Genomic DNA, 56,447 nt, shown 5'->3' with positions numbered 1-56,447 from the left:
TCAACGTCGTTCATCATGGCCGCAGCCTGCTGTGCGGCTTCGTTCCCGCGTTCTGCCTTCCGCTCGGCCGACGTGCTGGTACTCGTGACTTCCTCGGCGGTCGAGGCGATTTCTTCGATTGTCGCGCTCATATCCGCGACCTCGCCTGCCACTTCGTCCATTGATTCGGACTGGCTCTCGGCAGCGGCGTTGATCTGTTGGTTCGTCTGGGCGACCTCCTCGGCTGAGGCGCTCAGTTCGTCGATAGGCTCCTGCAGTCCACTCTCGACTTCCTCCATCAGCGCTTGCTGGTCATCGATTGCTGATTCAAGGCGCTGGCTGTACGAGTCGATGTAGGTGTCCATCGCCACCTGTTGGTCGAGGTTCAGGAGTTTGAACACGGAGAGCGCCCGCGACTGCATCTCTTCGAGCGCCTCGTCCCGGGCAGCGTCGCCCGATTGTAGGTCCTCGACGATTGTCCGCAGGAAGTGTTCGAAGTAGATGCTGTAGGCCCCGAGATAGATCTTCGGGCCGAGGTCGAGCATGTCGTGAATCTTCCCGATTCGGGCCCTGTTCTCGAAGTACTGTTTGTCGTAGGTCCCGGTGACGAGGTCGCGGAGGTACTGCGACTGGGTGGTTTTAAGCTGGTCAACCGACTTGGTGGACCGCCCAAAAATCTCGACGGTTTCGTCGAACGATTCGAGGTGATCGTAGAAGTCGTCGACGACAGATTCGGCTCGGGCGTCCGTCTCGTCTGCCATCGCGGTCAGATTGTCGACGTCCGACTCGTCGAATCCAGTGAACTCCTTCCGCCAGCGTATCTCTCCGGTGTCAAGTCCAATACGATCAGTAAGCGTTCTACCGTCGACCTCTTTTCTGTCAGAAGAACTGATACGCTCTCGGGAGGTCTCACTCCCGTCCCGTAATCCCATGGCGAATCTCCACCGATACAGACCTTATATGTTCGCTCCCGATTTTCATTGTTGAAAGAGAACAGTGATAGAGACCTCAATATAGTGGGTAGGTCGCTTGTACCGCCCAGTCCTGTCGAACCGAACAACTGCTCGGATAGTCCTGCTTATAGACCCCTTCTCCGCACAAACGCTTCCCTGATTCAGTTGTGACCCGACACTGTCTTGCTGTCCGCCGGTTGTGCCTGGAAGATGGCGAAGGTCCCTCCGAGTTCATCGTCGACCGGTTCGACCGATTCGACGCGAAAGCCGGCTTCCATCAGTAGATCTGCGCTACGTTCACGACCGTGGAAACTCCAGGCCATGGCGGTGCCGGTATCCAGCCAGTCGTCGTTCGTACCTTCCCATGGATCGTCACCCAGCGCGGCTAGGAGTCGCCCGCCGGGCCGGAGCACACGCTCAAATTCTGAAAAGACAGTGGCGTGTTCGTCCTTGGGAACGTGGATGACGGCGTGGTAGGAGACAACAGCGTCGAACATATCGTCGGCGAACGGGAGCGCCGCCAGGTCACCACGGACCAGTCCGTCGGAGTCGACAGTATCACGAGCAGTACGGAGCTGTTCAGCTGAGATATCCAGTCCGATGGTATCGTGCTGATCGGCGAGAACTTCCATTGCCGGTGTACCCGCACCACAGCCTGCATCGAGGACACGACTACCATCAGGGAGGGCCGCTGCAAGCAATTCGACAAGGGTCCGTTCGCGACCGTTCCCGTCCCGCTTCTCAGCGTAGGTACTCGCAATTTCGTCGTACCCCTGGCGGACAATGTCTCGCTGATCCATACCAGCGGTGCTCGGTGGTGGCGTAAGTGCTTTCGGTCCGGTAGAATCACAGACAGCCGCCAGCGAACAGCGCCGCTCAGTCCTCGAATTTCCTCGGGTTCTGAGCTGCCTCAGCGACCCGAACCGCGGCAACGTTCTCCGGGACGTCGTGGACGCGAACGATGTCGGCCCCCCGTTCGGCCGCCAGCGTCGTCCCGGCGATGGTCGCCTCCAGACAGTCGCCCGCCTCCTGTCCGACCAGTCCGAACAGTGACTTGTGGGAGTGCCCCACCAGAATAGGGCAACCGAGTGCCTCGAACTCCGGGAGGCGGTCAAGCAGTTCGAAATCGTCCGTGGGCGATTTCCCGAAGCCAACGCCGGGGTCGACGATAATCTGGTCACGGTCGAGCCCGGCCTTTTCGGCGAGCAAGACGCGCTCCGTCAACTGATCGATGCAGTCCTCGACCACGTCGTCGTAGTGGATGTCGCTGTCGGGGTCGACTGGCGTCTCGATGGAGTGCATCACGACCACCGGTACGTCGTACTCGGCGGCGACGAGGCGCATCTCCGGGTCTTCGAGCCCGGACACGTCGTTCAGGATGTCTGCACCGGCATCGAGCGCTGCTCGCGCGACAGGGGCTTTCCGCGTGTCGACGGAGATGGCGACGTCAAGCTCGGAGAGCGCATCGATAACCGGGACCACGCGGTCGATTTCTTCCTCGACCGGGACCGGCTCCGCTCCGGGCCGTGTCGACTCTCCGCCGATGTCGAGTATATCCGCGCCGGCCTCGACCATCCGCTCGGCGCGGGCGACGGCGTCCTCGGCGGCGTTGTACTCGCCGCCGTCGTGGAAGGAGTCCGGGGTGATGTTGCAGATGCCCATCACGGCCGTCCCGTCGTCCCATGGATATACTGTCGACGTATCCGGCTCGGGCTGCTGGATAGACAGCGCTGACCGCAGTTCGTCGGCGAACGACGCGAGCCCGTAGGGCTGGCCGTCCAGTTTCCCCGCAAGGCGCTTGTACTGGGCCATCGTCGCCATCATGACCACATCGATGGACTCCTCGTCCTGACCGCTCAGGCCGGAAATCGCACATTCGCCGCCCAGCGACAGCAGTTCCTCCTTGAGATACTGTGCCTGTCGCGGCTGGACGCGGGTGTGCAGGACGCGGTGGACGCCCTTTCCTCGCATCCGCTGGGCCCCGGCCGCGGTGACGTGGGCGCTCTCGATGGTCTCGCGTGCCTCGGCCAGCGAGTCGACCTGTTTGGAGACCAGCGAGCGCGACCAGTTGGTCCGGGCCTCTCGTACGGCGTACAGCGACCCCACCACGAGGACCGCATCGCTAGACTCCGCCGCGTCGAGTGCGATATCGAGCGCCCCTGCAACGTCGCTGCGTGTCTCGACCGTCGCGTCGGTCGCGTTCTCCACTGCAGTCGCGACGACCTGGTGGGACTCTGCCCGGTCGACGTTCGGCTGGCAAGCGACGACGTGGTCCAGGTCCGGCAGCGCCGCGGCGATACGCTCGTGGTCCTTGTCCACCATCGCGCCGATGACGACGTGGAGGTCGTCGTAGTCGAACGAGGACAGCGTCTCCGCGGTACGCTCGATGCTCCCGGGGTTGTGAGCCCCGTCAAGGACGACCAGCGGCGACTCGTTCATCACCTCGAACCGGCCGGGCCAGTGGGCGTTTCGGAGCCCGCGTTCGAGGTCCGTCTGCGAGACGTCCGTGACCTGCCGACACAGCGTGGCCGCGATTCCCGCGTTCTGTGCCTGGTGTGCGCCAAGCAGCGGGAGGTAAGTATCGACGCTCCAGTCGGGGCCGTCGACCGAGACTGCCCCTTCGAGCCCCTCGCGACCGCCGTACGTGGCCGTCACGTCGGCGTCGTCGTCCTCGCCGACAGTCACAATGTCGTAAGCGACCTCGCGGACGGCTGCGAGTGCGTCGCCAGTCGTCCCGGTCACCAGCGGTGCGTCCTCGGGGGCGACGTGGGCCTTGTCGTGGGCGATTTCCTCGACGGTGTCGCCGAGGATATGGGTGTGTTCGAGCGTCACGGACGTGACAGCGCTGGCGGCCGGGTCGACCACGCTCGTGGCGTCGTATCGGCCGCCGATACCGACTTCCAGCACTGCGACGTCGACGTCTTGGCGGTCGAACTCCCACAGCGCCATCGCGGTCAGCGTCTCGAAGAAGGTGGGCGAATCGTTGGCCGCGCCCTGTTCAGTCACGTATGTTCGGATCGATTCGACGAACTCGACGAGCGCGGCTTCGGAGAGCTTCCGCCCGTTGATACGGATCCGCTCGCGCACGTCGTCGAGATGTGGCGAGGTGTACAGTCCGACATCGAGGCCGGCTTCCCGTAACGTTCGTTCGACCATCCGCGCGGTTGACCCCTTTCCGTTGGACCCCGCAATCTGGACGCAGCGAAGTCCTTCATGTGGGTCACCGAGCGACGATAGCAGGTCCTGCGTGGCATCAGTACCGGCTCGCGGGGCGAACCGGCGCAACTCGAAGAGGAAGTTCGCGGCCTCGTGGAACTCCATGGTCGGGCTATCGGAGCCGGTCGCTTTAGCCTGTCGGACTGTTGCGTGTCTCCGGCGTGAAGACGCCCCGAACGCCCGTTTCCTTACCAGTAGTTGGTAATCCGGTTTCTGTATTCAGCTACCCCTCTGAAACTGAAATGGCTGTATCGGTCAGTGCAGGTGCAAAATCTATCATCTCCGCCTAAGTTCGTTCGTGTACACTGCGAAGGTGAACAGTGGGCCAACAGCGAGGAGAAAAACTAATTGGTCAATAGCGGCTCCGATGATACTGAGCTGGAGGCCGATAATCATAACCATAATGTCCTTCTGTCTGGCGGCAGTCCCAGTCATACGATAGGGTTTTATTCATATCTCACAGGTGTTTCGGTTCATTTTATCAGTCGTTCAGTCTGCAGGCTCACTGAGCGGGCATTTCACCTCTACAGCTGAATAAAGAAACTATATTGGCAACTACTGTTACCTATCGCCACTACCGGTGACAACTACGCCTGTTCGCTCCGGTCACGCGTGGCCCACCGACCGAGCGCGCTCGACAGAATCAGGAACGCGGCACCCAGCAGCGGTGCCGGGTCGATCTTCGCTTCCGGACGCTCGTCCGTGTCTGTCTCAGTTGGCTCCGTCTCCGCTTGCTCCAGAGTGTCCGTCTCGGTCGCCGACCCGGCAACGCCGGCCGGTTCGGTGTCTCCACCGCTGTCCTGCTGTCGGTACTCGGATTCTGTCTGTGGTCTCTCTCCAGCCAGCGCAGTTTCCTCCGCCTCTGGAGTCGGCGTGTCCTCGGTCTCTTCTACCGCTGCTGGCGGCTCGAACTCCGTGTCGGTCGGCGACGGCGTGCCGACGGTCGGTTCAGCCGGCGGTGGCGTCTCGTTTGGACGTTCCGTGGCCCATTCCGACGTGTCCTCGTCGGTGCTACCGACATCAGTTTCGGCAGCGTTGCGACGGCGGTACCACCAGAGTCCGGCTGTCGCCGCGCCGAGCGCGATGAGCGACAGCCCCGTTCCGAGCAACCCCCACTGTCGCCACAGCGACCCGAGACGATCCGTTAGGTCCGGGCCGGAATCTTCAGCTCTATCCGGTCCTGCCGGTCCCGGTGATGGGGCAGCAGTAACGTCGTCGACGACAGCGACGCCGGGAACGGCGTCGAGTACCGAGGCGACGGCGTCCCGCTCCACCTCGACTTCAAGAAACGTCGGTGCGTCCATATTTGACCCGTCGTCGGGCGACCATGTAAAACCCGCTCAGTGCTATTCCCGGGCGGGTTCGTACTCGGTGTCGGTTGTCGTGGTTCGCGACAGTTCGGTCTCGATATCGGCAACGTCCTGCAGTTCTATCTCCGGGTCCTCGTCTTCGCCGAGAAGCGCCTGTAGTTCTCGCTCGTATTCGGCCTCGGAGAGTTCTCCCTCGACGTACCGGCGCGTCAACGCCTCGTGTCGCTCCTCGGTTGTCGGCTCCGGCGGTGCGAACACGTCCGAGAGGCCGAGCGATGCCAGCGGTGGCACGACGGATTCCAGACGGTCGAGCCCACCAGCGACCCGCTGGCTCTTCGGCACCGACGCCCGCCGGGCCAGCGCACGGACCAATGCGACCGAGAAAACGATGTCGACGCCCACAAGCAATAGGGTGCCAAGCAGGAACCCGGCGAAGGTCTGGATGACCGCGCCGCCACCGAGAAGCGCCCCGACTGTTGCGACGACACCGACGATTCCCAGCCCGATGGCCCCCAGCGTCGTCAGAACGACGGCGGCAAACAGAAGCAGCAGCCGGTTATCTCTCACCCAGTTCACACCAACGATAGCCGGAGGATGTTGAAATGGTTTGTGTCAGCGCTCGTCCTCTCGCGATTCCGGATCGCTTCGGGGAATTTCGTCGGTCGCCGGCACGTACGAGCGGCCCGAAGCGGACCACCCGCCCCAGATCCACTCCCGGATGGTGAGCTGGCGCTTGGACCCCTGATCCCGCGCTGTTTCGAGCCGTCGTTCGGTCGTATGGAAGTAGTTGACAACGGTCACGAGCACGACGCCGCCGACGGAGTTGCCGAGAAGTACCGGGAGAACGAACTGCCAGAGGCCGACGGACAGCGCCAGTTCGCCGATGAACACGAGGTAGAACATCTCCGTCGCGGAGACGACGACGTGGTAGAGGTTCCCGAACGGGATCGCCAGGAAGGCGATGTAAATCAACACGAGCCGGGAGATACTGTCCCGCAGCGAGTAGTCGACCCAGACGACGCCAGCGACGATGAGGCCGGCGAACACCGCCTTCGAGAACAGCGTCAGCTGTGATGTTGCGATAGCTTTCTGCGCGAAGCTGGCGGCGGCCGCCGCCGCGTCGTCGGAGAGAACGTCAGTCGTCGCCAGCGCGAGTGCGCCGAGCATCCCGCCGAAGACGTTCGACACCAAGACGACGATCCAGATACGGAGCAGCGACGGAATACTCGCCAGCCGTTCGAGGACGAGCGCGACCGGCGGGAGCGTGTTCTCGGTGTAGAGCTGGTAATCCCCGAGAATGATGAAAACGAACCCGAGCGGGTACAACAGCGCACTCAGTATCGGGTCACCACCGGTCTTCGCGTACAATGACGCGTACAGCATGAATGTGACCGTGATAGCGAACCCGCCCGCGATCCCGGCGAAGAACAGTTCACGGGTCCCAACTGTTACTTCTTCGTCTGCCGCGACGACGATGCGCTGGAATATCTCGTCGGCGGAGAACCGGTCCCGGATGACACTCCCACCCGCCGGCGCACCGCTTCGAGAAACGTCCACGGCATCGCGGACAGCCTCTTCCCTGTCTTCATTGTCTGCCATCGGTCGCTGATTCAGTATCCGGTCGCAAACCTCTTTCGTTGCCGATGGTCAGCCCGCCAAAGCCGCAGAAAAAGTCCGCAGTCAGTCGTGATGGAACCACTGATAGACTCGTGACGCTCGTCTATCGAGGAGCCGACACTCCTTCACTATTGCTCAGTCGTGTCTGAACGACCGCTGCCCGGTGAATACCATCGTCATATCGTGCTCGTCCGCGGCCTCAATGACGCTTTCGTCGTTCTTCGAGCCGCCGGGCTGGATGACAGCCTCGATGCCGGCGGCGGCAGCCTCCTCAATGCCGTCCGGGAACGGGAAGAAGGCGTCCGAGGCCATCACCGCGCCCTCGGCGTCCTTGCCCTCGGCGTGTTCGTCGGCCTTCATCGCGGCCAACCGGACGGCGTCGACCCGGGACACCTGTCCCATTCCGATGCCGACCGTCTCCGTCCCCTTGGCGAAGAGGATCCCGTTGGACTTGACGTGTTTGAGCGTGTGCCAGGCGAACAGCATCGACTCGATCTGCTCGTCGGTTGGCTCGCGCTCGGTGACGACTTCGAGGTCGCCGGCCGAGAGGTGCTGGGTGTCCCGCTCCTGGACCAGTCGCCCCCCGACGAGGGGCTTCTCGGTCAGGCTGTCCGTGACCTCGAAGTTTTCGTTTACGTCTAGCACCCGGAGGTTGTCCTTCTCGAACAGCACGTCGAGCGCGGCGTCGGTGTAGCCGGGCGCGACGACGACCTCTTTGAACGAGTCGATGATCTGCTCGGCGGTGGCGGCGTCACACTCGCGGTTCAGCGCGACGATGCCGCCGAAGGCGCTCATCGGGTCCGTCGAGAGGGCCTTCTCGTAGGCGTCGGCCACGGAGTCGGCGGTCGCACAGCCCGCGGGATTGGTGTGTTTGATGACCGCGGCGGCGGGCTCCTCGAACTCTTTGATGAGGTTCAGCGCGCCGTCGGCGTCGTTGTAGTTGTTGTACGACAGCGCCTTCGCGCCCTCGTTGAGCTGGTCGGCGTGGACGACGCTGGCCTCCGAGACGGTCGTGTCGGTGTACAGCGCGGCGTCCTGATGCGGGTTCTCCCCGTAGCGCAGGCTCGCCGCGAGGTCGTCCGAGACGATGCGACGCGCGGGGAAGTCGCCGCCGTCGTCGCCCTCGACAGAGACGGTGCCCTCGTCCCAGTCGATGGTCACGCGGTCCTCGGCGAACCATTCGATGACACGCGGGTAGGCGGTGAACTCGCCCTCGTAAAGCACGCGCTCCTTGAGGCTGTCCTCGTCGTCGTCCTCGAAGACAGGGATGGGTTCCTGCGTGACGATGGGGCCGCCGTCGACGCTCTCGTCGAGGACGTGGACGGTACAGCCTGTCACCTTCACGCCGGCGTCAAGGACCTGCTCGTGGGCGTTCGCCCCGGTGAAATTCGGCAGGAGACTCGGGTGAATGTTTAGCGCGGTCGGTGTCCCTTCGAGGAACGTTTCGCTGAGAACGCGCATGTAGCCGTCAAGCGTGACGAGGTCAAAGTCGTACTCCGAGAGCGCGTCGAGAACGCGCTCCTCGTGAGACTGGCGCGGTTCGTCCGCGCCGCGCTCGACGACTTCGGTCGGGATGCCGCGCTCGGCGGCTGCTTCGAGGACCGGTGCGTCGGCGTCGTTGGTCAGAACAACGGCGAAGGACGCCCCGCCCGGGGCGCGGTCCGCGATGTTCATGAGGTTTCGGCCGCGGTTGCTGGCCATACCGGCGAGTTTCATGTGCGACCGACGGACCGGCCCGTGCAAAGTTGTTGCGAAACCCCCGTCCGCCCTGTCGCGTGCGACCGGGGCACACCGAACTCCCGGCACCACTGCCGGTCCGGTGTGCATTTGTAGCCCGCCGCCAACTCGCTCGTATGGCGAAGCTACGGTGTCAGCGCGCGGGTGCAGTCGCCGCCGTCGGAGGTGTCGTCTGGATCGGCTGGGCCGTGGCGCTATCCGCGACCGCCCAGACTGCTACGAGTACGCCCGTCTTGGTCGGAACCGTCCTCTCCGCACTCGGTGTCGCGGCCGGCCACTACGCCGTCGAGGGCTTCTACGGCGCACGAATGAAGCGACCCGGGACCATCGGCGCGTGGCTCGGCGCGCTCGGCGCGCTCGTCTTCGGGGGCGGCCAACTGCTCCGCCTCTTCACTGGTGGCGGCGAGGCGGTCATCGGGATAGGCGTGCTCGTGCTGGTCAGCGGGTCACTGCTGGTCGCTGTCGGTCTCGTCAGGACGCGCATCCAGCCACCGTGGCTGGGCGTGTTGCTCGCCCTCGGGACCCTCGTGTTTCTCGGATTCGAGGTTCAGCCTGCGACGGCGACCGTCTACGGCCTTGCGTGGGCCGCACTCGGACAGGACCTCTACCGCTTTGACCCGCCGGACGGCCGCTTCGGCGACGCCGATGGCGATTACGGCTGGCTGACCTGAAGATTGCCCGCCGGCGGGACCGTATTTTCACTCTCTTTCGGAGGCGCTTCCATGCAGACGAACAGGGATATACTTGACACGTTTTACCGACTCTGGCAGCTATAGACGGATATCTGAGAGTAATCTTGACTTATTCTGTAAGAACTCCCATCCTCAAAACTGAGGGTACAATACTTCTCGACAACGAATTTATTGTAGTTTGAAAACCATAATCTTCATTAGTAAGATATCCAATGTTAATGCTGTAATGCAGGCAGTACTACTAGAAGAGTTTCAGGAACCGCTGACAGTACAGGACGTCGAACGCCCCGAGCCGGAGCCGGACGGTGCCGTCGCCGAGGTCATCGGCTGTGGCATCTGTCGGTCCGACTGGCACTGCTGGCAGGGGGACTGGGACTGGTTCGGCTACCGGCCGGATCCGCCACACATCCTCGGTCACGAGCCGACAGGCCGGATCGTCTCTGTCGGCGAGGACGTGGAAAACGTCGAGGAAGGCCAGGAAGTCGCCATCCCGTTCAACTTCGCCTGCGGAAGCTGTGACCTCTGTCGGAACGGGCGGGAGAACATCTGTGAGAACCACATCGGGCTCGGGTTCATGAACCAGGCTCCCGGCGCGTTCGCCGAGGAGGTCCACATTCCCAACGCCGATCTCAACGCCGTTCCGCTCCCGGACGGTATCGACGCGGAGTCGGCCGCCGGCATGGGCTGTCGGTTCATGACCTCGTTCCACGCGATGGCCCACCGGGCACCGGTCAGTGCCGGCGACGACGTGGTCATCCACGGTTGCGGCGGCATCGGGCTCTCGGCGGTCCACATCGCGAACGCCCTCGGCGGCAACGTCATCGGGGTCGACCTGATGGACGAGAAACTGGAGCGCGCGGAAGCCCTCGGCGCTGTCGCCACCGTCAACGCACAGGAAGTCGACGACCCCGCAACGGAGGTCAGGGATATCACTGACGGCGGGGCCGACGTGTCCGCAGATGCCCTCGGTATCGCAACGACCTGTCAGAATGCGGTAAACTCACTGCGTAAGGGTGGGACGCACGTCCAGATCGGACTGACCACCAGCGAAGAGGAAGGGATGGTGTCGCTCCCGACCGACGAGTTCGTCGCCAAAGAAATCGACTTCAAGGGGTCGCTCGGCCTCCAGCCGTCCCGGTACAGCGAAATGCTGGACATGGTGGAATCGAGCAAGCTCGACCCGACCGCGCTGGTCGAGGACACGGTCGACATCCATCAGGTGCCCGACGAACTGGCCGCGATGAGTGACTACAACACGGTCGGTATCCCGGTCTGCAACGAGTTCAGTAACTGACGACGCACCCACATTTTACCTGAACCCCCGTTTCTGTCCCGTTCCACTGTCACGCCACGCGTCGCTACTGTCCTGCGCCGTGGTTGGGGGAGAACGACACGCTTTTTCGCGCCTCCCGCGCACACTCGGGTATGACCGAGAGAGGGCCACTGGCCGCCGTCTCGCCGCTCGACGGCCGATACGCCCGCTACACCGAACCGCTCGTCCCGTACGCCAGCGAGCGGGCGCTGATGCGCGCCCGCGTCGAAGTGGAAGTCGAGTACCTCATCGCGCTTGCCGACCTTGACGCCACGCCGCTGACAATCAATGACGCCCAGCGCGCGACGCTCCGGGCACTGTACGAGGAGTTCGACGATACGGACGCGGGCGTCGTCAAGCAACTAGAAACTGAGGGGTACGGGAAGTATTCGGCGACCAATCACGACGTGAAGGCCATCGAGTACTTCATCCGGCTGGGGATGCCCGACGACCTCGACGCCGCCAACTGGATCCACTTCGGGCTGACCAGCGAGGACGTGAACAACCTCGCTCAGCGACTGCTCGTCAAGCCCGCCGCCGAGGAGGTGCTGGTCCCCGAACTCCGCGAGATTCGGGACACGCTCGTGGAGATGGCCCACACCTACGCCGACGTGCCGATGTTGGCTCGCACCCACGGCCAGCCCGCGACGCCGACGACCTTCGGCAAGGAGATGGCCGTCTACGCGTCCCGACTGGGGCAGGCCATCGGCCGCGTGGAGCGCGCCACCGACGACCTCTCCGGGAAGCTCGCCGGCGCATCGGGTACGTATGCGGCCCACGTCGCCGCCTACCCCGAGGTCGACTGGCCGGCGTTCGCCGAGTCCTTCGTTGCCGACCTCGGATTGGACCACGAGCCGCTGACGACGCAGGTCAACCCCTGTGACGACCTCGCGGTCCTGTTCGACGCGCTCCGGGGTGCGAACAACATCTTGCTGGACCTCGATCTGGACGTATGGCTGTACGTCTCGGACCGCTACCTCGGGCAGGAAGCCGTCGAGGGCGAAACGGGCTCCTCGACGATGCCCCACAAGGTCAACCCCATCGACTTCGAGAACAGCGAGGGGAACCTCTCGAAGGCCAACTCCGACCTGGTGTTCCTCGGCGACTACGTGACGAACTCCCGGCTCCAGCGGGACCTCTCGGACTCGACGGTCAAGCGCAACATCGGGGCCGCCTTCGCCCACTGTCTCATCGGCTACAGCAAGTGCCAGAACGGGCTGGCGAAGGTCGTCCCCAACGAGCAGGTGATGCGCGACGACCTGGACGCGACGCCGGAGATTATCGGTGAGGCCGTACAGACGATTCTCCGCCGCGAAGGGTACGCCGATGCCTACGAGCAGGTCAAAAAGGCCACGCGGGGCCGCGAGGTCACTATCGAGGATTTCCACGATATGTTCGCCGACCTCGACGTGAGTGACGATGTGCGGACCGAACTAGAAGCGCTGACGCCGACCGATTACACGGGCATCGCGGAGCAGCAGGCCGACGACAGCTGAGGGGCGCTGTCTGGCCGACACCGTTTTCGGGTCGACACGTACTCCGCGGCGAACGCAACTATCAGGAGTATGGCCGCCTTCGTTGACGATAGATGGTCCTCGGCACTGACACGCGAGTCCTGACGCTCGCGTTCGCCCGGATGGCGGACGCGCTGGGCAACTCGTTTCTCATCATCGTGCTCCCCCTGTACATCGCCAGTGGACAGGTGTCGCTCGCCGGTATCGCCGGCCAACAGCTATTCGGATTCACACTCCAGACGGAGACGCTCATCGGGCTGGTCCTCTCCCTGTTCGGCCTGCTGAACAGCTTCGGCCAGCCTTTCACCGGGCGGCTCTCGGACCGGACCGGCAAGCGCCGGGCTTTCGTCCTCACCGGGCTGGTACTGTTCGCTATCGGCAGCGCGGCCTACCCGTTCCTCTCCTCGTACTGGACGGTCCTGGCCGCGCGCGCCTTTCAGGGACTCGGCGCGGCCTTCACGATCCCGGCAACAGTCGCGCTGGTCAACGACTACGCAGCGAATGATGCCGAGCGCGGCGGGAACTTCGGCGTGTTCAACACTTTCCGGCTTATAGGGTTTGGCTTCGGGCCGATAATCGCCGGCGTCGTCATCACCGGCGGACTCGCGGCGAACGACGTGGTGACCTACCGGGTCGCCGGCACTGCGATATCCGGCTTCACCGCCGCCTTCGCTATCGCCGTACTTGGCGCTGTTGTGAGCTTTGCTCTCGTGTGGGCTCTGATTCAGGACCCACCGTTCGAAGCGGAGGCCGGAAAGGACCTCTCGATAGCGATTCTGGACCGGGACGGAGAGGGGCTGGATTCGGTGTTTGTCCTCGGTGTCGGCACGTTCATGATGGCGTCCACCATCGCGCTGTTTGCCACGCTCGAAGGTCCTATTCGGATGCGGCTGGACGAGTCGACGCTGTTCTTCAGCGTTCAGTTCGCCGCCGTCGTCATCGCGAACGTCGTCTTCCAGGTACCCATCGGCCGAGCGAGCGACCGGTTCGGCCGGCGGCCGTTCATCGTCGCCGGGTTCGTCATCCTCGTCCCGTCGGTGTTCGCACAGGGTCTCGTGACAGGCCCGTGGCTCATGCTTCTGGCACGGTTCGTTCAGGGTATCGCCGTCGCGCTCGTGTTCGCCCCGTCGCTCGCTCTTGCCGGTGATTTGGCCGGCGCGCGCGGGTCCGGAACGACGCTGTCCGTGCTGACGATGGCCTTCGGACTCGGTGTCGCTATCGGGCCGCTGGCGTCGGGTCTCCTGTACAACTTTGGGTCGTTCAGTACGCCCTTCACCGCCGGTGCCGCGCTCGCGTTCGTCGGACTCGTTCTGACGTACACACAGGTTGAAGAGACGCTGCACCTCGGGTCAGAGTCGGACCAGCCGGCCCCGCAGGACTGAACACGGGGACTGCGCCCGACTGCTCGGCCGGTCACTAACTGCAGGGACCGCTAACCGGAACGATTAGGATGTAGGATTCCATATAATGTGGTATGTTCACAGACCGCTCGGATGCGGCGCAACAGCTTGTGGCCGCGCTGCGCCGGCGGGATGTCGTCGGCGATATCGTCGTCACGCTTGCACCAAACGGCGTCCCCGTCGGCAACGTTGTCGCTGACGCGACCGGCCTCCCGATGGATGTCATCGTCATACAACGTATACGCGCGCCGAACCACCCGGGTTTGACTATCGGAGCCGTCGCGCCGGGTGGCTTTTCGTGGATCAACAGCCCGATGATGCGGTTTCTGGACGTGAACTGGGAGTACATTCAAGAGGCGAAGACGCACGCGAGCGACACTGTCGAGTCGCGAGCGGTCGACTACGGCGAGACGTGGGGGCCGCTCGACGTGGCCGGCAAGCGGGTCCTGCTGGTCGATGACGGGATTCCGACGGGTGCGGCCATGCGAGTCGCCACTCAGCGCCTGCGAAAGGCCGGTGCCAATGAGGTCATCGCCGCCGCCCCCGTCGCGCCGCCGGACGTGCTTGAGGAAGTACAGCGGTGGACCGACGACGTAGTCGTCCCGCTGAAACCGGCAGCGTTCCAGGCTACCTCGGACTACTACGAGGAGTTCGACAGCGTGACAGACGAAGACGCGACGACGGCGCTCTCCGATCTCGTCCAACGGCGGTCGGCGTAGGCTGATCCGTCAGGAGGCCGCCACTCAGACCAGTCGCTCGACCGTCTCCCGCACGGCTCGTGCCGCGGTTCGCACTTCGGAGAGGCGGACGTACTCGCGTTTCGAGTGGGCGACAGCACCCAGTTCGTCGCTCAGATCGCCAGGGCCAAACACCACAGTTGGTCCGTTGCTCGCGAAATACGAGGCTTCCGTCGCGGCTCCGAACTGTCGGACCCCGCCGCCGCTGGCTTCCTGCAGTGTGCGGACCAAGTCCGCGTCGGTATCGGTCGCAAACGCCTCGGGGAACGGCGTGTCCGGGCGGATGAGCTCGACGGTAAGCCCCATCGACTCCGGGAGCCACTGTTCGAGGTGGGCCTGCAGGTCCGCACAGAAGGACTCGCTGGTCTCCGGCGGGACGCTCCGTCGGTCGAACGTAATGGCGCACTCCGCCGGGACCTGATTGGTCGCCTCGCCGCCCTCAACCATCGACGGGGTGAGAATAGGGTGGCCAAGCGTTTCGTGTTCGCCTGGTCCTTTCTTCTCGTCGTAGCTTTCCATCGCCTGCAGTATCGGCGCGGCGGCCCGAATCGCGTTGTGGCCGCTGCCGGGGTCAGCGGCATGGGCACTCTCGCCGTGGATGGTGACGGTCCCCTCGAACTGGCCGCGAGCGGCCGTACACACGTCAAGGCCAGTCGGCTCGCCGACGATGTAGCCGTCAGCGTCGATAGTGTCAGCGAGGTGTGCACCGCCAGTCTGTGTCGTCTCCTCATCAGTGGAAATCGCCAGCGTGACGCAGCCGTCCTCAGGTGTCACAGTGAGGAACGCATCGAGGAGGGCTGCAAGCGGCCCTTTCGCATCACAGGCCCCGCGGCCACAGACGATATCGCCGTCCCCGTCGCCGCCAGTGCCGTCGACAGTCTTGTCCGGCCCCGGCGGCTCCCGCCGCCGTTCATACGGGAGATGCGGCGGCACGGTGTCGATGTGGGTGTTGAGGAGAATGTGCGTCCCGTCGGGGTCGCCCCGCGAGGCGACGACGTTTCCGAGATCGTCTATCTCCGGGTACTCACCGGCGTCTTCGAGCGTGTCGACCAGCAGCGAGCGCATCTCGTCGACGCGCTCGTGTGACGGCGTTTCGACGGCCCGCTGGTGGAACGAGGGAATGTCGAACGCCATTACCGTTCCATGCGGGTCACGTCCGCCAGCGTCTCGCGCTCGCGGACGACTCGGACCTCGCCGTCCTCGAAGGCGACCTCTGCCGGCCGTGGCTGGGAGTGGAACTGGTTCGCCAGTTCGTAGCCGTACGCGCCAGCGTTGCCGATAGCGAGCAGGTCGGTCCGTTCGGGTCGAGCAATGGGCCGGTCGGTACAGAACACGTCTGCGCTCGTACAGCAGGGGCCGCCGACCGACACCGGTTCGGCCGCCCGTTCCGGCGCGGTGACGTTCCGGATCGGGTGGTAGGAGCCGAACATCGCCGGCCGGATGAGCGTCGCCAGCGAGGCGTCGACGCCGATGACGGTCACCGCCGGCGTCTCCTTGACCGTGTTGACCTCCGTGAGGATGCATTCGGCGTCAGCGACGACGTAGCGGCCGGGTTCGAGTTTGACCTGCGCGTCGAGGTCTCCGACGGCGTCGCGGACCTTCTCACCGACGATTTCCATGTCCAGTGGCTCGACGGACTCGCGGTACGGGACGCCGAAGCCGCCGCCGAAGTCGACAAAGTCCAGGGCCGCGCCGTCGGCGATGACCTCCCGGCCCATGTCTGCGACCTTGGCGATGGCCCGGCAGTGATCATCTAGGTCGTCGTGGAGGACGCCGCTGCCGGCGTGGGCGTGCAAACCGACGAGGTCGAAGCGCTCGCGTACGTCGGCCGCGACTTCGGGCACCTCGTCGTAGGGGATGCCGAACTTGGCGTCTTTCCCCGTCGCGACTTTCTCGTGGTGGCCCGTTCCGATGCCGGGGTTGATGCGGATGGCGACCCGGCCGTCGTAGCCCCGCTCTTCGAGGCGGTCGAAGGTGTCCCGCGCGCCGGCCGTGATCGTCAGCCCGGGATGGTCCTCGGCCAGGTCGACGGCGTAGTCGAGGTCCCGGTCCGGCGGATTGACGGCCGTGTACTGGAGCGTGTTGGGGTCCGCGCCGGCGTCGATAGCCCGCTGGAGTTCCCCCCAGGCGGCACACTCGATGTCAGCGCCCGTTTCAAGCAGTTTCGAGAGGACGGCCTGCCCGGTGTGGGCCTTCGCAGCGTACATGACGTGGGCGTCGGGAAACGCCGTGGCGAACCGCTCGTAGTTCTCGGCGACGCGGTCGAGGTCGACGACGTACAGCGGCGTGCCGTGTTCGGCAGCCACCGCCTGCAGACGCTCGTGGTCCCAGTCCGCGAGGCGGCGGACCGGCGGCGAGTCGTGGCTCATTGGGGAAACCACGGTGTCGGCGGCTAACAAGGGTTCCGTTTCGATGCACACAGCACCCCAACCGCTTGCCATCTCTGCTATCGTGCGACGGTCGGCTGTGGAGGGTGCTGCACGAAACAACCGCATCAGCGCGGATACACTGGTGTGTGAGCCGTGCCTGTCGATCCGAGTCAGTAGTACTGCTATTGAAGTTGTTCCTAGTCACCCCCTGCGTTCTGCCGACCGTTCTCGAACGTGTACGACACCGTCGTTTGTCACATCAATGCGAAGTGGCACCTGTACCGTGTCCTGCTGAATCGCACCATCGACGGAGTCATCGATGAGTTGTAACAGATTCGAGGAACCGTAATTGACCTCCACACCGGCTTCGTCACAGGCGGCATACACCGTCTGTGGAATATCGTAGATATCGGTCCCGGCCTCGATGTCAACACGAACGGGTGCTGTGAGGGTGTTCGCGAAGGCGACTGTCTGGCGTGCCTTTTCGACGTTTTCTCTCGCATTACGTTCTATACTTGAAATATTCGCGCGTGACGTACCGAGTAAGTCCCCGATATCGCTCTGGCGGACATCGTTTTCGCGGAGCGCAAGCACCTCCGCTTGACGGCGCGTTAGCACGCTTTCGTCCGCATCAAAACCGACAGCAGCGAGCAGCTCGTCGGGATCGATTTGCTCATCCATAGCCACAGGTCGGCAGCCGGAGTGAAAATAACGTTGTTGCCAGCCGCGAGCCGGCATCCCTGATTGTACTACGCAGGGTGGCGTGCCGACCCTGAGCGACAGGCTGCTGACTGCCGAGTTCACTGTTCGGTAACGGAGACAGTGCCTGGCGACTGCCAGCGGGTCACGTCGCCGCTGGGGTGGCATGCCATGACAATCGATTCAGCGTCGTGTGACCGGGCGAACCGCTGTACGATGGCCATCTCGGTGAAGTCATCCGGGGCATCGATGTACACACGCCTGGTCAGCCCGTCCGTGTGCAGTGACACCCATCCGGCCAGCGCCAATTCGGTTTTGGGGTCCCGTGCCCCGTCACCGGCGTCGGGCACCACCGCTCGGTACAGCCGCTCGTGCATCCCCGATGGGACGACGTATTTCGTCCCGTCAGGGGCGATGGACACGTTAGCGGCTTCGATCTGTCCGGGCGGGACTTGCGGGAACGGGACCGTCACATCAATCGAGTGAGATATTCACCGTCTTCGTCTGTGTGTAGTGGTCGACTGTCTCCTGTCCGATCTCTCGACCGATTCCCGACTGCTTGTATCCGCCGAACGGCTGGCCTGCCGGGAAGTCGTTGTAGGTGTTGACCCAGATGTTCCCCGCTTCGATGTCTTTTGCACACTGGTGCGCCTTCGAGAGGTCTTCTGTGAGGATTCCTGCTGCGAGACCGTAGTCGACATCGTTGGCCAGCCGTATCATCTCGTCGTAGTCGCTCCAGCTGAACACTTCCTGAACCGGGCCGAAGATCTCCTCTTGGACCGCTTTGCTGTCGTGGTCAATCTCGTCGATGAGCGTCGGCGCGACGAAGCACCCATCCGAGAGGGCCTCGTCGTCCGGCTGGCTCCCCCCGGTGACGAAGGCCGCACCTTCCTGTTCTGCCTCCTCGATGTAGCCCAGTGTCCGCTCCACCTGCTCCGCGGTTACTTTCGGGCCGAGGTCCGTCGATTCCAGTAGTGGGTCGTCCACAGTCAGATCTTCGGCTGCAGCCGCAAGCTCATCCAAGAATTCGTCTTTGATGTCTTCATGGACGAACAACCGTGACCCGGCACAACAGCACTCGCCGGTGTTGAAGAAGATAGACGTAATCGTGGTCTCGACGGCCTGTTCCAGATCTGCGTCGGGGAACACGACGAGCGGACTCTTTCCACCCAGTTCCAGCGTCACGTCGGTGATGTGTTCGGCGGCGCTTTGCATCACCTTGCTCCCGATCTCTGTCGACCCGGTGAACGCTAGCTTCCGGATATCAGGGTGTTTCGAGAGTGGTTCCCCCGCTTCCGGGCCGAACCCGGTGACGACGTTGACGACGCCGTCGGGAATGACGTCCTCTGTAATCTCCATCAGTTTGAGAACGCTCAGCGGCGTCTCCTCGGCAGGCTTCAGTACGACAGTGTTCCCAGCCGACAGCGCCGGGGCGAGCTTCCAGGCCGCCATCAGCAGCGGGAAGTTCCACGGGATTATCTGTCCAACAACCCCGTACGGCTCCCGGAGTGTCTGAACGTGCCGGCTGTCGTCAGTCTCGATGGTCCGTCCCTCGCCCGACCGAGCGAGGCCTGCGAAATACCGGAAGTGGTCGATAACGAGGTCGATATCGATCCGCGCCTCGGTAATCGGCTTCCCGTTATCTAAACTTTCGAGCTTTGCGAACTCCTCGCTTCGCTCCGCAATGGCGTCTGCGATACCGTCAAGCATCGCCTGACGTTGGCCTGTAGACATATCGCTATACGTCTCGTCGTAGGCATCCCACGCGGCCGCAACCGCACTGTCAATGTCCTCCGCGGTGCCGGCCTGCACCTCCGCAAGTGTTTCACCGGTTGTCGGGTCTATCGTTTCGAATGTCTCCCCGGCGCTGCTCCGGACCCATTCCCCACCGATGTACAGTTCCCGCCGATCCGGCAGTACCTCGTTTGCCGCCTGTTCGTGCCGCTTCTTTATCGCTGACTTCCGCTCTGTGGTGCTCTGCTCTTTACTGTCACTAGACATATCTACGGCCGGTATTTACTACTATTAATACTTAAAGTTATGCGGTGGTGTAGTCATTGGCAATTACAAATAGCTGCCTTTTGGAATTAATGAAACCTATATTGGTTTCTTTTTGCCGATGCCAGTCCGATAGTCGAAATGATACACCACTGGAGGTCGTTACCTCGCTTGCCACGACACTCCCTGAGTGCGTTCTCTCACTCCATCGCTTCCGGCGTTCCCTCTTGTCGTCGGTAGCGACGACACCGCCGCGACGTGAGCGCCGGCTGAGCGGAGTCGACGCCCGTCACGCCTCGTTCGCCATGCTGTCGGGAGTTCTGTGACCCCTGGCTGCGGCGTAGGTCCAGCCGAGGAGCAAGCCGTACACGAGGTGGGCGACGCCCACGGACGCCACGACGAGGACACTCCCGAGCATGCCCGGCAGCGGGACAAGCGGTTCGGGGAACGACTGGACACCCAGCGCGCTCATCGAGACCGGGAGCAGGAACCCTGTTGAGAGCAGGCCGATTGCGGCCGCGAAGACCACGCCGCCCGCGACGCTCTCTCCGACGGACTCTATCTGGCCGTGAAACACCGGCCGGGAGACGACGAACGCGAACAGCAGGCCTGCGAGAACGCTGTTCAGCAGGTGGACCACCCATCCGCCGAGGACGGACGGCCAGCCGTACAGTGCCCCGATGAACGGCATGAGGTTCGCGCCGGCGTGGAAGACGACGCCCATGCCGACGCCGGCGACCAGCCCGCTCGCACCGCCAGCGACCCATCTGTACCTCGTCACTGCCGAGACGCGAGAGACGGTGTGTCCCTGGCTCATGCGATAGTGTTTGTGGTATGGTACCAAATATGCGGGCGATTGTTCACCCCGTGGTAACGGGTGCTTGTTCGCATGGCTACAGCAACACACCCAGGTGACAGTGAGCACCGTCACCCGGATACGGCACGTCACAATTCACTCCGTTCACCGCTCTCGTTATTCGAGGGTGCTTCCGCTGGTCGCTACCTCGCTGCTCACGGTTCGCTCCGCTCACCGTTCGTCTAACGAGAGGCGCGACCATAGGGAGCGGCTCTCGCTACTCCACGGCTCCCGCCGCTCACCGTTCCGTCGAGGTTCTTCGCTCCGCTCAGAACCTCGCTACTCCCGAAGTGCGTCCTCTCGCTCCGTCGCTTCCAGCGTCTCCTCTTCCACGTCGGTCGCCACGACAGCGGGCTTGTACGCCCCGCCGGGGATGAGGTCGTTCTCGCCGACCGAAGAGTCGACGAAGCGCTGGAACGCGCGGCGCTCCGGCGGCAGTTCGCCGTAGAGAACCTCGTCCTCGACGAGGTCGTACACCGGAATCCGTGGCGTCAGGAGCGTGTTTTCGCCGACAATCGATCCTTCGCCGACGACGAAGCCGCTGGTGACGCGACAGCCAGCGCCCAGCGACACCTCGTCCTCGACGATGACCGGCGCGTTCTCGACCGGTTCGAGAACGCCGCCGATGAGCGTGTTCGCGCCGAGTTTGACGTTCTCACCGATCTGGGCACAGGAACCGACGGTGTCACAGGAGTCGACGAGCGTGCCGTCGCCGACGTACGCCCCGATGTTGACGAAGGAGGGCGACATCATGATGCAGTCCTCGCCGAGGTACGCGCCGCGGCGGATCGTCGTGCCGTCCGGCGTGTTGCGGGTCCCGCGCTCCCCGAGGTCCGCGGTCTCCCGTAGCGGGAGCACATCGTGGTAGTCGACGCCGCCGTACTCGCGGGCGACGGTCTCGCGCAGGCCGAAGTTCAGCAGAATGCCCTGCTTGACCCAGGCGTTGGCCTCCCACTCGCCGCCGGACTTCTCCGCGGCGCGGACCTCGCCAGCTTCCAGCGCCGCGAGGAACTCATCGAGTACGGCGAGGTGGTCGTCGGTCGCGTCGGTCGCTGACAGGCCGTCCTGTTTCCGTTGCCAGAGGTCGTCGATGTCGGCTTCGAGGCTCATACCACCCGGTTGCGACGCCGGGGGCTTACCTACCGGGGTTTCGAGACGGATGTGCTACTGTGACTCATTCCGCTGGCCGCGTCCCGCTCTCAGTCCGATCCGCGGCCGGGGATGTAGCCGCATTCATGGCACATGCTGATTCGCGGAGCCGTCGCTTTGAATTCACTTGAACATCGCGGGCAGTCGGTCGCTGGCAGTTGTACGTGTTGGTTCGTAGCCATACGGAACACTCAGCAATTCCAACATATAAGGCTACCCGTAATATAGAGAGAAGTATTCGAATGTGTATTATCACATATTGATATCTGTAGTCTGAACACACTGAGGGGAGAGTTCCTCAGACGCAGTGTCCGAACGAAATCGCAGCGGACGGCGATACGTGGCTGACGAAAACTGTCGCTGTGTCGGTCTCCATCGCTCAGGCGTCCACGACGTCACCGAAGGCGTACCAGCCGGCGTCGCGGCCGACGAGCCACGTCGCCGCATCGAGTGCACCAGCGGCGAACACGCCACGGTCCTCGGCCCGGTGGGAGAGCGAGAGGACTTCGTCGTTGCCGGCCAGAACCAGTTCGTGTTCGCCGCGAATGTCGCCGGCTCGCCGCGCGAACACGCCGATTTCGTCTTCGTCGCGCGGCGCGTGTCCTTCCCGGCCGTACACTGGTTCCACGTCGCGCTCTTCCTGAATCACGTCGAGGATGCTGTTGGCGGTGCCCGACGGTGCGTCGACTTTGCGGTTGTGGTGGGTCTCCATCAGTTCCAGATCGTAGTCGTCGAGCGTTCCGGCGGCCTCACGGACGAGTCGCTGGAGGACCTGAATCCCCTGTGAGAAGTTGGTGGCCTTCAGCAGCGGGATCTCCTCACTGGCGTCTTTCAGGCGACCCATCCCGTCCTCGTCGAAGCCGGTGGTCCCGACGACCATCGGGACGCCCGCCTCGACGCAGGCCTCGGCGACAGTCACGGCACCTTCTGGGACGGCGAAATCGACCACGACGTCCACGTCGTACTCCCGGAGCGCAGCGGCGGCCTCGGCCGGCTGGACGACCGGGATGCCGTCGACTGCGTCTACGTCACTCGTTGCGAAGCCGACGACGACCTCGCTGTCAGTGGCGGCCTCGATGACAGCACCGCCCATCTGGCCGGTGACACCGTTGACCGCCACCCGCGTCATCGCTCGGCCTCCGCGTACTCGTCTTCCAGGTCCTCGGTTTCGAGCGTGGCGAGCACGTCACGCAGGTGGTCGAGATGGTCGTCGGACAGGCGGGTCAGCGGCGAGCGGAGGTGTGCCGGGCCGTAGCCACGAATTCGCATGGCCTCCTTGACCGGAATGGGGTTGGTCTCGACGAACATCGCGCGGAACAGCGGGCCGAGTTCATGATGAATCGCCTGCGCTCGCTCGTAGTCGTCGGCCAGCGCCGCACCGACCATCGCGCAGGTGCGCTCCGGCTCGATGTTGGCCGAGACGGAGATACAGCCGGTCCCGCCGACCGACAACACCGGCAGCGTCATGCCGTCGTCGCCGGACAGCACCGCGAAGTCCTCGCCCCGCGTGCGTTCGATGATCTCGGAAATCTGGTTCATGTCGCCGCTCGCGGCCTTGTACGCCCGGATGTTCGGGTGCGAGGCGAGTTCGACCGCCGTATCGGGCTCGATGTTCTGGCCCGTCCGCGAGGGGACGTTGTAGACGATCTGTGGCAGGTCGACCGCGTCGGCCAGGGTCGTGTAGTGGTCGATAAACCCCTGCTGTTCGGGCTTGTTGTAGTACGGCGAGATGAGTAACAGGGCGTCAGCGCCGGCTTCGGCGGAGCGCTGCGATAGCTCCAGCGCTTCCTGGGTGTTGTTCGACCCCGAACCGGCGATGACCGGCACGTCGTCGACGGCGTCGATGACCGCCTCGACGACCTCGATGTGTTCGTCGTGTGAGAGCGTCGCCGACTCGCCGGTCGAGCCGACGGGAACGAGGCCGTCGACGCCAGCGGACTCGAGGCGCTGTGCGTCCTCTCTGAGTGTTTCGAAGTCGATACTGCCGTCTTGATGGAACGGCGTGCACATCGCTGGGAACACGCCGCGGAAGTCGATAGCTGTCATTGCTGAATGTGTGGTGTCGCTGTGGGTTAGGTTGTCCGGTCTGTCGATACCCGAAAAGGCGGCCCGGGACGGGGTCGCTACGCCCGCAACGAGCCATCAGAAAGGCTGCTTGCGCTTTGGTTTCGAGACGACGCGCTGGCTAGCGGTCAGCGGTTTCGGCGAAGTTGCGGCGCGTCGTCGCATACCTATGGGATCAACCGTGAGGGACTTATCGCTTACGCTCTCGTCCAACGGCGTGCTCGGCGTAAACGCCGCCTCAGCGACTGATCGACCGTGTGAGGGTAAAGACGAACAGCGCGATGGTGAACCCACCGATGAACGCTTCGACGGCAATAACGAAGCTCAGTAGTGTCCCAGCCGCCTCGGGGAGGCCAAGGATTATCGAAACGAAACTGACGATACTGAAGATGACGAACCCGAGCGGCTTCGTGTAGGTGATCGGGGCATCGAACGCGGCGTACACTCCCGAAAACAGCAGGATGACGATGAGTGAGAAAAACACGGGTCGCAGTGGCCGTTCTCCATACCCACAGGAAACCTTGAGGCTGACGTTGGAAATCCACTTGCCGGCGCTTTTGAGTGCTGTCACGGGGCTTGCGGTCTCGACCATCCGCCGCCAGTGGCCGCGGCGGACGTAGTCCATCTCTCTGGTGAAAAACTCCGAAGCGGCCCGGCTGTCTCCTATTTCGTTGGCTCCGTTTTTCGCCCGGAGATAGAGGTTCTCCAGCCGTTCAGGGGACTGGTTCGCATCGTTGTGCAATTGCCAGTCGATAGCCGCGAGTTCCCGCTTGTAGGAACTGAAATCGAACCCTTCGAAGGTCGTTGCGTCGAAGCGAAATACGCTGAATGCGGCGTTGTCGACGAGTTCGACCTCACCAACGACTGCTTCAGTCATATCGTACGTTACCGATTCGGCGTCACCGCCGACCACGCCGCTGATAACCGACGTATCGGTGCAGTCGACGACGACGTCGGACCCGTCTGCCGACAACCCACCTGTCTGGAGGTCTCGACCGAGGTCGCTCCCGGTAAACGTGACATCCCCGGTCAGTGTGGCGTCGGTAAGCCGGAACTCACGTTCACAGGTCACGTTGTTCATCGACAGTGCAACTCCGTTGAGTGTCTCGGCTGTGCTGCGCGGATTACCACTTGCAGAGTCGAGTTTCACTGCCGGCGCGTCGATTGTCGCTTCGATGAACTGCGCGTTGCCGGTAAAGGTCGAACTGTCGAAGACGGCCCCGGACTCGAACGTCGCCCGGTAGAAGTTGGCCACGTCGTCGAATCGAGTGTTGAGAAAGTCGGCCGCGTCGGTAAACAGCGTCTCGACACCGTAGATGCCCCGCCGGAAGCGGGCAACTCTCGCGTAGACGGGGCCACGAAACTCTGTTCCGCCCAGATCGAGCCATGACCGGAAATCCGCCATTCGAAACGAGACCCGTCCGGCGAGCGTCGCACCGCCGAAGTCGACACGCCGGGTGAGCACCGAGTCCTCTAGGTCCAGCGTCTCGCGTAGATGGCTCCCCTGAAACAGGAGCGGCATTTTAACTGTCGCGTGTCTGAGCGACACGCTCCCGGAGATAGTCGACTCTCGCAGGTCCAGCGGCTGGTTCGACGGCCCGTCCAGCACGGCGTAATCGAGGTCGAGTGCACCCAGGCTTGCCCCGATGAGCCGCACCGGTCCTGACCCCCCGGCGACCGCATGGAGCAACTGGTCACACACTGCTGTCTCATCAACACGGTCCGGGTTAGCATGGAAAAGACACGGTTCATTGTCGGACAGCGCCTCCCGCGAACAGACCCACCTGTCCCCGTCAATATCATCGAATCGCTCGTCGGATACATCGTGGCTGTACCCACACGTAGCCGTCATGACGCACTCACGTCGCTCTGTAATCCGACCATGATAAAAAACACCCGTGACAGTCACATAGACCACGGTCTGTCAGTGTCTCGCTGAGCCCAGACTGACTGCCGACCCGCGCGCTCCGACTGTTCTCTAAACCCCGAAAACCTATCCCAGTCCGGGAGAAAAATCCGGATATGACAGTTTCCCAGCCGGGACAGCGCGTGGCCGTACTGGCCGACGCGCAAAACCTCTATCACACTGCCCGGAGTCTTTACTCGCGGAACATCGACTACGAGGCGCTACTGGAAGAGGCCGTTGACGGCCGTGAACTGACCCGCGCTATTGCTTACGTCATCCGAGCGGACTCGCCCGAGGAAGAGTCCTTTTTCGAAGCGCTCGTCGATATCGGCTTTGAGACGCGCATCAAGGACATCAAGACGTTTCAGGACGGGTCGAAGAAGGCCGACTGGGACGTCGGGATGAGTCTCGACGCGGTCTCGCTAGCAAATCACGTCGATACGGTAGTGCTCTGTACTGGTGACGGCGACTTCGCTCGTGTATGTCGGTATCTCCGCCACGAAGGCTGTCGCGTCGAAGCGATGGGCTTCGAAGAGTCGTCCTCCGAAGACCTCAAAGCGGCCGTTGACGGGTTTATCGACATGAGCGACGATTCCGACCGATTCCTGCTATAGCCGACCCAATACGTGGGCAGTCGCTCCGGCGCTGTCTCCACCACTGATCCAACCACGTACCCGGAATAGCTTCCCGCGGCTCGACAGGCTCAGAAGTGCTTGTGCTTGGGTTTCGCAGGAAAAGGCTCTCGGCGGTTAGACCGGGCGACCGTCTTCTGACGTTCCAACGAGGAGGGCTCCGGCGGCCAGCCCAGGTGCAGCCAGCGCTCCGGCAGCGGCCGGGATGCCGATGTCGATTGCCCCTGTACCAAGGATAAGCACGGTGCTGATCGCCAGCAGCGCAGCGCCCAGAATCACTTTTCGCGTGTCTGTAGCCATATCACCCGTCACTTGGACGTCATCCGGTATAAATTTCCCCAAAATCGACGGAGGAAAGTATGGTACTGGACAGCAATAACCATATTTCCCCTGAGAGACGCTACCGCTCCGGCCCGACAGAACGGTATTTCCGGCCCACCTGCATAACTGAAGCAGCAAACACATCCCCTTGTAGTGCCCCCGACCAGTTGGGTCACAGAGACGGTATGTTGCCACCCGCTGAGGATGGTCGGTACACCCTCGCGCTCGTCACGGAACAGGCGCGAGACGGCGACCCACTGCAGTTCTAGGCGTCGTGGTCGGATCGCTGACCACGGAGCGGATACAGAGGCACACGCCCCGTGTACTCGGGCCGGGGCGACTGACGGATCGAACCAATGGCATTCCGGTTCGGGACACCGTCATCCATAGGGCCAGACCGTTGATTCGGAACGGATCGGGGGGAGTGGCATTCACCATTGCCACACGATTTCGGTCGGCCGTGGTTCGGGCAGCCACGGTCGGCCTCACATTTCATCTCGGACTGCGTCGAACAGTGGCACGGGCAGAACCGAAAGGCGGTTTATCACCCGGCATCGAACACGGGCAATGAGTGACGACGAGTTCCGCGGGCTCCGGCGCGCGGCCGACTACCAGTTCGGCGGTGGCGGCGGGACGGCGCTGTTCGCCGGCGCTGACGCCCTCGACGTAACACACACTAGTTCCGGCCGGCCGCGACAGGTCCATGCCACGGACGGCCGCATCGCCACGTATGGCGACGACGGCCGCTTCCGACTCGGACTCGCCGGCGGGAGCAGACTCCTCGATGCCTTCGACGGGCCGCGACACCGCGTGGTCGTCGGCGACGAGAGCGAGCCATTCATCCGCGAGGGCCGGAACGCCTTCGCGAAGTTCGTGCAGTCCGCCGACAGCGCTCTCCGTCCGGGCGACGAGGCCCTCGTCGTCCACGAGGACGGCTATCTGCTCGCCGTCGGCCGCGCGGAACTGCCCGGCAGCGGCATGGACGACTTCGAGACGGGGATGGCTGTGAAGGTTCGGCAGGGCACAGCGGACTGAGGCGGATTCTGTTGCGGTTGCCCGAGACGTGCCGCCCTCGTGGTTGGCACTATCCGGGAGGGCCGACAAGATCAGTATGACAGAAAGCATTTGCTGTCCCCTTCGAGACGAGCGATATGCGCCGCCGAACGCTCCTTGCCATGCTGGCGCTCTCCCCAATCGCCGGCTGTGGTGCGCCCGGTGACGACACGTCGACGAACGGCTCGACGCCATCGGTAACCACAACGACGCCAGCGGAACAGCCGACAGCAGCAGTGACCAGTACGCCACAGGACACGCCGACACCGACAGTAACGCCCGCCCCCGACGACCCGGTCCTGTTTGTCGTCGACAACGACACGGACAGCGAGCAGACTGTCACGCTCACTATCACGAGAGACGAAACGACGGTCCTTGATGAGACGGCGACGCTGGCCGCCGGTGAGTCGGTCGAGTATGACCCGATGATCGGTACGACCGGCGAATACACGATCACTGTGCAGGTGGCGGGTGGTTCCAGTCGGACCATCGAACGGACTCTCGGGCGGTACGCGGTCAGCAGCGGCTCGAATCACTTCGTCGATATTACTGCTGACGAGATCAGGATATACTGGGAGGAGTAGTTACAGGAGCAGCCCGGACTGCAAGAGCCAGACCAGAACCGTCACTGTCACCGCACTGGCAACGGTCGTCAGGAACACCGTCGCGCTGACGAGTTCGCCCGGTGACTGGTCCCCAGTCCCGTGGCTGAACGCGCCGACGAGGATGAGCGTCGTCACGCCGGTCGGCGTCGCGAGCAACAGGACGACCACCTGCGCAACTGTCTGGTTCTGGAAGCCGACGGCGAGTACCGCGGTGAACGCGAGCACCGGAGCCAGCAGGAGTTTCATCGCGCTGGCGACCCCGACAGAACGGAAATCGCTGTTCCCGTCGACGTTCGAGAGCTGGATCCCGAGGATGAGCAACATCACCGGGATCGAGGCGTTGCCCAGCAGTTCGAGGGTCTGCATCACTGTCGAATCGGTTGGTGGCACCGCGCCGAGCCAGCGCAGGGCGAGCGCGGCGACGACAGCGTACACGAGCGGGACGCCGAACACGCGGCGCATGTCCGCCAGCGGGCTGCCCCCGCTGCCCCGGGCGGCGATGTAGATACCAACGGTGTAGAGCAGCACGCCCTGCAGCGCGGTCACGAGGACGGCCGTACTGCGCCCCGTCGCGCCGAAGGCGAAATCCGCCAGCGGGATGCCGTAGTTCCCGGTGTTGGGAAAGATCGAGACGAGGACGAACGCGCCCAGCAGGGGTTCCGAATGCCCGGTCAGGCGGCCGACGCCCTCCGCTAGGACAAGCATCGCCGCGGTGAACAGCACGACGGCGAGGACGACGCTCAGAATCGTGTTGCCGGCAAGCGTCGACGTGGTCAGGCTGTGGACGACCAGCGCGGGCGCGAGGACGTACACCGTGATGGTGTTGAGCGCGTCGGGATCGGTGCCTTTCGCCCGGCCGAGCGCGAAACCGGCCGCTGCGACGGCGACGACCGGGAGGATGGCCGTGGCGAAGATGGACAGCAGTGACACGGCGGGGATGGACGGTCGAGCCTTAGAATCGTTACGAAGCACCGCGGGCGTGCCGGTTCCGGCAGCTCGGCGCTGCTGTTCCACGCCGAGCGCCCGACCAAGTCCGGGTCGCTACGCTTTTCTGCCCTGCCCCGCCAGTCCTACGTATGTTTGGCGGAGGCGGCGGGATGAACCCGCGCAAGATGAAGCAGATGATGGAACAGATGGGCATCGACATGGAGGACATCGATGCGCAGGAAGTAATTATCCGCACCCCGGACGAGGAGCTCGTCTTCGACGACGCGGAGGTCCAGCTGATGGAAGCCCAGGGCCAGAAAACGTATCAGGTCGTCGGCGACCCCGAGAGCCGCGAACTAGGCTCGGGCGACGGCTCGGCCGCGGCCGAAGACGCCGACGAGTCCGACAGCGACGCCGCTGTCGATGAGGACGACGTCGAACTCGTCGCCATGCGGGCCGGCGTCGACGAGGACACCGCACGGGAGGCGCTCGAAGCCAACGACGGCGACCTCGCGGACGCGGTCGACGAACTGGAGTAACGTGGCGTACCTCTTCGTCCACGAAGACCGCGAGTACCTGCTGGACCCCGGCGAGCGGTTCGAGTCCGACCTCGGCATTCTGGAGGTACCCGAGGACGTGGCACCGGGCGACGTCGTCGAGACCCATCTGGGAACTGGCTTCACCGTCCGCCGGCTGCGCGGTCCGGACCTGTTTACCCACCTCGAACGCACCGGCGCGCCGATGATGCCCCGCGACGTGGGGCTGGTCGTCGGCAAGACCGGCGTGGCCGCGGCAGATCGCGTCCTCGATGCTGGCACCGGGACCGGCATCCTCAGCGCGTACATGGGCCGTATCGGCGCTGACGTGGTGACCTACGAGCGCGATCCCGACTTTGCCGACGTGGCCCGTCAGAACATGGAGATCGCCGGCGTCGCGGACACCGTCGAGGTCCGGACCGGCGACATCACCGACGATCTGGACGACCTCTCGGGCTTTGACGTGCTGACCCTCGACACCGAGGACGCCCCCACCGTGGTCGAGCGAACGCCCACGCTGCTGGACCGCGGCGGGTCGCTGGCGGTGTACTCCCCGTTCGTGGAGAACACGCGAGAGGTCGTGGCGACGGCCACCGAGGTCGGCCTCGACGGCGTCGAGACGCTGGACACCATCCAGCGAGAGATGGACTTCGATGACCGCGGCTCCCGTCCCTCGACCGGCGGCGTCGGCCACACCGGCTACCTGACGTTCGCGCGGCGGCCCTGAACTGGTCGACCGAGGCGGGCGACCCCTTTTTGTTGGGTGCTGGTTTGAAATGTCTATAGCCCGTCAGTTCGCTTGCATGAGCGAAACAGAGACGCCCTCGGAGACGACAACCTGGCCCGACCTCGCAATCGGACTGTACGACCGACTGACCGGGCGCAACGCCGAGATAACTTACGAGTTCGACGAGATGGAGGTCGACGTTCCGAGCAAGGCCGGCGAGGACGCCGACCACGCCCGCTGGCGGGTCGACGGGACGCTCACCATCACGACACGCGAGAACGACTGACAGTGACTGCCACGGCGACGACGGTCGGTGACCTGTTCGCCGTCATCGAGCGCCGCCCGGCTCTCGCCATCGACGCCGACCTGACCGTCGAGAAAGACGGGACCGCGTTTGCCGTCCGCGGGTACGACGACCTCGTCGCCGTCGACCTGCCGTCGCTCGGGGCGGCGCTGGAACTCTGGCGGGACCGGCCTGTCGATGGTCCCGACGCCGCCGCGGCTCTCGACGCAGCCGGACTGACCGCCGAACTCCGGGTCCGCGGTGCGCCCGTCGCTCGGCTCGGCGCGGACGCCGTTCCGAGCGGGCTCGCAGAACGGCTCGGACTCGGCCCGCTCGAACTACTCGTCGACGGATTACTGCTGGCGCTTACGCAACAGCGCGGATGAGGGCAAGCAGTTCGGCCCGGTAGTCCGACGGCGTTCGCCGGAGCGGTTCCGGCGGGTTCTCAATATCTAGAAGGGTCGACAGCGACTGGTCGGGATACGCCCCGGCGGCGATGCGGAAGCCGTCGCCGTGCCAGACGCCGACCCAGCCGGTGATCGACAGTGTCGCGTCGACGGCGAGATCGAGTTCGGCGCTGTAGGTCCGGAACCGGGCGCGGTCGCCGCTGTCGACGCGAACCCGCTCTTTCCGGCCACGCTCGACGGACTCGAACCCCCTGTCGGCCAGTTCCTCGGCGAAGGCCGACTGGGCCTCCGAGCGGACCGTCGGCAGAATCATCGCCGGTCCGATCCCCGGCGCAAGCGGCGGCGTAAACGACAGCGCAGTCGCGAAAAAGAACCGCCACTGGTGGTCGAACCCGACCGCCTCCCGGACAGCCTCGCGCGTGCCGTCGTCGTCGAACACCTTCGTCGCGCCTTCGACACGGGCCGTCGGCAGCTTGAAGACGGTCTCGACGCTCTCGTCGACGAGCGCCCAGCCGCCGTCGCGCAGACGGTCCGCGGGCACGTCCGGGAACGCGGGATCAGCGGGCACGGTCCGGCCTCAGTGGTCGTCCTCGCGCCACTTGTGCTCGCACTCGGTACAGGTGAAAAAGCGCGTCTCGGACTCGTCGGCCGCGCGGATCTGCTTCATCTCGTAGAAGGCCCGCTCGTTCCCACACTCGGGACAGCGTGCGCCCGTCGTCGGGCCCATGTCCTCGGCGTCGACCTCGGAGGTATCGACGACTTCCGATTCCTCCTGACCCTGTGTGGTGACAGCCATCTCCTGTTCGGTCTCGGCGTTTCGAGCCTTCTCGTAGCCGCAGCTACCGCAGACCCAGCGCTCGTCGTCCGTTTTCATCATCGAACCGCATTCGTCGCAAAACTCCATTGTAGTACCACCGTTTGCTTGCCGGCCGTGTTAAACGCCCGGTTTCACCTGGGCCGTCCTCTCTGTGTGTTGCCGTGTAGTACGGACCGAACAGCAAAATCGGCGTGTTGACGCTCTCAATCGTTGCGAACCCACGCTGAACAGGGTTCCATATCGTCCATGACCTCGCTGTGGAAGGAACAATACGGCTCGATGTCGCCGTCCTGCATCACGTATTCGAAATGCCGACAGTTCCCGCAGTAGGTGTCTGGTTCGCCCTGATGGACCGCTGTCTCTGTGATCGCGTCACGTCCCGTCGTCGCTGTGCCGCCGTCGGTCGTCGTGGACGCTTCCGGGCCGGCCTCAGCTATTCTCGGGTCGAGCGCGTTCTCGGAGGGGCCGGCTCGGCTCGTCCCACGCGACGCGGTGTTTTGCTGACCGGTGTTCGAGCCAGTGGTCGCCCGACGGTCCGACCGTCCCTCCGTCGCTCTGTCGCTGTCTGACTGTCGCTGTGACCGCGTGCTGTGGTCAGACTGCGTGCTGCCCGTCGGCTGCCGATGGCGGCTGGTGGCCGTGTGTGCCTCGCCCGAGTGCTGTCCGGTCCCGCCATCGCTGACGGCGCCCTCGGGACCTGTCCCCGGTCGGTTCGTCTGTGTCTCAACTGTGCCGTCCGGGTCCTGTCCGAAGAACCCGATACCGCCCAGTCCCGGCAGCGTCCGAGCTTCCTCTACGAGACGGATCGTCCCTTCCTCGGTCACTTCCATGCGTGCCGTCCCACCGGGGTCGTTTCTCGTCTTGAACGTCGCAAGCGATGCGAACAGGCACCAGAACGTCGTCACGATACCAGCGAAGTAGACGGCACCAGTGAGCAGTGCCAGTAACGGGTCGCTGCTGGTCCAACTGTAGGGGTACAGTGACCGGAACAGCACGACGCCGACTGTTGCGACGCCCGTGCCACCGAGAGCAGTCAGCCGGATTCGACGACTGGCCGGCAACACCGCGAACACACCGAGGATGACCGACGGCAGCCCAAGCCCAGCGATGACACCGGCGATTCGCCTGGCTGCGTAGGCGTCCAGCCCGTATCTGTTTCCGATGCCGGTCGTTGCGAGCGCGATTGCCCCGACGAGTCCGGCAACACCAACGAGAAACAGGGTTGTCCCGACGAGCTGCTGGCGGCGCGATGCGACGCGCCCGACATCCCCCTCGTACACGTCGGTGAGACTAGTCATGCAGTACACTACTGCTACATCCGATAAAACTACCCGTCAGACAGATGCATGACGCGGGCACGCGCGTACGCTGACCGACAGACTTGCGAGTCGTTCCGAAAGCACTAATCGGACCCACGGGCACTGTTCGGATATGAGCGACGACGAAAGCGAGGACGCGGAGGAGCCGGCTGTCGAACTTGGCGACGGACCCGACGTTGCCGGTGCGCCGCTTTCCCGCGTTTCGGCGCGGCTCACTTGGGGCATCGAACACAGCACTATCGTCGACCGCGAGGGTGACACGACGATTCGGACGCCGGACGGTCCGCAGGAACTCGCAACGGTGCTCGAGGACGTCGACGTGCCATATTTCGCCGACCGCCAGGAGTTCGAGAGCGCGGTCCGAGATGTCATCGGGACCGGCCCCGTCCCGACCGAGTAAGCCGGGCAGCGGACTTTTGTCTGTCCAGATGTGGCCACACTAGCCGGTCTGGCAGTGGCCCATCTGACCACATAGCCCGTGTGACACCCGCTGTCCACCCGGTAATCCGCTATCGTGCTTGAACCACAGGGTTTGATACCGTCTGTTGTGGAGACAGCGTATGTTCCGTAGGCGGGGGATGTCTTGGAAAGAGCAAGCCGCATTCGCTATCTGGGGACTCGGGGTTATCATCGTTCTCCGAACCCTGTATGATGTATTCGGCGTGGAAGGGCGCGAGCTAGCTATCGTCGCCGTTGTCCTGTTCTTTGGCTCGTTCTACGGCGTGTTCATGCCAGTCTGGCGACGGCTCTCGGCGGAGTGAAGCACAAGAAGCAACACCTGAGCGGTCACAGCGGGTCAGCGGTCCGACGCAGTACGGTTCGTTATCGTCGCGCCACAACACAACAGCTTGCGGTCAGTTACCGCATGTTTTCGAGCGCACACACCGTGTCGGAGATAATCCATTCCGTCTCACAGTCGGCGTGCTCGATACTGAGCGCATTGAAGGTCTCTCGTCCATCATCAACCGTTATTTCGAACGCTCGGCTACGAAGCGACTCGGGATGGGGGCTCGGTGGGGACACACATCCCCCTCATAGAGTGGGACCGATAAACGAGTCGATTCGCCGCGACAGGCCCATTACGCGCCGATTGGCCGCCGTCTGGCGATTGGTTACGAATCGCCAGACTCGCTCACCTCGGCTCTGCCGCGGCGCTTGCCGAACAGGTACGCGGCCACGATGAGTGCAAGGGGAACGACGAGGAAGATACCCATTATGATGAGGAGGATGACCAGTTCGATAACTCCGGGCATACCGGGAAACAGGAGGAGGACCATACGCTCCGTTCACCGGCCTGTCGCAAAAACCCACCTGCAACGTGAGCGCCGGGACCTGCTCCCATGGTGTCCGGCTTAGACGTGTTGCTCCGGTAGGAGGTCGTCGAACGCCTGCGCGTCCAGCCATTCACAGAGCCTGACGAGCTGTTCGGTCGCCGCCTCGAACATCTCCGCGCCCTTCTCGGCCGTGGCGTCGGTCTGGTCGCCCAGGACGCCGTTGTCGGTGTTATCAGCGGCGTCGTAGAAGGTCCGCGAGCCGTACTTCTTTGTCTCCGCCGCTTCGACGCTCGGAATCCCGCCGTCCCGGGCGTCTTCGAGGCGGTCGTCGTGAACCAGTTCGGAACGTAGGTGTTGAATCATGGCCGTCTCCTTCGGCCCGCCGTGTGGCCCGTTCTGCTCGAACAGGTCGTCCACGAGGTCCGGGATGCTCTCGTCCCACATCCACTCGATAGCGTACAGCACTTCGTCGTCCCGGAGCCGGCGGCCGACCTCCCGGAGGTGCTCGACGTTCCCGCCGTGGGCGTTCACGTAGATAACCCGGTCGATGCCGTGGTACGCCAGGTTCCGAGTGAACGACTCGACGTAGTCGCGAAACACCGGCGCGTCGACCCACATCGTCCCGTTGAACTGTCTGTGGTGGGGGCTCACGCCGACGTTAATTGTCGGGGTGCAGAGGTAGCCAGTCCTGTCGGCGGCTTCTCGGGCAAAGGCTTCCCCAATGAGGTGGTCCGTCGCCAGCGGGAGATGCGGCCCGTGTTGCTCGGTCGATCCGAGCGGGACGAGCGCGAGCGACTCCGTCTCGAAATAGTCGCCGAGGTCCGGCCACGTCTCGTCGGCAAGATACATACCACGTGCTGGTGACGGACGCGTCTTGAATCTGTGCCTCGCTACGGACCCTGCGGTGGTTCAGGTAGTACGACGGGCTCAGTCGAACAGCTCGTAGACGCGAGCCTCGTACGGCGCGAGCGTCACTGTTCCCGGGTCCGGGTCGTCGTGGTCGTAATTGCACTCTAGCAGCGTCGAATCGGCGTACTCGACTGGGAGGTCGAAGGTTTCCGCCGCGTCATCGAAGTGCAGGACGACGAGAAGCCGCTCGGTTCCCGAGTCCGTCGCCAGCGACCGCGTGAAGGCAAAGACGGTCTCGTGGTCGGGACGCAGGTCGGTGTAGTCCCCGTACACCAGCACGTCCCTGTCGGAGCGCAACTGGATGAGTCGTCGGTAGTAGTTGTAGACGGAGTCCGTATCGGCTTGCTGGTCGGCGGCGTTGATCTCTCTGTAGTTCGGATTGACCTGAATCCAAGGATCGCCGTCGGTGAAGCCGGCGTTTTCCGAGTCGTCCCACTGCATCGGTGTCCGGGCGTTGTCACGGGTCCGGTAGCCGACGACGTCTTTCACGTCGTCGTAGTCGTCGAAGCCCTCCCGGTCAAGTAGCTCCCGCGCGTGGTTGATGGCGTCCACGTCGCGGAGGTCGTCCATCGTGTCCCAGTCGGCGTTGGTCATCCCGAGTTCCTGCCCCTGGTAGATGTAGGGCGTGCCACGGAGCGTGAGGATGAACGTTCCGAGTAGTTTCGCGGATTCTGGGCGGTAGTCCTCAGGGTCGCCGTAGCGGGAGACGCTCCGCGGCTGGTCGTGGTTTTCCCAGTACAACGTGTTCCAGCCGTCCGCCGCCAGCCCGTCCTGCCAGCGGTCGATGATACGCTTCAGGTCCGGCAGGCTCCAGTCGCCGACTGACCACCGCTCGCCGTCAGCGTAGTCGAGTTTCGTGTGCTGGAAGTGAAACGCCATGTCCAGCGGCCCCTCAGCGCCGGCGTACTCGCGGGCCGACTCGACGGTGAGCTGTGGCATCTCCCCGACGGTCATCACGTCGTAGTTCGACAGCACCTGCTCGTCCATTGCGTCGAGATACGACAGCATCTCCGGCCCATCGATGAAATGCTCGGACCCGACCCACTCGCTGTCCGGATCGCCGTCGGGCAGTCCTTCGGCTTTCGACAGGAGATTAATGACGTCCATCCGGAAGCCGTCGATGCCCTTCTCCAGCCACCATTCGATGGTGTCGAAGATGTCCTGTCGGACGGCGTCGTTGCGCCAGTTCAGGTCCGGCTGTGAGGTGTCGTACAGGTGGAGGTAGTACTCGCCGCGCGCCTCGTCGTACTCCCAGGCGGAGCCCCCGAAAAAGGACTCCCAGTTGTTCGGGGGCGTGGGCTCGCCGTCCTCGTTTGTTCCGCCCTCGCGCCAGATGTAGTAGTCCTCGTACTCCGGGTCCCGCTGTCGGGACTTCTCGAACCACTCGTGCTGGTCCGACGTGTGATTGACGACAAGGTCCATGACGAGTCGCATACCTCGCTCGTGGACCTCTTCAAGTAGCGCTTCCCAGTCTGCCATTGTCCCGAACTCGTCGTAGATGGCCCGATAATCGCTGATGTCGTAGCCGTTGTCATTCTGCGGGGAGTCGTACACCGGATTGAGCCAGATGACGTCGACGCCGAGGTCGGCGACGTAGTCCAGGCGCTCGATGATTCCCTGTAGGTCGCCCACGCCATCGCCGTCGCTGTCGTTGAAGCTCCGGGGATAAATCTGGTAGACGACTGCCTCCTTCCACCAGGCGCGCTCTGCGGTCATACAGAGGGGTAGCCTGACGCGTTGCTTAAATCCACGGGTTCATACAACACCCGTTGTAAACATCTCCGCTCCGCCGGCTAGAGATGGCCGCAGTACCGCTACAGTTCCAGCACCGTGTGTCGCGGCAGTTCCAGGTCGTAGCCGACTGCCGAGACCGTCTCGGTCGGCCAGTCACCGGTCGCGGACAGCAGTTCGATGTCGTCGGCTGAGACGAGATAGGTGTCCTCGGTCTTCGTGCCGGCGATAGTCGGGTTCCAGGCGTACCCCTGTGGCAATGCGACATCGGCCTCGTGGCCGGGCGTGGCGATCCATTCGCGGCCGGCAAAGCCCGCAGCGCCGCCCTGGTGATGATTCTGCCACTCGCCTTCCCAGCCGACCTCGGCGTAAGCGTCCTGAATGGCGGCGAACACGTCGCCTGCTGTGTCGCCATCTCGACCGGCTGCCTGTGTCGCGGCCAGCGCAGTGGTCTCGACCCGGGCGGCTTTGCGGGTTCGATCCGTGAACCACTCCGGTGGGTCGAACGCGACAACACGGGTGGTGCTGACGTGCAGGCCGTTCCGCTGGGCGGTCACCGAGATGAGCGCGTAGTCGCCGAGTTCCGCGTCGGTTGACGTGTAGTGCCGGTACGACTGTGCTCGCTCAGCGCTGCCGACGAGCACGACGGGCGTGGCGATGCCTCGGCCTTCGAGTTCTTGCCGGAGCACCGCGGTCACATCGAGTTCGGTGTGGGAGGGTTCGACTTTCCGCGCGACGGTCTCGACTGCGTCCGCGGTGTCTCGCCCGAGTTCACGGTACTGTTTCATCTGGCCTTCGGTCAGCGGCTGGCGGAGCTGTGTGGCGTCGACTGATTCGAAGCCGGGGACATCGAAATCAGCAGCCGCTGTGGTCGGACTCGCTTCAGCGACGGCCTCGGCCAGCGACTCGGCGTGCCAGTCGAACGTCTCGACGGTCACATCGCCGTCGAGTTCCTCGTCGCGGAGCCGCGGCGCTTCGATGTTGTCGGTGACGACCCGTACCTCGTCGCCGTCGTAGCCCGCGGCGGCGACGCCGATGTCGCCCTCCCGGTCGACAACGTTGTCGCCACCACCGGTGAGCCACGCAAAGGAGTTCGGCCGGGCGAACCAGACGGCTTCGAGCCCCGCTGTCCGGAGGTACTGGTCGAGACGGTCTGTAAGCGTCATACCCTGACATGACGCCGGCCCCCAGTAAAAACCAGGGACAACACGCGGCAACAGGACTGGTGACCCAGTCTCGCACAGCGGCAATTACGACACACCTTGCTATCGTGTTCGATTCCGCTCCCGACTCACTCGGCGATACCGCTGTCAGGGTCACGGGACTGGAGCAGCGAGTACATGACCGACTGGAAGGCCTCGCTATCGACGGACTCCACGACGTGGGTGTTCGGTTCACCGTCAGTCACACCGTTGACGTCAACGCTAGTGTACCCGCGGGTAAGCCCCTCGCGGTCGTCCACCGCGACGTGATACGTTGACACCTCCTCGCGGAGTTCCGGATACGCAAGCAGCGCGGCGGTGACGCTGTCCGGAAGTGCCGTCCATCCAGGGTCGTCGGGACCCTCGCTGTTGAACGCCCGGGCCTGTTCTGTCACCGATTCGAAGAACGACGCCAGTTCAGTGTTGAACGCCGATACCGCCTCGAACTCGGTGGTGCTGAACACTGCATCCCGAAGACACACGCCCCAGTCGACGAGCGTAACCTCGAAGGCGTCGAACACGCGCCGGGCGGCGTCGGGGTCCACCCATAGATTGAATTCCGCGGCGGGAGTGACGTTCCCCTCGCAGTTGACGTTCCCGCCCATCACCCATACTTCATCGACAAGTTCCGGAAGGTCAGGCTCGCGGGCGTACGCCAGCGCCAGATTGGTCAGCGGTCCGATGCAGAGCAGTGTGATTTCACCCGGGGCCGCCCGACAGCGGTCAACGATCTCGTCGGGGCCAAACCCTGCCGCAGACTCGATGCCGGTGTCGGGGAACAGGTCCCCGCCGAGACCGTCCTCGCCGTGAATGTACGTCGCGTGTTCGAACTCCTTGAGAAGCGGCTGTCTCGCCCCTTCGTAGACGGGGACGTCGAGGGAACCGGCGAGTTCGAGCGTGTATTTCGCGTTCTCGACCTCTCGCTCGAAGGGAACGTTACCGGCAACGACCGTGAGTGCTTCGACGGTAACTCGATCACTGAGACAGGAAAGCAGAATCGCCTGTGTGTCGTCGCCCGCGGTGTCCGTGTCGATGATGACGCGTCGCATATCCCCTCGTCGTATGGCACATACAAATGATACCGGGCCACAACTGTGTGCCACATCTACATTGCGCCACCCGACAGCGATGGGTGAACGACCAAGCGACGCTGTGAACCGCCGGGATTACACCATTTCGAGGCGGTATCCGCTGTCGTCACCGAGCGATTCGTACACGATACGTGCGGCGGCGATGTCCTGAATCGCGAGGCCGGTCGAATCGAAGACGGTTATCCCGGACAGGTTCTCGCGACCTGGCGCGTTCCCGACGACAATCTCGCCGAGTTCGGCGTCGATATCCGACTCGTCGATATCGCCCGTGCTCCAGGGGACGTTTATCTCGCCGGAGTGGGTCGTCTGCTCGAAGTCGTCGATGACGAGCGTGGCCTCGCGGATGACGTCGGTGTGGAGTTCCTGCTTGCCTTCGGCGTCGGCACCCATGGCGTTGACGTGGGTGTGCTCCCCGAGGTCGTCGAGCGTGACGATGGGGTCCTCGACCGGCGTGACCGTCGACAGGATGTCACACTGGGCCGCCTCGCGAATCGTACCCGCTCGCACGTCGAACTCGTCGCCGAAGGTGTCGATGAACCGCTGGACGCGGTCGTCGTCGAGGTCGCTGACGATGACGGACTCAATCGGCCGCACTTGCGATATGGCTTCCAGTTGCGTATAGGACTGGACGCCGGCACCGATGATGCCAAGCGAGGTCGCGTCCTCGATGGCGAGGTGGTCCGTCGCCACGGCGGCGGCCGCACCGGTTCGCTTCATTGTCAGTGTCGTCGCGTCCATCACAGCAAGTGGGAAGCCGCTCTCGGGGTCCGTGTACACGAGCGTCCCCATCACGGTCGGCAGGTCGAACTCGTCGGGGTTGTCCGGGTGTACGTTCACCCACTTGATGCCTGACGCCTCCCAGTCGTCCGTTTCGAGGTAAGCCGGCATCGACCGGAAGTCCCCGTTGTGCTGTGGCAGGTCGATGTAGGACTTCGGCGGCATCTGCGCCGTGTCGTTTTCGTATGCGGCGAACGCGGCCTCGATGGCCGGAACGAGGTCCGCCATCTCGACGGCCGCTTCGATGTCCGTACTGGGGACGATAGTCGTCTGGTTGTCCTGTCGTGCTGTGGAATATAGTGAATTGCTCATAGTGTTGTGAATGTATTATATCGGTTTATTTGCTCGCGCGATACTGACTCAGTGTATTCTCGGCTCTCGTTGGCACTCCTAGAACGACCCCTGAGACAGCGTCTCACGGTGGGTGACGCGGCCGCGGTGCTCGGCGTCGTTGAACGATTCGACCGTCGCAAGCACACGACAGCCGATAATGTCTGCTTCGCCGTTTTCGAAGTAGAGGCGTGTCTCGCCGACCTGTGCGACCAGTTCGCCGGATTCCTCGTCGAGTTCCGTGACGTACACTTCTATCTCTTCGCCCGCCTCGAACGTCGGCGTGGTCGACCTGAAGGACATCCCAGTGAGGAACTTGCTGAACATGCTCATAGACGGGTCACATCCTTGGATTTGCGGTCAGTGGTGTACTCGAGTCCGAAGCCGGTCAGTGCGGAGAGAAGGAACACGCCGAACAGGAACCAGCCGTGGAAGACGTACGGCCACACCTGCACGGGGTTGACAACCATCGCGCTGGTGAACCACTCGTACTGTCCCGGGAGGCCCTGTAGCGTCGCGAAGCCGATGAGGACGCCACCGCCCCACGGGAAGATGTATCCGAGCGCCGACGTGTTCGCGTCGAGGATATTCGCCCGGCGGTAGCTGTTGATGTTGTACCGCTGGCCGATGCGGGCGATGTACGGCGCAATCGCGATCTCTGCGGCCGTGTTGATCGTGATCATTGAGTTGACGAGGGCGGTGCCGACCACCATCGTCGTCTCGGCCTTTCGGACGCCAGTCGCGACGTTTTCAAGCAGCCATTCCTGTATCGCCTCGAAGCCACCGCCACGGATCATGATCTCCGACCCGGCGACGATGAGCAACACGAGCACGATCAGCGGGAAGAAGCCGGCTGCACCGTTGTAGATCGACCCGGTGACGCCGGCGTTTTCGGCCGCGACCACTTCCGCGATGGGTAGTGAACCGGCCCAGCTCGCGGCTGCTGACGTTTCGGGAACTTTGAACAGCAACACGTCACTCAGCGGTGCGAGATCGAAGACGACGTTGAACACAACCGCAACGATGAGTCCCCACGAAATGGCTTCGACAATGTGTCGCCCCATGACTGCCGTCACGATGACGACAAGCATGGAAACGAGATGCAACAGTCCCGCTGGTTCGCTGTTCTGGACGAACAGGTCCTGTGCTTGTTGGGAGATGTCCAGCCCGGCCATCGCGTTTCCGGCGAAAACGTACGCCACAAGTGCCAGTACTGCCGCAATAACGGCGTACTTGAACCGCGAGGCGACGACGCCACCGATATCGGCGTCCTGCGTCACTGCGCTCACGATTGTCGTATCACTGACTGGCGCGAGGTTGTCCCCGAAGACGGCCCCCGAGAGAATCGCTCCGAACAGCAATACCGGGTTCGCACCGAGCAGGATCCCGGCCGGGAAGAAAAGCGCCGAGAAGGCGACTGCCGCGCCGTAGCCGGTTCCGATACCGGTCGTGAACAGCGCTGCGAGGATGAACGTGGCAGCCGGGAACAGCGCACCCCCGACGTCCGCTGCGTTCGCTGCCCAGACGAGTCCGCCGACGAAGCCGCCTGCCTGGAGCGTGTTCGAGAACATCCCTGCCCAGAGCCACGCGACGACTGCCGTCGCGGCAACTCGCTTCGTCATCCCATCGAAGATGGTGTTTGCGTAGTTCTTCCAGTCTCCTTTGGCGAAGAACATCCCGACGATGAGCGCCACGAGCATTCCCGCGACAAGTCCAGTCGTATCCCCGATACCGAACAGGCCACTCTGGACAATCGCCCACAGGATGAACACCCCTATGGGAATCACACTCATCCACCGTCCGCCGTAGAACTCGATTGCTTCGACGTCCGGACCAGAGATCTCCTCGATCTCTGTCCCATCGCCACTATCCGTGTCTGACATACATTCTGTGCCTCGTCAGATACACACGCAAAAGTTCATGATAATAACTATCTCTCCGGTAACAAATCACAGGAGCCGCCTCTGGTGAAGTCTCATCCCGCTACGGTCGCTGCAGATATATAAAAGTCCACTTCTGACGGATATTGGACGACGGACTAACGGTATATTTGGCCCGAACTGCGGCAGGACGGTATCATTCCAGATACTCATGCCATAGAATATAATCAGGGGTAATCGACAACTCAGTAACTATCACACCTATATATAATATCCACTGCACCTGTTCCACTATGACCGGACCTTTTTATATCACTATCAAGTCCACAGTGGTATGGACAGCTCTAGCGGTCGTCGTCTCCAGACGACTGAAACCTCCCTTGCGATCATCGATGCGGTAAACGAGTTGGGGGAGGCTAGAATGAGTGAGCTTGCGGACCGGCTGGACCTCTCGACGAGTACGATTCACGTTCACCTCAAGACACTCTTGGATCAGGAGTATCTGGTCAAACGAGGCGAGCAGTACCGACTCGGTCTGAAACTGTTCCACCTCGGAGAGGGCGCTCGGACCCGAAACGAGTGGTACGAGGTCGCCCGTCGCAAAACACACGAACTCGCCGATAGCTGTGGCGAGGAGGTCACGTTCGCCGTCGAGGAGTACGGGCGCGCGATAACGCTGTTCAACGTCGTCGCCAACGTCCCGTCGAAAGGATTCCAAGTGGGCCGGTACTACTACCTGCACAACTCGGCAGTCGGGAAAGCAATCCTCGCCGCGTTGCCGGAGACCCGAGTCAACGAGATTCTCGACCGATGGGGACTGCCCACTGAGACGGAGTACACAATCACCGACCGCGAAGCCCTCATGGAAGACATCGACCGCACGAAAGAGCGCGGCTACTCGGTGAACGATCAGGAAGCAGTCGAGGGGCTTCGTTCGGTCGGCGTGCCGGTCACCGCCCCACATGGCGGCGTCCTCGGCGCACTGGACATCTCTGGACCGCTGTATCGGCTGCCACCGAACGAGGAACTCGCGTCGATGCTGCAGGATGTCGTCGAGGGACTGGAGTCGGAAATCGGGGTCCAGTAGCGCTCGGTCGCGCCTGTAGTCGCAAGCGAGGAACGGCTGTGTGACGCCGGCTCTGTGACTGTGAAGATGATAAATCAAAGCACGGGCTGAGTGCCTCTACTGTCGTCAGTCCCGATCAGCGTCTCTTGGACCGAGAAGCGTGGCCTCGACTTTCCGGAGGTGTTCGTGAAACGTTGTCTTCGCGATGCCGAGTTCATCGGCCAGTTCGCTCCCGCTTACCTCTCTTGGATAATCGTAATAGCCGCGTTTGCGGGCCAGTTCGAACACTTCACGCTGTTTGTCGGAAAGCTGTCGGACAGCCACCCCATCGGATTCCCTGCTTCCGGTGGTCGCGGACGTAATCTGGGTCACGGTTATCGTCGCGTCTTTCTCTGTGCACACGGCGTCGAGTTTCTCCTGTATCGTCGCCCGCGATTCGTCAATAGCGACCGTCCAGTACTCGGTCCCGTCGCGGATTCGGATCGGTTCCTGATTCATGAACCCGTGTGAGACCAGCGCGTCGTGGATACTCTCTTCTGGGCCGTATTCGACGAGAAGCGTGCTCGTCGCTTTGTTTACTGGGGCCGATATTCCGCCAAAGCTACGACGGGTATCCATTTCCGTGACTGCGTGTGTGTGGTCAGACCCCCGGGTCGCCGCGACGAGCGCCTCGACCGCGGCCGCCGACTCAGCGTACGCGACAACGTGGGCCTTGACCTTCCCGTCGACCAGATACGCCGCGTTGACCAGCAGTCTGGCCGAGGTGGCCGCCGTCACTTCCCGCATCCAGCAGTCGGGGTGCTCCAACTCGAGCGTCAGCTGGAGACCGCCGCTTCGTCCAGCGGCAGTCATATCGGAGCCGTCAGCGCCCATCGCTCTCTAGGTTCTGTGACACGATAGCGTTCGTCTGTTCTCACTTTCATTACGGGCCGTCCTCCAGTATTCGCACCGGGTGCCACACATGTAAGGCTCTGGTTTGTCAGTCACACCGACGGTGTACAGCAGTATGGACTTGCGGCGAAAATACGACGAAGGCACGCCTGCCGTTGTACTCGCAGAGGGAGCGTTCGGACAGCCGGAAGGGAAGACGGCCAACGGTATCGTTATGCACGGAGAGCTGTTCGACGCGCGGGCCGTCGTGGACTCGACGTGTCCCAGCCCCAACGCCGGAGCAGCCCTTGATTGGCCCGCTGCCGACGACACCCCGGTCGTCGGAGCCGTCACCGAGGCGCTGGATCGAGCCCCGGACGCAGCCGTCCTCGTCATCGGCGTCGCGCCAGCCGGCGGTGATCTCCCGGAAGCTTGGGTCGAGGCTATCCAGCGCGCGATGGAACGGAGCTGTGACGTTGTTTCCGGCTTGCACGTCTTCTTGAGCGAGCGCCCAGCTTGGACCAAGCACGCCCAGAAACACGACGTCGACCTCGTAGACGTTCGGAAACCGCCGTCGGTAGCCGATCTGACGCTCGGTGACGGCCGCGGGAACGAGGCTGACGCAGACGTCGTCCTGACGATGGGGACCGACTGTGCCGTCGGGAAACGAACGACGACTTTCGAACTGTACCGGGCGGCGACCGATGCCGGACTCGACGCCGGCTGGGTTGCGACGGGACAGACCGGCATCCTCGTCGGCGCGGACCGCGGTGTCGTCATCGACCGGGTCCCGGCCGACTTCGTTTCGGGCGTCGTCGAGGACATGGTGCTCGATGTCGCAGCGGACCACGATATCGTGTTCGTCGAAGGGCAGGCCGCCCTCACGCACACCGCATACGGCGGGGTGACGCTTGGCCTGCTCCACGGAGCGGCCCCCGACGCAGTCGTGCTGGCTGACGACCCCTCCCGGGAGGCCCGCTCCCATTTCGACGACCTCACCGTGGCCGGCGTCGAGGCCGAACGCCGCGCGATTACTGACCTCGCAGAGACGACAGTCGCGGCGCTCTCCACCTGGGGCGACCCGGAGGCGGAAACCGCCAGAACAGGGCTTCCGGCGGCGAACATCTACGACGATGACGGCCCAGAGAAACTCCTTGCAGCCGTTCTGGAGGCGCTATGACCCGTATCGACCGCGTCTCGGTCGCGTCGCTCGACCGCGAACTCCGTGAACCGTTCGAGATATCGCTCGGAACCCGGGAGAAAGCGCGGAACTTGGTCGTTCTGGTCGAGACGGACTCAGGTGTCATCGGCCACGGGGAGGGGTCCCCGTTGCCGCCGGTGACCGGCGAGACACAGGCAGCCGCCGTAGCGACCGCTCGGTCGGTAACGTCGATGCTTGAGGGTGCGGCTCTCGCCGACTACCGCGAACTCGTCGATGAGGTGCGGGCCGCAGTGCCCGGAGCGGTTTCGGCATTGTTCGCTGTCGAGACAGCCCTCCTCGACGCCTACTGTCGCGACCGTGGCATCCCGCTCTCGGAGCTGTTCGGTGGCGCGCCGACCGCGGTTACCACCGACATCACCGTTCCGATAGTCTCGCCTGACGCGGCAACCGAACGAGCCAGGCGCGCCGCGGCTGCTGGCTTCGACCACATCAAGGTCAAGACCGGCGGGGCCATCGATGATGACGTAGCCCGGACGGTCGCCGTTGCGGACGCTGCGCCCGACGCGACGATTACGGTGGATGCGAATCAGGGTTGGACGCCGAAGGCTACAGAGCAGTTTGTCGACGAGGTGACCGCGGCCGGGGTCGACCTCGCACTAGTCGAACAGCCGACGCCGAAGGACGATATCCGCGGTCTTGCGAGGACCCGCGACAGACTTCCGGTTCCCGTCGCCGCGGACGAGGCCGTGTTCACGCCGGCGGATGCAACAGCCGTGGTTCGCGACGGGGCTGCCGACGTGATCAACGTCAAACTCGGGAAGTCGGGGCTCCTTGGGGCGGCAAGGATTGCAGCCATCGCCGAGGCCGCCTCGCTCGACTGTATGCTCGGCTGTATGCTCGAAGGTACAACCGGGATCGCGACGAGCGCCCATCTTGCCGCTGGGCTCGGTGCCTTCGACCACGTCGATCTGGATGGCCACCTGCTGCTCGAGGAAACGCCGCCGTCGATGTCGTTCAGCCCGCGTATCGATATCGACGGGCCGGGGCACGGAGTTTCACCGCCGGCGGCTGTGAGTGACGCGACTGAGAACTGAGCGTTGTGGCGTTTCGCTACGCAAAATAGCGGCCGAGCGCTTACTCTGCAGACTCCGCCGCCTCTTCGACGTCGGGATCGTCTTCCGAAGTATCACTGCCAGTTGTTGCTCCGTCCCCGTCGCCGCTGTCGGCTGCCGCACTATCCGCAGTGGCAGGGCTGTCGTCGGCTGCTGTATCAACTGGCGGCTCTGTATCGGTGGAATCGCTCCGTTCGGTGGCTGGCTCCGTAGTGTCAGTGTCAGCTTCGAGCGATTCGGCCATCTCCGCCATCGCCGCAGCGGATTCGTCCGGCCGGTCTAGCACGGTCTCGGTGTGCATCTGCATCTCCTCGCTAGCCCGGATCGTCCCGTCGACCGTCGCGTTCTCGTGGAGTTCGACGGTCGTCCCCGAGATGTCGCCCCAGACCTTCGCTCCCGGGCCGACCCGGACGGTGCCGCTGCGGGTCGTTACGTCCCCTTTGATCTCCGTGCCCCGGCCGACCACGATATCGTCTTTCGCGCGGAGACTCCCGAAGACGACCGTGTCGCGGCCGACTTCGAGGGACTTCGCGCGGATGTTGCCGTGGAGCCGGCAGTCGTCGCCGACCGTCGCCGGCGTCGAAACGCGCCAGGCGTCGTCCGAGACGCTCGCACCGCGTGGAATCAGAACCGGGTCGTGTTCGTCACTTCCGTCGTCTAGCATCTCGTCGATTACCTCCTCGGCCGCGTCTTCCTCGCCGATTCGGAGGAGTTGTGAGAGGTAGACGAACAGGAAGACGATGGTCGGCATCGGATTGCGGATGACGATCCAGCCGTTTGCCTCGAACCCGTTCTCGATGTCCACGTCGTCGCCGATATCCAGATCGCCCGCGACACGGAGTTCGCCGCCGATATGTACCCGTTCGCCGATGTAGGCGTCCTCGCCGACTAGCACGTTGTCCGCGACGTCACACCACATGTCCAGCCGACAGTCACCTTCGGCTTCGATGTGGCCGCCAAAGCGGACCCGCTCGTCGGCGATGACCGTCCGCCCGCGCACGCCGAACTCCACGGTGGACTGGCCGCCGACGATGACGTCACCGTCGGTCACCAGATCGTGTTCCTCGACAGTCGTCCCGTCGGGAATGTCGAGTTCGGACAGCGGGTCGGAGCCGAGAGGCACGGTTGCTATAGCGGTTTCGTTCGTATTAAACCCTCATGACGTGCATGACGGACGTCTGACGCTGGTCGGACGGGAACGGCATCACCGCAGTTTCGCGCTGGTGACGGGGCGGCCATCGAGTCCGGTTGTGACGTGCAGCCGGCCGAAACCTGACAGTCGAACGGCCATAACGAACTAAGCCACTGCTACAGTGGCTCCGGTATGTTACTCGAACGCCGCCACCTCTCGCTTGCACTCGTGGTGTTACTGACAGCGTCCGCCGGCTGTAGCGGGCTGCTCGGCTCTGGGACGGGCACAGACGGCACAGGCACCGAAGTAGCAGCGACCTCGGCTGACGCCAACGGCCCTGCACCCGGATCGTCTGGCTTCGACGCGGGGGCCATCGAACGCGGACACTTCGAGACGCTGTCGAACTCGTCGTTCACGACTTCGCTGTCATTCCAGCTCTCGACGGTCCGGGACGGCCAGAACCGCTCTGTGTTCATCAACCGGACCGTTGCTATCGACCGTCAGAGCGACCGGTCGCTGGCGCAGGGTGAACTGGTTCAGGCTAGCGGCGACACGCTGGAGACGACGACCTACACCGCCGACGGAACCACCGCAGAGCGTCGAGTCCTCGTCCGCGGTGAGCAGGAGATGACGGACTACCGCTCCGCGACACCGCCGTACGACGGGCAGGTCCAGCCCGTCAACGAGAGTAGCGTCATCGACCGCTCGTTGCTCCAGTCGCTCGGATCGGCTATCAACTGGACCTACGCCGGTACCGAGATGGCCGACGGTGACAGCGTCTCGCAGTTCAAAGCCACCGGGAGCAACGTTACCGGGTTCGCGGCCGACGACGCCGTCTCGACGAACGTCTCGGCCAACGGGACGACGGACTCGGCCAGTGCAACGGTCCTCGTTGACGAGGACGGCGTCGTCCGGTCGTTCCAGTACCGGGTGACGACCGAACGGGACGGCCAGCCGGTGACGGTGACGCTGTCGCTCTCCGTTTCGCAAGTCGATGACACCACCGTCACGGAACCGGACTGGCTGTCGAACGCGTAGTGCCGACAACCGACGGCAAAGATTACAGCGACTGTCCGGCGCTGAACTGCCTGGCGACCCACTGCGAACTGTCGAGCGCCTCGACACTGTGCTTTAGGCGCGTCAGCCGGTCACTTGTTTCCGCTTCGCCCAGTTCCAGTGCCCGCTCGATGGCATCAGCAATCGCGTTGATGTCGTGCGGATTGACCGTTAGCGTGCCGTCGAGATGTGTCGCCGCGCCGGCCAGTTCGCTCAGTACGAGCGAACCATCGCCGTCGACACAGGCCGCCGGGTACTCGTGGGCGACGAGGTTCATCCCGTCGCGGTGTGGCGTCACCACTGCAACATCGGCGGCCCGGTACAGGCCGGCGAGCGTCTCGTTGTCGAGGTTGGCCTCGGTGTAGACGATGGGTTGCCAGTCACCGGTTCCGAAGCGGTCATTGACGCGTTCAATGGCGTCGACGACGTCCGCCCGGTACCGGCGGTAGGCGGCGATCCCCTCCCGCGTTCGGCTCGCCTTCTGAACGTACGTGAATGCTCCGCGGAGGTCGGGCCGGCGCTCCCAGAGGTGCGCCAGCGCCTCAATCCGTTCGGGGATGCCCTTCGAGTAGTCGAGTCGCTCGACGCCGAGCGCGAGTCGAATCGACGGGTCCGAGCGGCTGCCGCCCAGCACGGTATCCCGGATACTGGCCACGTCAGCGGTCCGTGCTCGGTCCCGAACCGCTTCGACGTCGATACCTAGCGGGTTCGCGACGACCCGTGTCCTGTCGCCGCCGCGGACGACTGTCCCGCTGTCCGTGTCGATGGTCGCCGCGGGGAACGCACGGTCGACGCAGTGCAGGAACTGCTCTGCGTACGCCGCTGTGTGAAAGCCGATCACGTCACAGGCCAGCAATCCGTCGAGAAGCACGTCGCTGTGAGGGCAGTGCCGAAACACCGATGGTGCGGGCCAAGGGATGTGCCAGAACTGCAACAGCGTCGCATCCGGCCGCCGTTCCCGGACCGCTCTGGGAGCCAGCGCCAGGTGGTAGTCCTGAAACCAGACCGGCTGGCCCGCGTCGGCGACTGTATCGACGGCCTCGGCGAACTGCTCGTTGACGGCGCGGTACTGGTCCCAGTAAGCGGGCTCGGCCCACATTCGGCCCGTGTCTTCGTGGCAGAGCGGCCAGAGTACCTGGTTGGCGTAGCCGTAGTAGTAGCCCTGAACTGCCGCGTCCGAGAGGGGAACGCGTTTCAGGTCGTATGTGGGGGCAGACGGCGGGACTTCGATCATGCCCTCCTCGGCAACGGCCATATCGGCGTCGCCGCTGCCCCAGGCGACCCAGGTACCGCCCCGCGACTGCATCACCGGGTCGAGTGCGCTCGTCAGCCCACCCGCCGCGGACTGGACCCGTATCTTGCCGTCGTCGTCCCGCTCGTGGCTGTACGGTTCTCGGTTCGAGACGACCACCAGCGAGTCCGGAACTGCACCGTCTTGCGCGTTCACTGACAGCTCCGGAACCATTTGGCTTCGGTAAGTGCTTCCCTGCCTTGAGACTGTCGTGGACTACTGACTCGTGTATCCAGCGTAACAGGTCATCTCGTACGGACTGCTGTAGTTCGCTGTCCCGCTGACTGTTGCAGTCAGGGAGTCGTCGAGGGAAGCAGGCACAGCGGCCATCACTGCCTGTGTGACCCGTCACCGGGGCTAGCAGTAAGAGAAAACTTATACCGGAGGCCTCGAAAGAAAGGGGTGAAAGCCGAAAGGGCACCCGGGTAGGGGTACACGGACGTGCCATTTCGGCTCAACTCGGTTTATCTGAACACGAATTCGGTAGCGACGGCTACGCTGTGGAGTGTTGGTAGTGTGGAAGCGGTGTGACTGATCTGGTGAACAAGACAGAAGCACGTCCACTCCGTGGTGCCTGACAACAGATGGAATTTCACACCTGGGAACCAGTGTACGAGGATATCCTCGACGACTTCGGCTACCCCCGTGATGGCGATGAACGCGCCCGCGACCGGTTCGGTGACCTGCTCGGCGACGACAGCACGTACGACCCGACGAGCCTCGGCCTCGACGGTGCAACGGTCGCTATCGCCGGGGCCGGCCCGTCGCTAGAAGCCGAGGCCGACCGGGCAGCCGATGCTGACGTGGTCTTCGCGGCGTCCACGGCCGCCGACCGCCTCCAGACGGAAGGTGTCGCCGTCGACTGCATGGTAACGGACCTGGACAAGAACGCCGACACTGGGCGGGAACTGACAGCTGCTGGGACGCCGGTCGTCGCTCACGCTCACGGCGACAACATCCCCAAACTGGAGACACATATTCCGACCTACGACACCGAGTTCGTCGTGCCGACGACACAGGCGGCCCCTGCCCCGCCGGCCCACAACTACGGCGGCTTCACCGACGGTGACCGCGCCGCGTTCCTCGCAGACCACTTCGGCGCTGGCTCGCTTGTGTTCCCCGGCTGGGACTTCGAGGACCCGTCCGTGACCGCCGAGAAGCGCCGGAAGCTCCGCTGGGCCGAACGACTGCTGCGCTGGCTGGAACAGCGCCGGGGCGAGCGCTTCGACGTGCTCGACGGCCGACGTGACGACATCGAGCCAGTAGATACCGACTGAAAACGACTCCCCGACTCAGGGCGCTAACACGTCGATGGTCGTGTCGATAGTGTCCGGTTCGGCGGCGCGGGGGAACGAGATGTTGATCGCGTCCACGCCATCGATGTCCTCGAACTGTGCGATGTGGTCGCGACATTCCTCGGGCGTACCGGCGACGGCAATGCTGTCCAGTAGCTCGTCACTGATCGCGTCGACGGCGGCCGCTTTGTCGCCCGACCCCCACTGCTCTGCGATCTCGTAGGCGGTGTCCTCGTACCCTTGGCGGGCCAGCGCGTCGCGGTAGAACGTCCCCATCCCGCCGATGTAGAACGCCACGTGCTGGCGGGCCAGTTCGCGGGCCTGCGCCCGGTCGTCCATCGCACAGCACGTCAGCGACAGCGTCACCCGCTGGTCGGCGCGGTCGCGGTCGCCGAGGTCCGCGCCGTGCTCGAAGTCTTCCAGTCGATCCCGGAGGCCGTCGGCGGTCAGCATCAGCGCGTGCCAGCCGTCGGCGAAGCGACCGGCGAGCTCGACCGACTTCGGGCCGAGGCCGCCGGCGTCCACGGGTGGCACGGGTTCGGGCGGTTCACAGCGTAGTCGGAACCCGGACAGCGAAAAGACGTCTCCGTCGTAGTCGACGGTCTCCCCGGAGAGCACCAGTTTCATGATATCGACGGTCTCCCGCGTGTATTTGAGCGGATTCTCGAAATCACGGCCGTGCCAGCCCTCGATGACGATAGGCCCGGAGGGTCCGACACCGGCGCGGAAGCGGCCGTCCGAGACCTCCTGCAGCGTCGCCGCGGTCTGGCCGAGCAGCGCCGGCGACCGCGAGTACACGTTCAGAATCGAGGAGCCGAGACCGACCGTCGACGTGTGCTCGGCGATGCTAGTCAGGGTCGTCACCGCGTCTCGCCCCCACGTCTCCGGGAGCCAGACCCGGTCGTAGCCACTGTCCTCGGCCTGCTGGCTCATCTCGACCAGCGTATCGACCGACGGCTGTGCCGCGACCGGGAGATACACGTCCCGCGCTGTCATCTGTCGCCCCCCACGCGATGAATGGCGACCGGGCAGACTCCTGTTAGCGACTGGAACGTATGTGCCTGAGACATGGCTCGCAGTCCGGCCGCACGGGAAATAAAGCCACATGAGAGGGGGAGTGTCGCCCGTTGTCCGCGGTTTATTCACAGGGAGACACCGGGTCGGGAGCGTCTCGGGAGGGTGTGCCAGCGACACGACAACAGCCGAAATGTATATTATCTGTCCACAATTCTCGGCGAGTGAACCCGTGAACCCATACGCCCTCCTCGGAGCCGCTATCGTGTCCGAACTGCTCGGGACAACGTCGCTGAAACTCTCGGAAGGGTTCTCGCGCCCTGTCCCCAGCCTCGGTGTCGTCGTCGGCTACGGTCTGGCCTTCTATCTGGTATCGCTGACGCTTGAAGACCTCCCTATCGGCGTCGTCTATGGGACCTGGGCCGCGCTGGGAATCGTCGGTGTCGCCGCAATCGGGATTGTCGTGTTCGACGAGCCCATCGATATCCCCGGGGCCGTCGGTATCCTGCTTATTATCATCGGCGTGTACTGTGTCAACGTCCTTTCGGAGATGTCCGCGCACTGAGCAGGGGACAGGCACGTCACATGTGAAGCTGTGAGTGCGCCCGTACCAAACGGTTGGACGCTCGACTCGGCGACCGGCTATATGAGGCACCCGGTTCTACGGGTGCCTATGCCGTTCGATCCGGACCGCGTGACGACCATTACGTTCGACTCGTACAGCACCATCGTCGACGTTGAGGCGGCCCAGAAAGCCCTCGCCGACCGGGTGGACGACCCCCGGCCGGTGTCCCGGCTCTGGCGCTCCCGTTCGCTGGCGTACACCTTCCTCGCCAACCAGATCGATGCCTACAAGCCGTTTTACGAGATGAACCGCGATGCGCTCCAGTACGCGTTAGATGCCCACGGCGTCGATATCACGACAGAAGAGCTCGACGAGATTCTCGCGGTCTATCACGAACTGGACGTATTCGACGATGTTCGTGACGGGATGAATAAACTCTACGACGCCGGCTACGACCTCTATGTCGTCTCGAACGGCAACCCCGAGATGCTCGACTCCATGGTTGATTTCGCCGGTATCGGCGGCCTGCTCGAAGACACCGTCAGTGCCGACGAGGTCCAGATGTTCAAGCCGGCAGCGGAGCTATATCGTCACGCGGCGGACCGAACGGAGACCGATATCGAGGAAATCGCCCACGTCACCGCGGGCTATTTCGATGTGTACGGGGCGATGCATGCCGGGATGCAGGGCGTCTGGGTCAACCGTGACGGCGGGCCGTGGGACGCCTTCGCTGGCGATCCGGACCTCACTATCGAGTCGTTCCACGACCTCTACGACCAGTTAGTGTAAGCGGGGTGTTCTCGGACAGGCTACACGTGCCGGGACAGTGCCGTCCGCAGTGCACCGGCGAGTTCCCGGTGCCCGTCCTCGGCGAGGCTGTCGGTGACGACTTTCAGCGCAGCCGCAGAGCCGCCGACGTAGAGACTACCGCTGTCCTTCTCGACGACCACCACGTCGGTCACCTCGGCGACGGCCCGGATGCTCGCGCGGGCATCATCGGTCAGGTCGCCGAGCAGGAACGTGAGCGTCGCGCCGTCGTCAGTGCCGCCTGCCACCGTCTCGCCGAGGGCCTGATGGCGAGCCACCTCCCGCAACGTCACGTCGGTCAGTTCCGCCACGGTGGGTCCGGAGTCGGTCTCCGGTCGTGTCGTCCGCTCGTCCCCGAGCGCGTCAGCCACTTTGACCACGTCGTGGGTTTCGCGGGTGTCGTGTGTGCGGATGATGTGTGCGCCGCGTTCGACTTCCATCGTCGCTGCGGCCAGCGACACGGCGAGCTGGTTCTCCGTCTCGGGCTGGTCAGCCAGATCGCCGAGGAAATCCTCGCGGTTGGTTGCGGTGAGCATCGGCCGGTCGAAGGCACGGAACTCCCGGAGCCGACGGAACATCTCCCAGTTGTCCTCGAACTCCTTGCCGTCGTACCAGCCGCCGAAGGCCGGGTCGATGATAGTCTTGTCCGTGAACCCGTCCCGCTGGAGCGCCTCGAAGATATCGTCGATAGTTTTCAGCGCGCCGGGGCGGGCCAGATCCGGCGGGCTGGCCATCTTGACGACCGGCATGTCGTGGTCTTCGACGACACCTTTCATGTCCGGGTCGGCGAACCCACACACGTCGTTGATGAGATCGAATCCGTAGCCGATGGCTTCTTCGGCCACTTCAGCGTAACGAGTTTCGAGTGACAGCGGTACATCGGCGTCGAGTTCGTCGACGAGCGGACCGACCTCTTCGAGCCGGTCTTTCTCCATCTCGACCGGCTTGGACTCGTACTTGGGGTTGGCCGACTGCAGGCCGACGTCGATGATGTCCGCACCGGCCGGGACGAGGTTTTCTTCGATAGCATCGGCGGCTTCCGCGGGGTCCAGATACACGCTCGGCTTGTACCCGGAGTTCGAACTCATGTTCAACACGCTCATGACGCGTGTCGGGTGCCCATCACCCACCGGGAGGCCGTCGATTTCGACCGTTCGCATACCGCTCCCTGAGGACTGTGGATACAAAGGTCCCGCGACATCGGTGGGTCGGTGACGCCATGCAACGTGTCACCGATACAGAATCACTGAGATTTATGTACCCGGTTGCATGAATTATACAGGATGGGTGGGGAGCCAACGGTCGCATTCGATCTCGATTCGTTCGAGGCTGTCACACAGCAGTTGATGGCTGCGGAGTCCGAGCGGGAGATATGCGAGATCGCAATGTCGGGGATTTCGCCCGTGTTCGACGTGCCACTCGGAGCGCTGTGGCTGTATGACAGTGACGCGTCGGAACTGCAGTTGGCCGCGTCGACGGAGCGGGCGGACGAGGTATTCGACTGGCCGGTTACCTACAGACCCGGCAACAGCCTCTCGTGGGAGGCATTCGAGCAGGACGAAGTTCGGACGTACTCCGAACTCGACGACGAGCAGCGCCAGTACAACGAGAGCTCGCCTGTCAGCAGCGAGGTCATCCTGCCGCTTGCCGAGTACGGCATTATCAACATCGGCTCGCTCACCCCCGTTACGTTTGATGGCGAAACGGTTCGATTCGCGCGGCTGTACGCGACGCACGTTCAGTCGGCACTGCAGAAAGCCGAACGCGAGCACGACCTCCGCGTCCAGCGCGACCGGATGGAACAGTTCATCGGCGTCGTCTCACACGACCTCAGGAACCCGCTCCACGTTGTCGAGGGGCGGCTCAAACTCGTTCGAGAGACCGGCGACCTGTCCCACCTTGACGATGCCGAAGAAGGCGTGGCTCGCATGGAGGCACTCATCGACGACCTGCTGACACTCGCAAAAGAGGGATACGCAGTCGAAGATCGAACTGCTGTGTCCCTTGACACCCTCGCCGAACGAACCTGGGCGATGGCCAGGACGGGTGACGCAACGCTGAAGATCGAAGGGTCCGCCCCGGTGTTCGGTGATCAGAACCGCCTCAAACAGGTGTTCGAGAACCTCTTTCGGAACGCGGCGGACCACGCCGGCGATGACGTGACTGTCTGGGTCGGTCCGCTTGTCGATGACGGGGCAACCGAGAGAGACAGTACGGACGAGCGAGGCGAGGGCCGAGTGACAGGCTTCTACGTCGCTGATGACGGACCAGGTATCCCATCCGACAAACTGAACGACGTGCTCTCGGTCGACGCCTTCTCAGGCAGTAACAACGGCCTCGGCCTGTCTATCGTTGCCCAGATCACTGACGCCCACGGTTGGGACATCTCGGTGACCGAAAGCAGGGCCGGCGGCGCACGATTCGAAGTGACCGACGGGACAAAACCGGTCTCACCGTTTCATTCTTGGTAGCGCGGAGACGGCGACTGACAGCGCCCGAATCGGGTACCAGTGGTGTCCCTGACGGGATTGACAGATTTATTTGCTCGCCCGCTATATGGTATGCCAGTGCAGACCCCGGAACAAGACATCGAAGCCGTGCTGAAAGAGTCAGGCCCGGATTACGAGGGGTTTCAGTTCGAGACACCGGGAGGTGGCCACCAGAGCGATGTCTACATGGTAACGCTCCACCACAACGGTGAGGCGTACGAGGTGGTCGTGAAGTTCAAGCCGCAGGGCGATGTCCCGT

The 56,447-nt window shown here is 63.5% G+C and carries 59 protein-coding genes (2 of these 59 cut by a window edge); 23 read left to right on the top strand and 36 right to left on the bottom strand.

Annotation, left to right across the window (positions count from 1 at the left end; translation table 11 throughout):
• The 7 genes from C444_RS13240 to purH form a co-directional block, all read right to left on the bottom strand.
• Positions 1-911 carry the 5' portion of a globin-coupled sensor protein gene (locus C444_RS13240; RefSeq protein WP_004593428.1) on the bottom strand. 583 nt of this gene lie to the left of the window's left edge, so the window shows 911 of its 1,494 coding nt (coding positions 1-911); its start codon is at positions 909-911; its stop codon lies beyond the left edge, outside the window.
• A gap of 182 nt (positions 912-1,093) precedes the next feature.
• Positions 1,094-1,732 (bottom strand): class I SAM-dependent methyltransferase, encoded by a 639-nt coding sequence (locus tag C444_RS13235; protein WP_004593427.1) that lies wholly within the window; start codon positions 1,730-1,732, stop codon positions 1,094-1,096.
• 76 nt (positions 1,733-1,808) lie between these two features.
• Positions 1,809-4,253, bottom strand: coding sequence for a dihydropteroate synthase (folP, locus tag C444_RS13230; RefSeq protein ID WP_004593426.1), 2,445 nt, complete (start codon positions 4,251-4,253; stop codon positions 1,809-1,811).
• Positions 4,254-4,735: 482 nt separating this feature from the next.
• Complete coding sequence (locus tag C444_RS13225) at positions 4,736-5,452, bottom strand: hypothetical protein (RefSeq protein ID WP_004593425.1); 717 nt, start codon at positions 5,450-5,452, stop codon at positions 4,736-4,738.
• 42 nt (positions 5,453-5,494) lie between these two features.
• Positions 5,495-6,034: a hypothetical protein gene (locus tag C444_RS13220; RefSeq protein WP_004593424.1), complete on the bottom strand. Its 540-nt coding sequence runs from the start codon at positions 6,032-6,034 to the stop codon at positions 5,495-5,497.
• 36 nt (positions 6,035-6,070) lie between these two features.
• The gene (locus C444_RS13215) at positions 6,071-7,057 is read right to left on the bottom strand and encodes a formate/nitrite transporter family protein (protein ID WP_004593423.1); all 987 of its coding nucleotides are present in this window, start codon (positions 7,055-7,057) and stop codon (positions 6,071-6,073) included.
• Positions 7,058-7,210: 153 nt separating this feature from the next.
• Complete coding sequence (purH, locus tag C444_RS13210; protein ID WP_004593422.1) at positions 7,211-8,791, bottom strand: bifunctional phosphoribosylaminoimidazolecarboxamide formyltransferase/IMP cyclohydrolase; 1,581 nt, start codon at positions 8,789-8,791, stop codon at positions 7,211-7,213.
• Positions 8,792-8,928: 137 nt separating this feature from the next.
• On the opposite strand from purH, the gene C444_RS13205 reads away from it, so the two are divergent.
• The 5 genes from C444_RS13205 (at position 8,929) to C444_RS13185 (ending at position 14,449) form a co-directional block, all read left to right on the top strand.
• Entirely contained in the window at positions 8,929-9,483 is a 555-nt protein-coding gene (locus C444_RS13205) for a hypothetical protein (RefSeq protein ID WP_004593421.1), read from the top strand.
• Positions 9,484-9,730: 247 nt separating this feature from the next.
• Positions 9,731-10,798 (top strand): zinc-dependent alcohol dehydrogenase family protein, encoded by a 1,068-nt coding sequence (locus C444_RS13200; protein WP_004593420.1) that lies wholly within the window; start codon positions 9,731-9,733, stop codon positions 10,796-10,798.
• Between the two features lie 131 nt (positions 10,799-10,929).
• Entirely contained in the window at positions 10,930-12,312 is a 1,383-nt protein-coding gene (gene purB / locus C444_RS13195) for an adenylosuccinate lyase (protein ID WP_004593419.1), read from the top strand.
• 92 nt (positions 12,313-12,404) lie between these two features.
• A complete protein-coding gene (locus C444_RS13190) occupies positions 12,405-13,712 on the top strand; it encodes an MFS transporter (protein ID WP_004593418.1) in 1,308 nt (435 codons plus the stop codon).
• Between the two features lie 92 nt (positions 13,713-13,804).
• Positions 13,805-14,449 (top strand): phosphoribosyltransferase, encoded by a 645-nt coding sequence (locus tag C444_RS13185; protein WP_004593417.1) that lies wholly within the window; start codon positions 13,805-13,807, stop codon positions 14,447-14,449.
• A gap of 24 nt (positions 14,450-14,473) precedes the next feature.
• Here C444_RS13185 and C444_RS13180 read toward each other — a convergent pair whose 3' ends face one another.
• The 10 genes from C444_RS13180 to C444_RS13135 all read right to left on the bottom strand — a co-directional run bounded on the left by C444_RS13180 (position 14,474) and on the right by C444_RS13135 (position 25,454).
• A complete protein-coding gene (locus C444_RS13180) occupies positions 14,474-15,601 on the bottom strand; it encodes a M20 family metallopeptidase (protein WP_004593416.1) in 1,128 nt (375 codons plus the stop codon).
• Positions 15,601-16,836, bottom strand: a complete 1,236-nt coding sequence (lysA, locus tag C444_RS13175; protein WP_004593415.1) for a diaminopimelate decarboxylase — start codon at positions 16,834-16,836, stop codon at positions 15,601-15,603. The genes C444_RS13180 and lysA overlap by 1 nt, the downstream gene beginning before the upstream one ends.
• A 201-nt stretch (positions 16,837-17,037) precedes the next feature.
• Positions 17,038-17,517 carry a Tfx family DNA-binding protein gene (locus tag C444_RS13170; protein WP_004593414.1) on the bottom strand — a complete coding sequence of 160 codons (480 nt, stop codon included), beginning with the start codon at positions 17,515-17,517 and terminating at the stop codon, positions 17,038-17,040.
• 119 nt (positions 17,518-17,636) lie between these two features.
• A complete protein-coding gene (locus tag C444_RS13165) occupies positions 17,637-18,008 on the bottom strand; it encodes a hypothetical protein (protein WP_004593413.1) in 372 nt (123 codons plus the stop codon).
• Between the two features lies 1 nt (position 18,009).
• Positions 18,010-19,536 carry an aldehyde dehydrogenase family protein gene (locus tag C444_RS13160; RefSeq protein ID WP_004593412.1) on the bottom strand — a complete coding sequence of 509 codons (1,527 nt, stop codon included), beginning with the start codon at positions 19,534-19,536 and terminating at the stop codon, positions 18,010-18,012.
• Between the two features lie 286 nt (positions 19,537-19,822).
• Positions 19,823-20,350, bottom strand: a complete 528-nt coding sequence (locus C444_RS13155) for a hypothetical protein (protein WP_004593411.1) — start codon at positions 20,348-20,350, stop codon at positions 19,823-19,825.
• Positions 20,351-20,668: 318 nt separating this feature from the next.
• Positions 20,669-21,499, bottom strand: coding sequence for a 2,3,4,5-tetrahydropyridine-2,6-dicarboxylate N-succinyltransferase (locus C444_RS13150; RefSeq protein WP_004593410.1), 831 nt, complete (start codon positions 21,497-21,499; stop codon positions 20,669-20,671).
• 418 nt (positions 21,500-21,917) lie between these two features.
• Positions 21,918-22,667: a 4-hydroxy-tetrahydrodipicolinate reductase gene (gene dapB, locus C444_RS13145; RefSeq protein WP_004593409.1), complete on the bottom strand. Its 750-nt coding sequence runs from the start codon at positions 22,665-22,667 to the stop codon at positions 21,918-21,920.
• Positions 22,664-23,584, bottom strand: coding sequence for a 4-hydroxy-tetrahydrodipicolinate synthase (gene dapA, locus C444_RS13140; RefSeq protein ID WP_004593408.1), 921 nt, complete (start codon positions 23,582-23,584; stop codon positions 22,664-22,666). The genes dapB and dapA overlap by 4 nt, the downstream gene beginning before the upstream one ends.
• A 256-nt stretch (positions 23,585-23,840) precedes the next feature.
• Positions 23,841-25,454, bottom strand: a complete 1,614-nt coding sequence (locus C444_RS13135; RefSeq protein WP_004593407.1) for a pentapeptide repeat-containing protein — start codon at positions 25,452-25,454, stop codon at positions 23,841-23,843.
• A gap of 170 nt (positions 25,455-25,624) precedes the next feature.
• On the opposite strand from C444_RS13135, the gene C444_RS13130 reads away from it, so the two are divergent.
• Positions 25,625-26,122: a LabA-like NYN domain-containing protein gene (locus C444_RS13130; RefSeq protein ID WP_004516675.1), complete on the top strand. Its 498-nt coding sequence runs from the start codon at positions 25,625-25,627 to the stop codon at positions 26,120-26,122.
• 135 nt (positions 26,123-26,257) lie between these two features.
• On the opposite strand, the gene C444_RS13125 is transcribed toward C444_RS13130, so the two are convergent.
• Positions 26,258-26,440: a hypothetical protein gene (locus C444_RS13125; protein ID WP_004593406.1), complete on the bottom strand. Its 183-nt coding sequence runs from the start codon at positions 26,438-26,440 to the stop codon at positions 26,258-26,260.
• A 588-nt stretch (positions 26,441-27,028) separates the two neighbouring features.
• Between C444_RS13125 and C444_RS13120 the strand changes: the two genes are divergently transcribed.
• Entirely contained in the window at positions 27,029-27,496 is a 468-nt protein-coding gene (locus tag C444_RS13120) for a PUA domain-containing protein (protein ID WP_004593405.1), read from the top strand.
• Positions 27,497-27,612: 116 nt separating this feature from the next.
• Positions 27,613-28,098 (top strand): hypothetical protein, encoded by a 486-nt coding sequence (locus C444_RS13115; protein WP_004593404.1) that lies wholly within the window; start codon positions 27,613-27,615, stop codon positions 28,096-28,098.
• On the opposite strand, the gene C444_RS13110 is transcribed toward C444_RS13115, so the two are convergent.
• A complete protein-coding gene (locus tag C444_RS13110; protein ID WP_004593403.1) occupies positions 28,099-29,049 on the bottom strand; it encodes an AEC family transporter in 951 nt (316 codons plus the stop codon).
• Between the two features lie 146 nt (positions 29,050-29,195).
• On the opposite strand from C444_RS13110, the gene C444_RS13105 reads away from it, so the two are divergent.
• From C444_RS13105 to C444_RS13090, 4 genes are all read left to right on the top strand, one after another.
• Entirely contained in the window at positions 29,196-29,585 is a 390-nt protein-coding gene (locus C444_RS13105) for a nascent polypeptide-associated complex protein (RefSeq protein WP_004593402.1), read from the top strand.
• 1 nt (position 29,586) lies between these two features.
• Complete coding sequence (locus C444_RS13100; RefSeq protein ID WP_004593401.1) at positions 29,587-30,309, top strand: methyltransferase domain-containing protein; 723 nt, start codon at positions 29,587-29,589, stop codon at positions 30,307-30,309.
• Between the two features lie 76 nt (positions 30,310-30,385).
• The gene (locus C444_RS13095; RefSeq protein WP_004593400.1) at positions 30,386-30,595 is read left to right on the top strand and encodes a hypothetical protein; all 210 of its coding nucleotides are present in this window, start codon (positions 30,386-30,388) and stop codon (positions 30,593-30,595) included.
• Positions 30,596-30,597: 2 nt separating this feature from the next.
• Positions 30,598-30,978, top strand: a complete 381-nt coding sequence (locus C444_RS13090) for a hypothetical protein (protein WP_004593399.1) — start codon at positions 30,598-30,600, stop codon at positions 30,976-30,978.
• On the opposite strand, the gene C444_RS13085 is transcribed toward C444_RS13090, so the two are convergent.
• The 3 genes from C444_RS13085 to C444_RS13075 all read right to left on the bottom strand — a co-directional run bounded on the left by C444_RS13085 (position 30,959) and on the right by C444_RS13075 (position 33,114).
• Complete coding sequence (locus C444_RS13085; protein ID WP_004593398.1) at positions 30,959-31,567, bottom strand: hypothetical protein; 609 nt, start codon at positions 31,565-31,567, stop codon at positions 30,959-30,961. The two genes, C444_RS13090 and C444_RS13085, sit on opposite strands and share 20 nt — an antisense overlap.
• A 9-nt stretch (positions 31,568-31,576) precedes the next feature.
• The gene (locus tag C444_RS13080) at positions 31,577-31,903 is read right to left on the bottom strand and encodes a transcription factor S (RefSeq protein WP_005535365.1); all 327 of its coding nucleotides are present in this window, start codon (positions 31,901-31,903) and stop codon (positions 31,577-31,579) included.
• Positions 31,904-32,019: 116 nt separating this feature from the next.
• Positions 32,020-33,114, bottom strand: a complete 1,095-nt coding sequence (locus tag C444_RS13075; RefSeq protein ID WP_004593397.1) for a DUF7139 domain-containing protein — start codon at positions 33,112-33,114, stop codon at positions 32,020-32,022.
• A gap of 133 nt (positions 33,115-33,247) precedes the next feature.
• On the opposite strand from C444_RS13075, the gene C444_RS13070 reads away from it, so the two are divergent.
• On the top strand, positions 33,248-33,535 hold the full coding sequence (locus C444_RS13070) for a DUF5789 family protein (RefSeq protein ID WP_004593396.1): 288 nt from the start codon (positions 33,248-33,250) through the stop codon (positions 33,533-33,535).
• A gap of 160 nt (positions 33,536-33,695) precedes the next feature.
• Complete coding sequence (locus C444_RS13065) at positions 33,696-33,896, top strand: hypothetical protein (RefSeq protein WP_004593395.1); 201 nt, start codon at positions 33,696-33,698, stop codon at positions 33,894-33,896.
• A gap of 97 nt (positions 33,897-33,993) precedes the next feature.
• Here C444_RS13065 and C444_RS22375 read toward each other — a convergent pair whose 3' ends face one another.
• From C444_RS22375 to C444_RS13030, 9 genes are all read right to left on the bottom strand, one after another.
• Positions 33,994-34,158, bottom strand: coding sequence for a hypothetical protein (locus C444_RS22375; RefSeq protein ID WP_004962921.1), 165 nt, complete (start codon positions 34,156-34,158; stop codon positions 33,994-33,996).
• 89 nt (positions 34,159-34,247) lie between these two features.
• Entirely contained in the window at positions 34,248-34,412 is a 165-nt protein-coding gene (locus C444_RS22370) for a hypothetical protein (RefSeq protein ID WP_004593394.1), read from the bottom strand.
• Between the two features lie 75 nt (positions 34,413-34,487).
• A complete protein-coding gene (locus tag C444_RS13060; RefSeq protein WP_004593393.1) occupies positions 34,488-35,258 on the bottom strand; it encodes a creatininase family protein in 771 nt (256 codons plus the stop codon).
• 78 nt (positions 35,259-35,336) lie between these two features.
• Entirely contained in the window at positions 35,337-37,034 is a 1,698-nt protein-coding gene (locus tag C444_RS13055; RefSeq protein ID WP_004593392.1) for a glycoside hydrolase family 13 protein, read from the bottom strand.
• Positions 37,035-37,132: 98 nt separating this feature from the next.
• The gene (locus C444_RS13050; RefSeq protein ID WP_004593391.1) at positions 37,133-38,215 is read right to left on the bottom strand and encodes a M24 family metallopeptidase; all 1,083 of its coding nucleotides are present in this window, start codon (positions 38,213-38,215) and stop codon (positions 37,133-37,135) included.
• A gap of 125 nt (positions 38,216-38,340) precedes the next feature.
• Positions 38,341-39,300, bottom strand: coding sequence for a nucleoside hydrolase (locus tag C444_RS13045; RefSeq protein WP_004593390.1), 960 nt, complete (start codon positions 39,298-39,300; stop codon positions 38,341-38,343).
• Positions 39,301-39,417: 117 nt separating this feature from the next.
• On the bottom strand, positions 39,418-40,431 hold the full coding sequence (locus tag C444_RS13040) for an alanine dehydrogenase (RefSeq protein ID WP_004593389.1): 1,014 nt from the start codon (positions 40,429-40,431) through the stop codon (positions 39,418-39,420).
• Positions 40,432-40,509: 78 nt separating this feature from the next.
• On the bottom strand, positions 40,510-40,782 hold the full coding sequence (locus tag C444_RS13035; protein WP_004593388.1) for a DUF7513 family protein: 273 nt from the start codon (positions 40,780-40,782) through the stop codon (positions 40,510-40,512).
• Positions 40,779-42,332: a Na+/H+ antiporter NhaC family protein gene (locus C444_RS13030; protein ID WP_004593387.1), complete on the bottom strand. Its 1,554-nt coding sequence runs from the start codon at positions 42,330-42,332 to the stop codon at positions 40,779-40,781. The genes C444_RS13035 and C444_RS13030 overlap by 4 nt, the downstream gene beginning before the upstream one ends.
• A gap of 331 nt (positions 42,333-42,663) precedes the next feature.
• Here C444_RS13030 and C444_RS13025 point away from each other — a divergent pair, with 331 nt between their 5' ends.
• Positions 42,664-43,416 (top strand): IclR family transcriptional regulator, encoded by a 753-nt coding sequence (locus C444_RS13025; protein WP_004593386.1) that lies wholly within the window; start codon positions 42,664-42,666, stop codon positions 43,414-43,416.
• Between the two features lie 105 nt (positions 43,417-43,521).
• On the opposite strand, the gene C444_RS13020 is transcribed toward C444_RS13025, so the two are convergent.
• On the bottom strand, positions 43,522-44,268 hold the full coding sequence (locus C444_RS13020; RefSeq protein WP_004593385.1) for a helix-turn-helix domain-containing protein: 747 nt from the start codon (positions 44,266-44,268) through the stop codon (positions 43,522-43,524).
• A gap of 133 nt (positions 44,269-44,401) precedes the next feature.
• On the opposite strand from C444_RS13020, the gene C444_RS13015 reads away from it, so the two are divergent.
• A complete protein-coding gene (locus C444_RS13015; RefSeq protein ID WP_004593384.1) occupies positions 44,402-45,445 on the top strand; it encodes a DUF1611 domain-containing protein in 1,044 nt (347 codons plus the stop codon).
• A complete protein-coding gene (locus C444_RS13010) occupies positions 45,442-46,521 on the top strand; it encodes a dipeptide epimerase (protein WP_004593383.1) in 1,080 nt (359 codons plus the stop codon). Before C444_RS13015 ends, C444_RS13010 begins: the two co-directional genes overlap by 4 nt.
• Positions 46,522-46,561: 40 nt before the next feature.
• Here the strand turns inward: C444_RS13010 and C444_RS13005 are convergent, their stop codons facing one another.
• The gene (locus C444_RS13005; protein ID WP_004593382.1) at positions 46,562-47,662 is read right to left on the bottom strand and encodes a polymer-forming cytoskeletal protein; all 1,101 of its coding nucleotides are present in this window, start codon (positions 47,660-47,662) and stop codon (positions 46,562-46,564) included.
• Between the two features lie 201 nt (positions 47,663-47,863).
• On the opposite strand from C444_RS13005, the gene C444_RS13000 reads away from it, so the two are divergent.
• Positions 47,864-48,709 (top strand): DUF7537 family lipoprotein, encoded by an 846-nt coding sequence (locus C444_RS13000; protein WP_004593381.1) that lies wholly within the window; start codon positions 47,864-47,866, stop codon positions 48,707-48,709.
• A 22-nt stretch (positions 48,710-48,731) separates the two neighbouring features.
• On the opposite strand, the gene C444_RS12995 is transcribed toward C444_RS13000, so the two are convergent.
• The gene (locus C444_RS12995; protein WP_004593380.1) at positions 48,732-50,192 is read right to left on the bottom strand and encodes an alpha,alpha-trehalose-phosphate synthase (UDP-forming); all 1,461 of its coding nucleotides are present in this window, start codon (positions 50,190-50,192) and stop codon (positions 48,732-48,734) included.
• Between the two features lie 410 nt (positions 50,193-50,602).
• Between C444_RS12995 and C444_RS12990 the strand changes: the two genes are divergently transcribed.
• A complete protein-coding gene (locus C444_RS12990) occupies positions 50,603-51,295 on the top strand; it encodes a 6-hydroxymethylpterin diphosphokinase MptE-like protein (protein WP_004593379.1) in 693 nt (230 codons plus the stop codon).
• A 15-nt stretch (positions 51,296-51,310) separates the two neighbouring features.
• Here C444_RS12990 and C444_RS12985 read toward each other — a convergent pair whose 3' ends face one another.
• Positions 51,311-52,309 carry a TIGR04024 family LLM class F420-dependent oxidoreductase gene (locus C444_RS12985; protein ID WP_004593378.1) on the bottom strand — a complete coding sequence of 333 codons (999 nt, stop codon included), beginning with the start codon at positions 52,307-52,309 and terminating at the stop codon, positions 51,311-51,313.
• A gap of 250 nt (positions 52,310-52,559) precedes the next feature.
• Between C444_RS12985 and C444_RS12980 the strand changes: the two genes are divergently transcribed.
• A complete protein-coding gene (locus C444_RS12980) occupies positions 52,560-52,892 on the top strand; it encodes an SMR family transporter (protein WP_049909516.1) in 333 nt (110 codons plus the stop codon).
• Between the two features lie 108 nt (positions 52,893-53,000).
• Entirely contained in the window at positions 53,001-53,681 is a 681-nt protein-coding gene (locus C444_RS12975) for a haloacid dehalogenase type II (RefSeq protein ID WP_004593376.1), read from the top strand.
• Between the two features lie 20 nt (positions 53,682-53,701).
• Here the strand turns inward: C444_RS12975 and C444_RS12970 are convergent, their stop codons facing one another.
• On the bottom strand, positions 53,702-54,859 hold the full coding sequence (locus tag C444_RS12970; protein WP_004593375.1) for a dihydropteroate synthase: 1,158 nt from the start codon (positions 54,857-54,859) through the stop codon (positions 53,702-53,704).
• A gap of 123 nt (positions 54,860-54,982) precedes the next feature.
• On the opposite strand from C444_RS12970, the gene C444_RS12965 reads away from it, so the two are divergent.
• Both C444_RS12965 and C444_RS12960 read left to right on the top strand, forming a co-directional pair.
• Complete coding sequence (locus C444_RS12965; RefSeq protein ID WP_004593374.1) at positions 54,983-56,170, top strand: sensor histidine kinase; 1,188 nt, start codon at positions 54,983-54,985, stop codon at positions 56,168-56,170.
• Between the two features lie 96 nt (positions 56,171-56,266).
• Positions 56,267-56,447: the beginning of a phosphotransferase family protein gene (locus C444_RS12960; protein ID WP_049909514.1), read on the top strand. It continues 836 nt past the right edge of the window; the window shows 181 of its 1,017 coding nt (coding positions 1-181); the start codon lies at positions 56,267-56,269; the stop codon falls past the right edge of the window.

The sequence above is a fragment of the Haloarcula japonica DSM 6131 genome, assembly GCF_000336635.1.
GTDB lineage: Archaea > Halobacteriota > Halobacteria > Halobacteriales > Haloarculaceae > Haloarcula > Haloarcula japonica.
The sequence above is the reverse complement of the archived record's forward strand: the minus strand, read 5'-3'. Positions and strand labels throughout refer to the sequence as shown.

Coding starts and splice junctions, on each gene's coding strand:
- C444_RS13235 (WP_004593427.1), bottom strand. CDS start 1,732: ATGGATCAGCGAGACATTGTCCGCCAGGGGTACGACGAAATTGCGAGT.
- folP (WP_004593426.1), bottom strand. CDS start 4,253: ATGGAGTTCCACGAGGCCGCGAACTTCCTCTTCGAGTTGCGCCGGTTC.
- C444_RS13225 (WP_004593425.1), bottom strand. CDS start 5,452: ATGGACGCACCGACGTTTCTTGAAGTCGAGGTGGAGCGGGACGCCGTC.
- C444_RS13215 (WP_004593423.1), bottom strand. CDS start 7,057: ATGGCAGACAATGAAGACAGGGAAGAGGCTGTCCGCGATGCCGTGGAC.
- purH (WP_004593422.1), bottom strand. CDS start 8,791: ATGAAACTCGCCGGTATGGCCAGCAACCGCGGCCGAAACCTCATGAAC.
- C444_RS13205 (WP_004593421.1), top strand. CDS start 8,929: ATGGCGAAGCTACGGTGTCAGCGCGCGGGTGCAGTCGCCGCCGTCGGA.
- C444_RS13200 (WP_004593420.1), top strand. CDS start 9,731: ATGCAGGCAGTACTACTAGAAGAGTTTCAGGAACCGCTGACAGTACAG.
- purB (WP_004593419.1), top strand. CDS start 10,930: ATGACCGAGAGAGGGCCACTGGCCGCCGTCTCGCCGCTCGACGGCCGA.
- C444_RS13190 (WP_004593418.1), top strand. CDS start 12,405: ATGGTCCTCGGCACTGACACGCGAGTCCTGACGCTCGCGTTCGCCCGG.
- C444_RS13185 (WP_004593417.1), top strand. CDS start 13,805: ATGTTCACAGACCGCTCGGATGCGGCGCAACAGCTTGTGGCCGCGCTG.
- C444_RS13180 (WP_004593416.1), bottom strand. CDS start 15,601: ATGGCGTTCGACATTCCCTCGTTCCACCAGCGGGCCGTCGAAACGCCG.
- lysA (WP_004593415.1), bottom strand. CDS start 16,836: ATGAGCCACGACTCGCCGCCGGTCCGCCGCCTCGCGGACTGGGACCAC.
- C444_RS13170 (WP_004593414.1), bottom strand. CDS start 17,517: ATGGATGAGCAAATCGATCCCGACGAGCTGCTCGCTGCTGTCGGTTTT.
- C444_RS13160 (WP_004593412.1), bottom strand. CDS start 19,536: ATGTCTAGTGACAGTAAAGAGCAGAGCACCACAGAGCGGAAGTCAGCG.
- C444_RS13155 (WP_004593411.1), bottom strand. CDS start 20,350: ATGAGCCAGGGACACACCGTCTCTCGCGTCTCGGCAGTGACGAGGTAC.
- C444_RS13150 (WP_004593410.1), bottom strand. CDS start 21,499: ATGAGCCTCGAAGCCGACATCGACGACCTCTGGCAACGGAAACAGGAC.
- dapB (WP_004593409.1), bottom strand. CDS start 22,667: ATGACGCGGGTGGCGGTCAACGGTGTCACCGGCCAGATGGGCGGTGCT.
- dapA (WP_004593408.1), bottom strand. CDS start 23,584: ATGACAGCTATCGACTTCCGCGGCGTGTTCCCAGCGATGTGCACGCCG.
- C444_RS13135 (WP_004593407.1), bottom strand. CDS start 25,454: ATGACGGCTACGTGTGGGTACAGCCACGATGTATCCGACGAGCGATTC.
- C444_RS13130 (WP_004516675.1), top strand. CDS start 25,625: ATGACAGTTTCCCAGCCGGGACAGCGCGTGGCCGTACTGGCCGACGCG.
- C444_RS13125 (WP_004593406.1), bottom strand. CDS start 26,440: ATGGCTACAGACACGCGAAAAGTGATTCTGGGCGCTGCGCTGCTGGCG.
- C444_RS13120 (WP_004593405.1), top strand. CDS start 27,029: ATGAGTGACGACGAGTTCCGCGGGCTCCGGCGCGCGGCCGACTACCAG.
- C444_RS13115 (WP_004593404.1), top strand. CDS start 27,613: ATGCGCCGCCGAACGCTCCTTGCCATGCTGGCGCTCTCCCCAATCGCC.
- C444_RS13105 (WP_004593402.1), top strand. CDS start 29,196: ATGTTTGGCGGAGGCGGCGGGATGAACCCGCGCAAGATGAAGCAGATG.
- C444_RS13095 (WP_004593400.1), top strand. CDS start 30,386: ATGAGCGAAACAGAGACGCCCTCGGAGACGACAACCTGGCCCGACCTC.
- C444_RS13080 (WP_005535365.1), bottom strand. CDS start 31,903: ATGGAGTTTTGCGACGAATGCGGTTCGATGATGAAAACGGACGACGAG.
- C444_RS13075 (WP_004593397.1), bottom strand. CDS start 33,114: ATGACTAGTCTCACCGACGTGTACGAGGGGGATGTCGGGCGCGTCGCA.
- C444_RS13070 (WP_004593396.1), top strand. CDS start 33,248: ATGAGCGACGACGAAAGCGAGGACGCGGAGGAGCCGGCTGTCGAACTT.
- C444_RS13065 (WP_004593395.1), top strand. CDS start 33,696: ATGTTCCGTAGGCGGGGGATGTCTTGGAAAGAGCAAGCCGCATTCGCT.
- C444_RS22370 (WP_004593394.1), bottom strand. CDS start 34,412: ATGGTCCTCCTCCTGTTTCCCGGTATGCCCGGAGTTATCGAACTGGTC.
- C444_RS13060 (WP_004593393.1), bottom strand. CDS start 35,258: ATGTATCTTGCCGACGAGACGTGGCCGGACCTCGGCGACTATTTCGAG.
- C444_RS13055 (WP_004593392.1), bottom strand. CDS start 37,034: ATGACCGCAGAGCGCGCCTGGTGGAAGGAGGCAGTCGTCTACCAGATT.
- C444_RS13050 (WP_004593391.1), bottom strand. CDS start 38,215: ATGACGCTTACAGACCGTCTCGACCAGTACCTCCGGACAGCGGGGCTC.
- C444_RS13045 (WP_004593390.1), bottom strand. CDS start 39,300: ATGCGACGCGTCATCATCGACACGGACACCGCGGGCGACGACACACAG.
- C444_RS13040 (WP_004593389.1), bottom strand. CDS start 40,431: ATGAGCAATTCACTATATTCCACAGCACGACAGGACAACCAGACGACT.
- C444_RS13035 (WP_004593388.1), bottom strand. CDS start 40,782: ATGAGCATGTTCAGCAAGTTCCTCACTGGGATGTCCTTCAGGTCGACC.
- C444_RS13030 (WP_004593387.1), bottom strand. CDS start 42,332: ATGTCAGACACGGATAGTGGCGATGGGACAGAGATCGAGGAGATCTCT.
- C444_RS13025 (WP_004593386.1), top strand. CDS start 42,664: ATGGACAGCTCTAGCGGTCGTCGTCTCCAGACGACTGAAACCTCCCTT.
- C444_RS13020 (WP_004593385.1), bottom strand. CDS start 44,268: ATGGGCGCTGACGGCTCCGATATGACTGCCGCTGGACGAAGCGGCGGT.
- C444_RS13015 (WP_004593384.1), top strand. CDS start 44,402: ATGGACTTGCGGCGAAAATACGACGAAGGCACGCCTGCCGTTGTACTC.
- C444_RS13010 (WP_004593383.1), top strand. CDS start 45,442: ATGACCCGTATCGACCGCGTCTCGGTCGCGTCGCTCGACCGCGAACTC.
- C444_RS13000 (WP_004593381.1), top strand. CDS start 47,864: ATGTTACTCGAACGCCGCCACCTCTCGCTTGCACTCGTGGTGTTACTG.
- C444_RS12995 (WP_004593380.1), bottom strand. CDS start 50,192: ATGGTTCCGGAGCTGTCAGTGAACGCGCAAGACGGTGCAGTTCCGGAC.
- C444_RS12990 (WP_004593379.1), top strand. CDS start 50,603: ATGGAATTTCACACCTGGGAACCAGTGTACGAGGATATCCTCGACGAC.
- C444_RS12985 (WP_004593378.1), bottom strand. CDS start 52,309: ATGACAGCGCGGGACGTGTATCTCCCGGTCGCGGCACAGCCGTCGGTC.
- C444_RS12975 (WP_004593376.1), top strand. CDS start 53,001: ATGCCGTTCGATCCGGACCGCGTGACGACCATTACGTTCGACTCGTAC.
- C444_RS12970 (WP_004593375.1), bottom strand. CDS start 54,859: ATGCGAACGGTCGAAATCGACGGCCTCCCGGTGGGTGATGGGCACCCG.
- C444_RS12965 (WP_004593374.1), top strand. CDS start 54,983: ATGGGTGGGGAGCCAACGGTCGCATTCGATCTCGATTCGTTCGAGGCT.